Source organism: Cylindrospermopsis curvispora GIHE-G1, assembly GCF_014489415.1.
In the GTDB taxonomy this organism is placed as follows: Bacteria; Cyanobacteriota; Cyanobacteriia; order Cyanobacteriales; family Nostocaceae; genus Raphidiopsis; species Raphidiopsis curvispora_A.
On record NZ_CP060822.1, the window covers coordinates 2,022,844 to 2,080,514 of the forward strand.

54 protein-coding genes and 1 tRNA gene are annotated in these 57,671 nt (G+C 39.1%); 32 read left to right on the top strand and 23 right to left on the bottom strand.

Annotation, left to right across the window (positions count from 1 at the left end; genetic code table 11):
• Nucleotides 1-3: 3 nt before the first annotated feature.
• Nucleotides 4-1,704 (bottom strand): reverse transcriptase domain-containing protein, encoded by a 1,701-nt coding sequence (locus IAR63_RS09040; protein WP_187705026.1) that lies wholly within the window; start codon nucleotides 1,702-1,704, stop codon nucleotides 4-6.
• Nucleotides 1,705-2,372: 668 nt separating this feature from the next.
• On the opposite strand from IAR63_RS09040, the gene IAR63_RS09045 reads away from it, so the two are divergent.
• A complete protein-coding gene (locus IAR63_RS09045) occupies nucleotides 2,373-3,074 on the top strand; it encodes a DUF3157 family protein (RefSeq protein WP_187707422.1) in 702 nt (233 codons plus the stop codon).
• Nucleotides 3,075-3,169: 95 nt separating this feature from the next.
• Nucleotides 3,170-4,549: a hemolysin family protein gene (locus IAR63_RS09050; RefSeq protein WP_187705027.1), complete on the top strand. Its 1,380-nt coding sequence runs from the start codon at nucleotides 3,170-3,172 to the stop codon at nucleotides 4,547-4,549.
• A 13-nt stretch (nucleotides 4,550-4,562) separates the two neighbouring features.
• Here the strand turns inward: IAR63_RS09050 and hemB are convergent, their stop codons facing one another.
• Nucleotides 4,563-5,540 (bottom strand): porphobilinogen synthase, encoded by a 978-nt coding sequence (hemB, locus tag IAR63_RS09055; RefSeq protein ID WP_096547734.1) that lies wholly within the window; start codon nucleotides 5,538-5,540, stop codon nucleotides 4,563-4,565.
• Nucleotides 5,541-5,745: 205 nt separating this feature from the next.
• A complete protein-coding gene (locus IAR63_RS09060) occupies nucleotides 5,746-6,114 on the bottom strand; it encodes a DUF4870 domain-containing protein (RefSeq protein WP_096546357.1) in 369 nt (122 codons plus the stop codon).
• A gap of 106 nt (nucleotides 6,115-6,220) precedes the next feature.
• Between IAR63_RS09060 and IAR63_RS09065 the strand changes: the two genes are divergently transcribed.
• Complete coding sequence (locus IAR63_RS09065) at nucleotides 6,221-7,234, top strand: bifunctional riboflavin kinase/FAD synthetase (RefSeq protein ID WP_187705028.1); 1,014 nt, start codon at nucleotides 6,221-6,223, stop codon at nucleotides 7,232-7,234.
• 46 nt (nucleotides 7,235-7,280) lie between these two features.
• On the opposite strand, the gene IAR63_RS09070 is transcribed toward IAR63_RS09065, so the two are convergent.
• Together IAR63_RS09070 and IAR63_RS09075 are read right to left on the bottom strand one after the other, a co-directional pair.
• A tRNA-Met gene (locus IAR63_RS09070) sits at nucleotides 7,281-7,354 on the bottom strand.
• Between the two features lie 53 nt (nucleotides 7,355-7,407).
• On the bottom strand, nucleotides 7,408-8,361 hold the full coding sequence (locus tag IAR63_RS09075) for an asparaginase (protein ID WP_187705029.1): 954 nt from the start codon (nucleotides 8,359-8,361) through the stop codon (nucleotides 7,408-7,410).
• Nucleotides 8,362-8,573: 212 nt separating this feature from the next.
• Here IAR63_RS09075 and IAR63_RS09080 point away from each other — a divergent pair, with 212 nt between their 5' ends.
• On the top strand, nucleotides 8,574-9,071 hold the full coding sequence (locus IAR63_RS09080; protein WP_187705030.1) for a hypothetical protein: 498 nt from the start codon (nucleotides 8,574-8,576) through the stop codon (nucleotides 9,069-9,071).
• Between the two features lie 129 nt (nucleotides 9,072-9,200).
• Here IAR63_RS09080 and IAR63_RS09085 read toward each other — a convergent pair whose 3' ends face one another.
• The 3 genes from IAR63_RS09085 to lgt form a co-directional block, all read right to left on the bottom strand.
• Nucleotides 9,201-14,600, bottom strand: coding sequence for a trifunctional serine/threonine-protein kinase/ATP-binding protein/sensor histidine kinase (locus tag IAR63_RS09085; protein WP_187705031.1), 5,400 nt, complete (start codon nucleotides 14,598-14,600; stop codon nucleotides 9,201-9,203).
• 7 nt (nucleotides 14,601-14,607) lie between these two features.
• The gene (gene cobM, locus IAR63_RS09090) at nucleotides 14,608-15,444 is read right to left on the bottom strand and encodes a precorrin-4 C(11)-methyltransferase (RefSeq protein ID WP_407927158.1); all 837 of its coding nucleotides are present in this window, start codon (nucleotides 15,442-15,444) and stop codon (nucleotides 14,608-14,610) included.
• 87 nt (nucleotides 15,445-15,531) lie between these two features.
• On the bottom strand, nucleotides 15,532-16,401 hold the full coding sequence (lgt, locus tag IAR63_RS09095; RefSeq protein WP_187705032.1) for a prolipoprotein diacylglyceryl transferase: 870 nt from the start codon (nucleotides 16,399-16,401) through the stop codon (nucleotides 15,532-15,534).
• A gap of 178 nt (nucleotides 16,402-16,579) precedes the next feature.
• On the opposite strand from lgt, the gene coaD reads away from it, so the two are divergent.
• Both coaD and IAR63_RS09105 read left to right on the top strand, forming a co-directional pair.
• Complete coding sequence (gene coaD, locus IAR63_RS09100) at nucleotides 16,580-17,095, top strand: pantetheine-phosphate adenylyltransferase (RefSeq protein ID WP_187705033.1); 516 nt, start codon at nucleotides 16,580-16,582, stop codon at nucleotides 17,093-17,095.
• Complete coding sequence (locus tag IAR63_RS09105; RefSeq protein WP_235678214.1) at nucleotides 17,062-17,676, top strand: DivIVA domain-containing protein; 615 nt, start codon at nucleotides 17,062-17,064, stop codon at nucleotides 17,674-17,676. The genes coaD and IAR63_RS09105 overlap by 34 nt, the downstream gene beginning before the upstream one ends.
• Nucleotides 17,677-17,680: 4 nt before the next feature.
• Here IAR63_RS09105 and IAR63_RS09110 read toward each other — a convergent pair whose 3' ends face one another.
• Together IAR63_RS09110 and trpS are read right to left on the bottom strand one after the other, a co-directional pair.
• Nucleotides 17,681-18,601: a methylenetetrahydrofolate reductase gene (locus IAR63_RS09110; RefSeq protein WP_187705034.1), complete on the bottom strand. Its 921-nt coding sequence runs from the start codon at nucleotides 18,599-18,601 to the stop codon at nucleotides 17,681-17,683.
• A 38-nt stretch (nucleotides 18,602-18,639) separates the two neighbouring features.
• Nucleotides 18,640-19,647, bottom strand: coding sequence for a tryptophan--tRNA ligase (trpS, locus tag IAR63_RS09115; RefSeq protein WP_187705035.1), 1,008 nt, complete (start codon nucleotides 19,645-19,647; stop codon nucleotides 18,640-18,642).
• 511 nt (nucleotides 19,648-20,158) lie between these two features.
• On the opposite strand from trpS, the gene IAR63_RS09120 reads away from it, so the two are divergent.
• Nucleotides 20,159-21,598 (top strand): glycoside hydrolase 100 family protein, encoded by a 1,440-nt coding sequence (locus tag IAR63_RS09120; RefSeq protein WP_187705036.1) that lies wholly within the window; start codon nucleotides 20,159-20,161, stop codon nucleotides 21,596-21,598.
• A gap of 76 nt (nucleotides 21,599-21,674) precedes the next feature.
• Here IAR63_RS09120 and IAR63_RS09125 read toward each other — a convergent pair whose 3' ends face one another.
• Together IAR63_RS09125 and holA are read right to left on the bottom strand one after the other, a co-directional pair.
• Nucleotides 21,675-22,097, bottom strand: coding sequence for a DUF4168 domain-containing protein (locus IAR63_RS09125; protein WP_187705037.1), 423 nt, complete (start codon nucleotides 22,095-22,097; stop codon nucleotides 21,675-21,677).
• Between the two features lie 101 nt (nucleotides 22,098-22,198).
• Nucleotides 22,199-23,224, bottom strand: a complete 1,026-nt coding sequence (gene holA / locus IAR63_RS09130) for a DNA polymerase III subunit delta (RefSeq protein ID WP_187705038.1) — start codon at nucleotides 23,222-23,224, stop codon at nucleotides 22,199-22,201.
• Between the two features lie 95 nt (nucleotides 23,225-23,319).
• Here holA and psb32 point away from each other — a divergent pair, with 95 nt between their 5' ends.
• A complete protein-coding gene (psb32, locus tag IAR63_RS09135; protein WP_187705039.1) occupies nucleotides 23,320-24,057 on the top strand; it encodes a photosystem II repair protein Psb32 in 738 nt (245 codons plus the stop codon).
• 25 nt (nucleotides 24,058-24,082) lie between these two features.
• Here the strand turns inward: psb32 and IAR63_RS09140 are convergent, their stop codons facing one another.
• From IAR63_RS09140 to IAR63_RS09165, 6 genes are all read right to left on the bottom strand, one after another.
• Entirely contained in the window at nucleotides 24,083-24,466 is a 384-nt protein-coding gene (locus tag IAR63_RS09140) for a DUF4346 domain-containing protein (RefSeq protein ID WP_096544783.1), read from the bottom strand.
• Between the two features lie 67 nt (nucleotides 24,467-24,533).
• Entirely contained in the window at nucleotides 24,534-25,715 is a 1,182-nt protein-coding gene (locus IAR63_RS09145) for a GNAT family N-acetyltransferase (RefSeq protein WP_187705040.1), read from the bottom strand.
• A gap of 2 nt (nucleotides 25,716-25,717) precedes the next feature.
• Nucleotides 25,718-26,365, bottom strand: a complete 648-nt coding sequence (locus tag IAR63_RS09150; protein ID WP_096544787.1) for a DUF4340 domain-containing protein — start codon at nucleotides 26,363-26,365, stop codon at nucleotides 25,718-25,720.
• Between the two features lie 46 nt (nucleotides 26,366-26,411).
• Nucleotides 26,412-27,989 carry a GldG family protein gene (locus tag IAR63_RS09155; RefSeq protein WP_187705041.1) on the bottom strand — a complete coding sequence of 526 codons (1,578 nt, stop codon included), beginning with the start codon at nucleotides 27,987-27,989 and terminating at the stop codon, nucleotides 26,412-26,414.
• 46 nt (nucleotides 27,990-28,035) lie between these two features.
• Nucleotides 28,036-28,848, bottom strand: a complete 813-nt coding sequence (locus tag IAR63_RS09160; RefSeq protein WP_096547663.1) for an ABC transporter permease — start codon at nucleotides 28,846-28,848, stop codon at nucleotides 28,036-28,038.
• Between the two features lie 10 nt (nucleotides 28,849-28,858).
• Nucleotides 28,859-29,857, bottom strand: coding sequence for an ABC transporter ATP-binding protein (locus IAR63_RS09165; RefSeq protein ID WP_187705042.1), 999 nt, complete (start codon nucleotides 29,855-29,857; stop codon nucleotides 28,859-28,861).
• Between the two features lie 156 nt (nucleotides 29,858-30,013).
• Between IAR63_RS09165 and IAR63_RS09170 the strand changes: the two genes are divergently transcribed.
• From IAR63_RS09170 to IAR63_RS09265, 20 genes are all read left to right on the top strand, one after another.
• Nucleotides 30,014-32,065, top strand: coding sequence for an S-layer homology domain-containing protein (locus IAR63_RS09170; RefSeq protein ID WP_187705043.1), 2,052 nt, complete (start codon nucleotides 30,014-30,016; stop codon nucleotides 32,063-32,065).
• 179 nt (nucleotides 32,066-32,244) lie between these two features.
• Complete coding sequence (locus tag IAR63_RS09175; protein WP_187705044.1) at nucleotides 32,245-32,904, top strand: hypothetical protein; 660 nt, start codon at nucleotides 32,245-32,247, stop codon at nucleotides 32,902-32,904.
• An 88-nt stretch (nucleotides 32,905-32,992) separates the two neighbouring features.
• On the top strand, nucleotides 32,993-33,337 hold the full coding sequence (locus IAR63_RS09180) for a translation initiation factor (protein ID WP_187705045.1): 345 nt from the start codon (nucleotides 32,993-32,995) through the stop codon (nucleotides 33,335-33,337).
• Between the two features lie 416 nt (nucleotides 33,338-33,753).
• Nucleotides 33,754-35,190 carry a nitrogenase cofactor biosynthesis protein NifB gene (nifB, locus tag IAR63_RS09185; RefSeq protein ID WP_187705046.1) on the top strand — a complete coding sequence of 479 codons (1,437 nt, stop codon included), beginning with the start codon at nucleotides 33,754-33,756 and terminating at the stop codon, nucleotides 35,188-35,190.
• 118 nt (nucleotides 35,191-35,308) lie between these two features.
• Nucleotides 35,309-35,647: a 4Fe-4S binding protein gene (locus tag IAR63_RS09190; protein WP_187705047.1), complete on the top strand. Its 339-nt coding sequence runs from the start codon at nucleotides 35,309-35,311 to the stop codon at nucleotides 35,645-35,647.
• 111 nt (nucleotides 35,648-35,758) lie between these two features.
• The gene (nifS, locus tag IAR63_RS09195) at nucleotides 35,759-36,964 is read left to right on the top strand and encodes a cysteine desulfurase NifS (protein WP_187707425.1); all 1,206 of its coding nucleotides are present in this window, start codon (nucleotides 35,759-35,761) and stop codon (nucleotides 36,962-36,964) included.
• 48 nt (nucleotides 36,965-37,012) lie between these two features.
• On the top strand, nucleotides 37,013-37,939 hold the full coding sequence (nifU, locus tag IAR63_RS09200) for a Fe-S cluster assembly protein NifU (RefSeq protein WP_187705048.1): 927 nt from the start codon (nucleotides 37,013-37,015) through the stop codon (nucleotides 37,937-37,939).
• Nucleotides 37,940-38,121: 182 nt separating this feature from the next.
• The gene (gene nifH / locus IAR63_RS09205; protein ID WP_187705049.1) at nucleotides 38,122-39,009 is read left to right on the top strand and encodes a nitrogenase iron protein; all 888 of its coding nucleotides are present in this window, start codon (nucleotides 38,122-38,124) and stop codon (nucleotides 39,007-39,009) included.
• Between the two features lie 121 nt (nucleotides 39,010-39,130).
• Nucleotides 39,131-40,636: a nitrogenase molybdenum-iron protein alpha chain gene (nifD, locus tag IAR63_RS09210; protein WP_187705050.1), complete on the top strand. Its 1,506-nt coding sequence runs from the start codon at nucleotides 39,131-39,133 to the stop codon at nucleotides 40,634-40,636.
• Between the two features lie 247 nt (nucleotides 40,637-40,883).
• Nucleotides 40,884-42,419: a nitrogenase molybdenum-iron protein subunit beta gene (nifK, locus tag IAR63_RS09215; RefSeq protein ID WP_187705051.1), complete on the top strand. Its 1,536-nt coding sequence runs from the start codon at nucleotides 40,884-40,886 to the stop codon at nucleotides 42,417-42,419.
• A 448-nt stretch (nucleotides 42,420-42,867) separates the two neighbouring features.
• Nucleotides 42,868-44,250 carry a nitrogenase iron-molybdenum cofactor biosynthesis protein NifE gene (gene nifE / locus IAR63_RS09220; protein WP_187705052.1) on the top strand — a complete coding sequence of 461 codons (1,383 nt, stop codon included), beginning with the start codon at nucleotides 42,868-42,870 and terminating at the stop codon, nucleotides 44,248-44,250.
• 18 nt (nucleotides 44,251-44,268) lie between these two features.
• Nucleotides 44,269-45,600 (top strand): nitrogenase iron-molybdenum cofactor biosynthesis protein NifN, encoded by a 1,332-nt coding sequence (gene nifN, locus IAR63_RS09225; RefSeq protein WP_187705053.1) that lies wholly within the window; start codon nucleotides 44,269-44,271, stop codon nucleotides 45,598-45,600.
• 34 nt (nucleotides 45,601-45,634) lie between these two features.
• Nucleotides 45,635-46,054, top strand: coding sequence for a nitrogen fixation protein NifX (nifX, locus tag IAR63_RS09230; protein ID WP_187705054.1), 420 nt, complete (start codon nucleotides 45,635-45,637; stop codon nucleotides 46,052-46,054).
• Nucleotides 46,055-46,059: 5 nt separating this feature from the next.
• Nucleotides 46,060-46,524 carry a NifX-associated nitrogen fixation protein gene (locus IAR63_RS09235; RefSeq protein WP_187707426.1) on the top strand — a complete coding sequence of 155 codons (465 nt, stop codon included), beginning with the start codon at nucleotides 46,060-46,062 and terminating at the stop codon, nucleotides 46,522-46,524.
• Nucleotides 46,525-46,641: 117 nt separating this feature from the next.
• Complete coding sequence (locus IAR63_RS09240) at nucleotides 46,642-46,842, top strand: CCE_0567 family metalloprotein (protein WP_187705055.1); 201 nt, start codon at nucleotides 46,642-46,644, stop codon at nucleotides 46,840-46,842.
• The gene (gene nifW / locus IAR63_RS09245; RefSeq protein WP_187705056.1) at nucleotides 46,839-47,156 is read left to right on the top strand and encodes a nitrogenase-stabilizing/protective protein NifW; all 318 of its coding nucleotides are present in this window, start codon (nucleotides 46,839-46,841) and stop codon (nucleotides 47,154-47,156) included. Before IAR63_RS09240 ends, nifW begins: the two co-directional genes overlap by 4 nt.
• A 13-nt stretch (nucleotides 47,157-47,169) precedes the next feature.
• Nucleotides 47,170-47,949 (top strand): HesA/MoeB/ThiF family protein, encoded by a 780-nt coding sequence (locus tag IAR63_RS09250; RefSeq protein ID WP_187705057.1) that lies wholly within the window; start codon nucleotides 47,170-47,172, stop codon nucleotides 47,947-47,949.
• Nucleotides 47,950-48,147: 198 nt separating this feature from the next.
• Nucleotides 48,148-48,513 (top strand): HesB/IscA family protein, encoded by a 366-nt coding sequence (locus IAR63_RS09255; protein ID WP_187705058.1) that lies wholly within the window; start codon nucleotides 48,148-48,150, stop codon nucleotides 48,511-48,513.
• A 150-nt stretch (nucleotides 48,514-48,663) separates the two neighbouring features.
• Nucleotides 48,664-48,963, top strand: a complete 300-nt coding sequence (locus tag IAR63_RS09260) for a 2Fe-2S iron-sulfur cluster-binding protein (RefSeq protein WP_187705059.1) — start codon at nucleotides 48,664-48,666, stop codon at nucleotides 48,961-48,963.
• 179 nt (nucleotides 48,964-49,142) lie between these two features.
• The gene (locus IAR63_RS09265; RefSeq protein WP_187705060.1) at nucleotides 49,143-49,409 is read left to right on the top strand and encodes a FeoA family protein; all 267 of its coding nucleotides are present in this window, start codon (nucleotides 49,143-49,145) and stop codon (nucleotides 49,407-49,409) included.
• Here the strand turns inward: IAR63_RS09265 and IAR63_RS09270 are convergent.
• From IAR63_RS09270 to IAR63_RS09280, 3 genes are all read right to left on the bottom strand, one after another.
• Nucleotides 49,396-50,718, bottom strand: coding sequence for an NYN domain-containing protein (locus IAR63_RS09270; RefSeq protein WP_187705061.1), 1,323 nt, complete (start codon nucleotides 50,716-50,718; stop codon nucleotides 49,396-49,398). The genes IAR63_RS09265 and IAR63_RS09270 overlap by 14 nt on opposite strands.
• Nucleotides 50,719-50,802: 84 nt before the next feature.
• Nucleotides 50,803-52,083, bottom strand: a complete 1,281-nt coding sequence (gene serS / locus IAR63_RS09275) for a serine--tRNA ligase (RefSeq protein WP_187705062.1) — start codon at nucleotides 52,081-52,083, stop codon at nucleotides 50,803-50,805.
• Nucleotides 52,084-52,212: 129 nt separating this feature from the next.
• Nucleotides 52,213-52,782: a DUF3611 family protein gene (locus IAR63_RS09280; protein WP_187705063.1), complete on the bottom strand. Its 570-nt coding sequence runs from the start codon at nucleotides 52,780-52,782 to the stop codon at nucleotides 52,213-52,215.
• A gap of 176 nt (nucleotides 52,783-52,958) precedes the next feature.
• Between IAR63_RS09280 and IAR63_RS09285 the strand changes: the two genes are divergently transcribed.
• A complete protein-coding gene (locus IAR63_RS09285; RefSeq protein WP_187705064.1) occupies nucleotides 52,959-53,483 on the top strand; it encodes a cofactor assembly of complex C subunit B in 525 nt (174 codons plus the stop codon).
• A 421-nt stretch (nucleotides 53,484-53,904) separates the two neighbouring features.
• On the opposite strand, the gene IAR63_RS09290 is transcribed toward IAR63_RS09285, so the two are convergent.
• A complete protein-coding gene (locus IAR63_RS09290) occupies nucleotides 53,905-54,222 on the bottom strand; it encodes a DUF3155 domain-containing protein (protein WP_187705065.1) in 318 nt (105 codons plus the stop codon).
• Nucleotides 54,223-54,678: 456 nt separating this feature from the next.
• Here IAR63_RS09290 and IAR63_RS09295 point away from each other — a divergent pair, with 456 nt between their 5' ends.
• The gene (locus tag IAR63_RS09295; RefSeq protein ID WP_187705066.1) at nucleotides 54,679-56,028 is read left to right on the top strand and encodes a GAF domain-containing sensor histidine kinase; all 1,350 of its coding nucleotides are present in this window, start codon (nucleotides 54,679-54,681) and stop codon (nucleotides 56,026-56,028) included.
• Here the strand turns inward: IAR63_RS09295 and IAR63_RS09300 are convergent.
• A complete protein-coding gene (locus IAR63_RS09300) occupies nucleotides 55,976-56,269 on the bottom strand; it encodes a YkvA family protein (RefSeq protein ID WP_187705067.1) in 294 nt (97 codons plus the stop codon). The two genes, IAR63_RS09295 and IAR63_RS09300, sit on opposite strands and share 53 nt — an antisense overlap.
• Before the next feature lie 79 nt (nucleotides 56,270-56,348).
• Between IAR63_RS09300 and IAR63_RS09305 the strand changes: the two genes are divergently transcribed.
• On the top strand, nucleotides 56,349-57,077 hold the full coding sequence (locus IAR63_RS09305; RefSeq protein ID WP_187705068.1) for a MotA/TolQ/ExbB proton channel family protein: 729 nt from the start codon (nucleotides 56,349-56,351) through the stop codon (nucleotides 57,075-57,077).
• Nucleotides 57,067-57,642 (top strand): ExbD/TolR family protein, encoded by a 576-nt coding sequence (locus IAR63_RS09310; RefSeq protein WP_187705069.1) that lies wholly within the window; start codon nucleotides 57,067-57,069, stop codon nucleotides 57,640-57,642. Before IAR63_RS09305 ends, IAR63_RS09310 begins: the two co-directional genes overlap by 11 nt.
• Nucleotides 57,643-57,671: the final 29 nt, after the last annotated feature.

Here is a 57,671-nt window from a genome sequence, read left to right on the forward strand (position 1 = left end):
GCTTCAAGCTACACCCAATATCTCTTTTTGAGATACCGTCATCTCTTGGTGACTTTCATGACAGTGATTATGTACTACTGCCTTGTTTTCCTTTCTGTTGTTGTTCTTATTTCCGTCTATATAGTGGATTTCAAGGTAGTCCTCAACTGTTAGGTTTTGTCCACATAAGTAGCATTTACCCTCTTGTTTTGTTATTCCGAACTTGATGTCTTGAGGTGTTTCCGGGTGGTCAGCCATTCTTTTCGTCCAATAGACCCAATCTCTGTCATAGGGGCTTTTTATTCCCTCTACTTTAATGTGTTGGGCGTATGGGAACTCGTATAATGTGGGTACTGTGAAGAGAGTGTTTCCTTCCTTCCACCCGAAAGTACTAGTCTTTCTTGGTGTTTTATGGAATATCTTCTTGCGTATGTACCCGAGACCGTCTTTGGCAAATCTTTTTCTTCCCCAGTTTAGATACACTTTATCTAGCCTGTGGTTTTCCAATTCCCCAAAGGTTTCCCAGGAGTGGCTACCTGACTTGAAGTAGTTTGCCCAGCTTCTGATTATCCAGCTCAACCGCTTGATCATCATCGGGGGGTTTTTGTCGTGTCCCTGATTTAGAGTTTCTTTGATGTCATTCACAAATCTTTCCACGGACTTCTCCGATGGTTTGATTTTAGTTAACATTCCCGGAAATTCGCCATTGACTTTTTCATTGGATTTGTACTTGCCTATTTTATAGGTTCTGATGTTAAATCCAAGAAAGTCTAGTCCTGGTTTTTCCCCGTTGTATTCCTCCATGGTGTGACACATCCTGATCTTTTGTTGATTTAGGTTTAACCCTATTTCTCCTAACCAGGTCTCTACTTCAGTCTTTGCTGCTTTGATGGTTTCCTCTTCCCAGTGTAGTACCAGGAAGTCATGGGCATATCTTATAAATTTAGCCTCCCCCATCTCCTCGACCTTACCTTGAGCCTGATTGGCACTTAGATATGGAAATTTCTGGGAAATGTGAGTTTCTAGTCCGTGTAGTGCAATATTTGCCAAAAGAGGCGAAATGACTCCTCCCACTGGCACACCTTTTTCCATTGGATGGAACACCTCGCCTATCATTACTCCGCTTTTCAGCCATGCTCTGATTTGGCGCTCCATTATGGGGAAGGTGTTGCACTTTTCAAGTATTGTCCCATGTTTTATTTTGTCAAAGCAACCACTAATATCCACACTTAGGACATATATAGTTCTTTTACGGACTTGGCTTTCAATGGCGCTGATGGCATCATGACAGCTTCTCCCTGGTCTAAACCCATAGCTATTGGGTTCAAATTTTGCTTCCCATTCCGGTTCTAGAGCCATTCTTGCTAACGCCTGTTTAGCTCTATCCTCCCTAGTTGGAACTCCTAGATTTCTCGACTCTCCATTTGATTTGGGGACTTCTACCCATATTAATGGACTTGCCTTTCCGTCTAGTTCCAGGTTTTTGGCTAGTTTGATCCCTTCCTCACCATCTGCTGTTTTTTTACCCTTGTTATCCTGTGTGACCTTTTTGATTGCCAATAGTTTGGCGCTGTAGGAATTTATTAGGATTTTCTGATATTTAACAACAGAAATTTTGTCACCATTTAGAGATGCTTGATAAATCTTGGATTGCAACCGGGACACTTTATATTGGATTTTACTCCAGTCTAAACGTGTCCATACTGCTTCTTGAGCTTTAGTCATCGGCTTTTATCCTTGATTTACCTCAAATGTAGCCACTTACCTTTTGGCATATTCCACCCATTACAGGTAGACTTTGGCTTGAGGTAAGTTCCTTCCCAACTGTCTTAGGACTTTGACCTAGCCTCCTTATAAAGGTTCACAAGACAGTTAGTTCCCAGTCTTTATTCACCAACCATTATTGTGTTCACTTAGGCTCCTACTTTCTACGGTGTGGTCTGGAAGGTCAGAATTCCTATCACTCAACATAGGGGTTACTCCACTTGCCACATTGAACTTTTGTTCGCAGTGTGTCAGTCCATTTCACTGCTGTATTTGACCGTAGTTCTCACGTAGGTTCACTTTCGTTAGCCATATGAACTCCCTTTCCTTTGCTTTGAGCGGACTCTCTTAGCGTTGGATTTGTGTACTTGCTTCCCCCCTCTATTGGGTCAGAATAGAGAGGTGTACACTGGAGTCACCATCTGACTTGATGGAGGGACTTTCACCCTCATGGATGGAGTTGAGACTGTCGCACTGAGTTCGTTGCCTCCCCAATCGGCCAAAGGCGCTAGTTGCTTGAAGTTCAAACCAACTCAAACTAACATAGCATAGTTTTTAGAATTTTACGCCAACCAAAAAAAAATTTTTCGTTTAGGCTGGAAATCGCCATTAAACAAGGTCTGACAATGATAACAACAAATTCAACTGCAGTTCTAACTTTAATTTTGGTGGCCCTAATGCTGATGACAGGTTCAGTTAGTGCCTTTTTGGGTTTTTCTATGGGAAGCTCCGCTCTCAAGGGGGTAACATCACCAGATGGTCGTCCCACATCTAAGTTAATTAGTAGTAGGAATAATGATTTGCAAGCTGTCCCCATATCTTTTTTACAAGAAGAGGATATAATTAATCAGGTAAAAAAACGAATAGAACAAAACAAGACTAAAAATAATCAAACAAAAAAGGTCGAGGAAGAGGAAGAAACCGTATCTACAAAAGATAAATCTCAACAAAAAGCACAAGAACTTCCAGAGGAACCCCCACAGCCAGGATTTCCCGTGGTGGCTGAAAGTGAGGGTGTAAATATGTCCGTACGGTCAGCTAGTTATTCCGGTGGTCAACTCATACTCAAGATCAAAATGCACAATCAGTCTAATGAATCTGTGAGATTTTTATATAGCTTTCTAGATGTCACAGATGATAAAGGTAGAGTTTTAACTGCTACTACAGATGGTTTACCCGCCGAGCTGCCAGGTAACAGTCCCATATTTACGGGTAAGATTAGCATCCCTGCCGCTTTACTTAACGATGTGAGTAGTTTAACCTTGTCTCTAACAGACTACCCTGCTCAAAAACTCAAATTACAGCTGTCTGATATTCCCGTAGAAAAATAAGCAAAAAGAAAAAATCAACACCAGATTTCATCTAAGATAGGGAGTTGCGAGCAGTCTAAAATTCTCATGAAAATTCTTGTACACGAGCTTGAGAGGTGATCACTTTTCCCCAGTTAATTTGGACAGATATAGGATTAAAATTGTTGTCAATACTAATTTTGATAACAATTAATGCCTTTTTTGTAGCAGCAGAATTTGCTATGGTAACCGTGCGTCGAACCCGGATTCATCAACTGGTTCAGTCTGGTGATGCACCTGCGATCGCAGTGGAAATGTTACAACGTAGTATTGATAGGTTGCTATCTACCGCTCAATTAGGTATTACTCTTTCTAGCTTGGCTCTAGGTTGGATTGGAGAAAGTAGCATTGTTCCCCTCATAGAAGCATGGCTACAATCTCTTTCTTTACCGGGGAATTTGGGCAATGTAAGTAATGTAGTAGCTCATTCTTTATCAATTCCCCTGACATTTTTTCTGATTGCCTACTTGCAAATTGTTTTGGGAGAATTATTCCCCAAATCAGTTGCCATGATGTATTCGGAAAAATTTGCCCGTCTTTTAGGCCCTTCGGTTAAAGCTATAGTTAGATTTTTTAGTCCGGTAATTTGGATTCTCAACCAATCTACCCGCCACCTACTAAAATTATTTGGTGTTGAGTACACAGGTCAAAGTTGGAGACCTCCCGTAACACCAGAAGAATTGCAATTAATTATTTCGACGGAGCGAGAATCAACTGGGTTAGAACTAGCTGAAAGGGAACTTTTAAACAATGTCTTTGAATTTGGAGAAATCACCACCCAATCGGTGATGATCCCTCGGACAAATATTATCTCCCTACCAGAAGATGCTAGTTTTCAAAAACTTTTGGAGGAAATAACATCTAGTGGATATTCTCGCTATCCCCTCATTGGTGAGTCTTTAGATGATATTCGTGGTATTATCTATTTTCAGGACTTAGCCACGCCCTTATCCCTGGGAAAAATGAACCCAGAAACAAAAGTCTCGCCCTGGATGCGTTCTCCCCGCTTTGTCCCAGAACAAACCTTGGTCAGCGAATTATTATCAATGATGCAACGGGAAAAATCAACTATGGTGATTGTGGTTGATGAGTTTGGTGCTACAGCAGGTATGATCACCATTGGGGATGTTATTGAGGAAATTATCGGTCATGCGGGCAATTCTTTAGCAAATGAGGGAGTAGCAATTCAAAGATTAGAAAGGCAAAGTTTTCTAGTACAAGCACAGACAAATTTGGAAGAACTCAATCGGTTCCTAAAAATTGACTTACCGCTTGCACGAGAATATCAAACGTTAGGTGGGTTTTTATTGTATCAGTTACAGAGAATACCCAGTAAAGGAGAAATATATGTCTATAAAAATCTACAATTTACCGTGGTTTCCGTTAATGGTCCTAGGTTACACCAAATTGAAATCACCACTAAATCACCAAAAAGCAATGAATCCAGCCGATCGTAAATACAACATTTATCTACAACCATTTAGCTGCTTCCTTAGCATGATAGGTCAGAATCATATCGGCACCTGCACGCTTGAATCCTATTAGAGTCTCCATCACAACTCGCTGCTCATCTATCCAGCCATTTAAAGCAGCTGCTTTTACCATAGAATACTCTCCAGACACATTGTAAGCTGCCACAGGCAAATTACTAGCTTGTTTAACCTGCCAAATAATATCCATATATGCCAAGGCTGGTTTTACCATCAGCATATCAGCACCTTCAATAATATCCAACTCTATTTCTTTGAGAGCTTCTCGGGAATTAGCTGGATCCATTTGGTAAGTGCGTCTGTCACCAAATTGTGGTGTGGAGTCTGCGGCATCTCTAAATGGACCATAATAGGCAGAAGCATACTTAGCAGCATAGGACATGATGGGAATATTTTCAAAACCTGCTTCATCTAAGCCAGCGCGAATAGCTTGGACAAAACCATCCATCATTCCAGAAGGAGCAATAATATCAGCACCAGCTTGAGCTTGAGAAATTGCAGTTTTTTTCAACAGCTCTAAAGTGGGATCATTTAACACTCTTCCCGTTAAGTCTCCTGTTTGTAAGTAACCACAATGACCATGACTAGTGTACTCACACAAACAAGTATCCGTGACCACGATTAAATCTGGAACTGCTTGTTTAACAGCAGTTGTTGCCTTTTGCACAATACCACAATCATGCCACGCACCAGTAGCATCTATATCTTTGTCTTCAGGTATACCAAATAAAATAATTGCTGGAATTCCTAAATCATAAACTTCCTTTGCTTCTTCCACAATTTTGTCTATGGAGAGTTGATAAACCCCTGGCATGGATTTTACCTCATTAGCAATACTTTCACCAGGAACAGCAAACAAAGGATAGATTAAATCACTTGCAGTTAAGACTGTCTCACGCACCATTCGACGTAATTGAGGATGGGTACGTAGACGACGGGGACGATGGGTGGGAAACATAAAACCTAATTTGATCTCAGACAATGTGGTGGACATACAAAAAACAGTCACAAACACCATAATCGGGTCTGGGACTTTCAGCCAAAATAAAAACAGTGCTTAACTGTGTTTGCCTCACTGCTAATCAAGCTATGGGGCAATTTTGTATTTTACAGCCGGGTTGACACTTTCTCGGAAATAATTTACTAAAAATTAATGATAACCTTTAAAAAACTCGAAAGATAAAAGGATAGCTAAAGGCCAAATCTGGATTTGTCAAGACCTTGACAATGGCAAAAATTGTGAGAGCCCAGTGAATTAAATATCCCACACCCGCTAGAGGAAGTAATATTATTAGGGGTAGAACTAACCAACCCAACAGAAAAAACAAACCTGCTAAAATGGCCCCATAAAACCAAACGTTAAAATGGAAATTTATGGACTCCTTGGCATTATCTTTAACAACTGGGTCATCGGAAATAATTAGTATGGCAACAGGTAAACCCACAGATATCACCGTAGTGCTAAAGAAAATGGCACCGTGGCAAAGGGCGGAGAGTATTTTGCGTTTGTCTTGATCAAAGCCCGTATACATCTTAACTCTATCCTCATCTCTTATGGTCACTCACACAGTTATTATTTCATACCTTGAATAGATTTGACCATGTCGCCATCTCCCCAATACCACAAAGTAAATCTAAGTGCTAAATTTGACTCAAAACAGGTCTTCTATCTGGGTTGCTGCTTCCAAAGACCAGATACTAACGCCAACTGCTGTTGCTCTTGGTAAGTTTGATGGTGTTCATCTTGGTCATCAACGAGTTATTGAACCGGTTCGAAATTTCCACACGCAGGACAATATAAAGTCCCAATCCCAACACATCCACTCAACTGTTGTTACCTTTGATCCCCATCCTGAGGAATTTTTTAGCGGCCAACCCCGCTCCCTGTTAACACCACTGGTGGAAAAGATAGAATGTCTACAAGGACTAGGTATAGATCAACTGGTATTGTTACCCTTTGATAGGGAATTATCCGCTCTTTCACCCCGGGATTTTGTAGAAAAAATCCTGGTGCAACAACTCCAATGTCAGAAAATTAGTGTGGGTGAAGACTTTTGTTTTGGTCAAAAGCGTCTTGGCACTGCTAGGGATTTGCAAGTCTTAGCTGGTTTATACAATATACCTGTTAATATAGTTCCTATTAAAATGGATATGATTAATTTACCCGCAAATGATGGAACAATAGATGGTCAGGAGAATCGTATTAGTACTTCCCTAATCCGAGAATCTTTATCTCTAGGTGATATTCCCAAGGCTAACCGTCTTTTGGGAAGACCTTATACTCTATCTGGTATAGTAGTCACCGGAAAAAAACTGGGTAGAACTATCGGTTTTCCCACAGCTAATCTTCAACTACCACAGGATAAATTTTTACCTCGTCAAGGAGTATATGCTGTTAGGGCTTTAATAGACACTAGTCCCCAGGTCATCCTTGGGGTGATGAATATTGGCAATCGCCCTACAGTTAATGGTTATTCTTTATCTGTAGAAGTACACTTGTTTGATTGGGAGGGCGACTTATATGGTAGAAAACTGGTGGTGGAGCTAGTAAAATTTGTACGTCCTGAACAAAAGTTTCCAAATCTAGAAGCTCTTAAGCAGCAGATTAGACTAGACTGTGTTACTGCTAAGCATGTTTTGGCTGCCGGTTAGTCAAAAACCCCACTGGAGCTGCCAGAGGGGCTTTTACTAACACAAATGGCGGGAAGTGGATTTGAACCACTGACCTTCGGGTTATGAGCCCGACGAGCTACCAGGCTGCTCTATCCCGCGTTACGCTTTTTCTCCACTCATCTAAATATAACTCCAAATCTAGAATTTGTCAACTATAAAAGTGATAATTCTCCAATTACCTCCAAACGCTTGTATTTGCTCAGGTTCATGAATTTATCTCCTAAACTTTGGGCCACGCTGGGACTAATCCATCCCATTTGTTGTAGTAGATGAATAGCTGCTGCGTATTTAGCTCGTTTGCTCCCATCAGTCACTTTAATGGATAACCCCATTCCTTCCCCTAGTCTGCTAATACACTGCACTCCCTCAGCTCCAGACTTACTAATTAGTTCTCCGGGAGCTAATCGCATTATTTCCGTATCAAATTCTCCTTCCCCAGCTACCATCGCTGGATGGTGATTCATTGCTCGCACAATCCTCTCCATGTCCAGGTTATTGCTAGATCCCAAAAGAGCATATAAGAAAGCCATTTGACCCAGTTGCATGAGATATGTGGGTGCACCACAGTCATCACGAACACCTATAAATTCTGCTGCTGGCATTCTTAGTAGTTCTGCTACTTTGCCCAGAATCAACTGTTGGACAGGATGTTTTTTATCTAAATAATTGTTTAAAGGCCAGTGCCTTTGCTGACAAACAGCCAACATACCTGCATGTTTACCAGAACAATTGTATTCCAATGGACTGCGCTTACCGGAAGGAATGGGGCATTGTAACGTGGTTGTTTCTAGATCAACCCGCCAGATAATATTAAATACTTGTCTAACTTGTTCAATGCTACCTTGATGAGAACTAGTGATAATTGCTAGGTCGCGATCGCTCAAACCATAGCGTTCTATGGTGCCCGTGCTGGTGACGGCTAGAGCTTGAAATGGTTTCAATGCGGAACGGGCAAATGTGGCTGTTTCAGCGTTACCAGCTACAGATAAAACCCTTCCTCTGTCATCACTAACTGCAGCTTGGACTACGTGTCGAGATTCGATAATACCTTCTCGCAGCAGTCTAACTTCCAGTTCTTTGGCCTGTGTTCTTTTTCCCATTGTCATGGGTCTGTTTTCTAATTGGTCTTGTAGTGGTCGTGATAATAAAACATCATATCATTAATTTCCGGTGAGTTGGGGGATATTGCTCAGGTATTTTCCCAGATGTAAAACGCCCACCTCTGATTTTTAACCATCAGTGGTTTTTTAACCGCTTTGGCTAAGACTATAATTACCATTCAAGGTACGATAGTATTGATTAAATGACAAGGATCCCTATGTCCAAAACACAGTCCAAAAGTCAGCTCGTTAAGGGCACCAGTCAAAATCCTCTTGACCTCAAACCGGAGGTAGCCATCTCCATCCTCGGACTTTTTTCCGCTGCTAATGAGCAAGAAGGTATTATTTACACTAAAGATTACCCCATACCTGACCTGTTTGATGGTTTACAAATTTTTGATGAATACACTGAAGAAGAATTTAATGCTTTATCATCTACAGTGGATTCCTATATTGATGAAAACAAGAACCGACTTGAGGATCTGATCCCCAGTGCTATTTCATCTCTATTAAAATTAGAAGACGAAGGTGTTTATTGTGAAATCGCATATGTCCTGGCCCTACTCATCATGGATATTGATGAGGAATTATCTGAACTTGACCAAGACTATCTACTTGCACTACAGGAAGCATTAAAGATTCCTGATGAACGCGCTGAAGAGTTAATAGATGAGATTTTTGATGAAGAATATGAAGAGGAGGAAGATGAGGATTGAGAGGGAACAAATAGCTAAGTAATAGAAGTTATGAAAAACTAAATCACTTTAAATAATTGCAAACAAGTTTAACTGCATTTAACTGCTCATGAATAGTATGAATTGGTAATTCATGGGCTTTTATAATCTCTAATCATATTGAGAACAATCCGTGGGGATTTCCATGACAAATTCTGTTCCCATTCCCGGTTGGGATAGACAATGAATTTTTCCCCGATGTTGATTGACTATAATTTGATAACTAATAGATAATCCTAAACCAGTACCTTCACCTACGGGTTTGGTCGTGAAAAAAGGCTCAAAAATTCGGTTTTTCATTTCGGTACTCATCCCCTTACCATTGTCTTTAATACAAACCCTCACCCAATCACGATTAATCACTGACGTGGAGATAATTATTTGACCATTAAAACTCTCTTTTGCTGCTGCTGATAAAGTTAGTCGATGTTCATATATGGCATCAATTGCATTACTAATCATATTCATAAACACTTGATTTAGCTGGGAAGCATAACAAATGATTAATGGCAGATCACTATAATTTTTGACAATAATATTTTTGGCAGGTCCTAACTTTTCCTTAAATTGAGGTTGTAACAGGATTAAGGTACTGTCAATACTCTGGTGAATATCCAAAGGTTTGATTTCTGATTCATCGACACGAGAAAAATTACGTAAGCTCACAACTAAATCTCGAATTCTTTCCGCACCTACAGACATAGAATTTAATACCTTTGGTAAATCAGATACTAAAAAATCAAAATCTATAGACTTAATTTTTTCTACAATTATCTGGTGGGGAGTGGGATATTCTTGTTGATAGATATTGAGTAAATCTAGTAGGTATTGAATGTAGTCAATGGCGTGATCAACATTAGCATATATAAAATTGACAGGATTGTTGATTTCATGAGCTATACTAGCTACCATTTGTCCTAAACTGGACATTTTTTCCGTGTGAATCAACTGCATTTGGGTAGATTTTAACTCCTGTAAAGTTTTTTCCAGATGGAGATTATTATCATTTAATTCCTTAGTTCTAATAGCGACTTTTTCTTCCAATTTTTCATACAGTTCAGCGTTCTCTAAAGAAATAGCTGCTTGGGAAGATAATAGTTTTAAGACTTTCAGTCTCTCAGGAGTAAATGCACCTGTAGTCAAGCGATTTTCCAAATAAATTATACCCATAAGTTGTCCATGCTTTAAGATAGGATTACACAGTATAGACTTGGGCTGATATTTGATAATATAAGGATCTATAGCAAATTTTTTATCTATACTATTACTATCAATAAGTATGTCATTTTGAGTGTTGTTGACATAATTGATTATATTAATTGGGATATCTTGACTATCCTTAATTGGTATGAGTTCCCAACCGGTATTTTGATTTTCTCGTACTACAGTAAACAAGTTGGATTCTTGTTTAAGAATTAAAGCAGCTTTTTTCGCTCCCGTATTTTCAACAATTACATTCAATAGAGTACCCAGCAGTTTATCTATTTTTATTTCTGATGAAATGGCTAAAGATGCTTTTGTAACTGTTTCCAAATCTAGAATAGCTGATACGTTTTTGTTGCTATCCATAATTTTAGTCATAAAATTGGTTTCTTCTGCAATTATTGTGCTGGGTTTGATGACAGGAGCAAGTAATTCAGGATAAGATATTTCCAGATCTATTACTTTTGACTTAGCCCCCCAATTCACATAACAATAGTAAGCATCAATTAAGTAAGTTTGAGCAATTTTGTTCCTACCACAATTAAGATAGAATCTAGCAGCTAACTCATTTGCCAGAGCTTCTTCCTGAATGTATCTATTTTTCCTGGCACCCATAATAGCTTGGTCATAAAGTTCACCTGCTTGCCAATGATTGCTAAGAACTCTTGCCATTTCTGCGGCTATTAAATCATACTTGTGCTGATAATTTTCCGGACATTGACGGGCCCATATTGCCATAGATTCTTGATTGACTTTAACAGTTTGTAAATATTTTTCTAAATTTTCTTGATTTGCATTTGATTTTTGGGAGCATTCACCCAATAAAACCAAAGAATAATAAAAATTATATTGGCTACAAACAATCTGAGTGAAGACGTAGTTCAAATGTTCAGTCATTTGAAGAACAGCTTCTAAAGATTTCTGATAGTTATGGAATAGGTAGAAAAATATAGTTTTAGCCAAGTAGAATGTGAATATTAGAGTAGAAGCTTTGGATTGGATTAAGATTGACAACAATTCAGTGTCATCAAATGAATTATGAAAACAACCAGACTGACTGGGATCATAATTTAACAACTCTAAAACTAACTGCTTCCAAATTAAATGTACTAGAACTGCGCCCTGTTGTTTAAATCTATACATTAGATTTATATGGGTTTCCAATTCCTGTAAAACACAGGTCAAATTTTCGCCAATTAAAAATTTATTTTGATTATAGATAGCAGATGCATAACCTACATGTTCTAAATCGCCAGTTTCCATGCCATAATTTATGCATTCTGATAAACTAGCTATGGTTTGTTGTAAGTGATTTTTCCAGAAATTAATGTTTGAGTTACAAGTTAAGAGAACCACACATTTAACTTCCTGAGCATTAAACCTGTTGGCTAAATTCAATGCCAATTGACCATAACGGTATCCATTGTCAATATTGCCAGCAACTCTACATAATAACAGACCATAATGGGCATATCCAGAAGCAGAAGTTGAACAATTACCATATTCTAATGACAGATGGATCATCGTAAAAACTATTCTGTCAAATAATTCTAGGTCAAAACAATAAGTAGCGGTGGTAATATTTCCCAGTATTCGCATGGCCGCCATTTTATCGGGTGCAGTCATGACAGGTAAATTAATCAGTTTATCCACATAGTTTTGATTCTGGTCATTGAGAATTTTAGGTGATTCTCCTACCAATTGAATTCCCAACATATTGATAATATGTATACCTGTTTCGATTGCCAATTTTATTTGGACTTTTGCCATATATATTTGAATTTGGATCTCATATACAGGTACTTGATCAAGGAGGGTAACTGCCTTTTCTTGGACCAATTTAATATAGATTTCTGCCTGGTCAAAATTGATGTTCAGAAATTCTACTTCTACCGCTTCTAAATACAAGTTTAAAGTTAGATGATAATGAGTTTGCCAACTATTTACTGGTAAAAGTTTCAAGGCAAATTTTAAGTGTTTTATAGCCGCTTCATAAGCTGTTGACACTTTGGCTTTATGACCTGCTATTAAGTTAAGTTCAGCCAATTGACATTTTTCTACTTCCCCTTGTGTGTCAATTATTGTTTGGGCGACATTCAATTGATTAGCTATAATAAAGATTTTTTCTTCTAGTTCCTTTTTATCTCTATTTTTAGTGTATTCATAAATTAATTTACCAAGGCGCCAATGGGTTGATTCCTTCTCGTTATCTGGAATTAATAAATAGGCTGCTTGCTGTACTCGGTCATGGAAGAATTTGTATTTTTTGATGTGATTATTGTGGGATTTTTCCGGATATAAATTCTGTTTTTCGTCTTGAGTAATAATCAATTCTGCTGTCAAAGCATTCTGCAAGTTTGATTCTATTTCTAGCTGGGACTTCTCACAAGCAATGGCTAGGGTTAATAAATCAAACTCATTACCAATGCAAGCAGCAATCTTTAGTATTTCTTGTGTAGCAACAGGTAATTTGTGGATTTGCGTTGCCAATAACTGGAGAATATCATTACCATATAAAGCTTGAGCCCTATAAATGTCACATTGCCAACAACCCAACTGAAAGTCAAAACTTAGTAACCCATCTTCATACATAGATTTAATTAACTGATTGCTGAAAAATGGGTTGCCCTGTGCTTGATCGAATACAAATTCAGTTAAAGATAAAGACAGGATTTCTTCACAGGCTAAATTGCCTGAAATTAGTAGATTTAACTGGTTTTTATCTAGAGGTTGTAAATGAATTTCATTAATGGCAATTTTGGGTTCAACTTTTTGCAAATCCTCTAGGGTGACTGTGAGAGGATGTCCACTATAAACCTCATGGTCGCGATAAGCACCGATCAGTAATAAATATTTGGTATCTGGTTCTTTAATTAAGAATTGGATTAATTTTAAAGAAGTGGGATCTGCCCACTGCAAATCATCTAAAAAAATCACTAAGGGATGTTCTTCATTAGCAAATATTTGGATAAATTTAGCAAATAATACATTGAACCTATTCTGAGCAGCATTACTGGTTAACTTGGACGCTGCTGGTTGTGGACCAATAATCTTTTCTAACTCAGGAATTAGATCTATAATAATTTGTGCTTGTTCTCCCAGGGTTAATAAAATCTTGTTTTTCCATACTACTAATTCTTCTGGACTTTGAGTTAGAACTTGTTGTAATAAATTCCCCAAGGCTTTTAATAAGGCTGAAACGGGAATATTATTTTGTAGTTGCTCATATTTACCAGCTGTAAAATAACCTTTTTGCTCCAGAATCGGTTGGTTAATTTCATGGACAATAGCAGTTTTACCAATACCTGAAGAACCTAGAACTAGCATTAATTCTTTACTGCCTTGACTAACTCTTGTAAACGCATCTAATAAGATGGAAATCTCTTGATCTCTACCATAAACTTTGTCACAAATTATAAATCTATCTGCTATGTCTCTACTTCCTAATTGCCAAGACTTAATCTGACCATGATTTAATAATATTTCTTGGAATCTTTCTAGATCGTATCTAATTCCCCTAGCTGTTTGATATCTATTTTCTGGGCTTTTTGACATTAATTTGATAGTTATTTCCGCTAACAAATCGGGAATTGCTGGGTTAATCTCTTGGGGAAGCGGTGGCATTTTCGCCAGGTGAGAATGTACTAACTTGAGAGGATTTTTGCTGATAAAAGGTAATCTTCCTGTGAGTAGTTCATAAAAGGTCACCCCCAGAGAATAAAAATCGCTGCGATAATCTATACCGCAATTCATTCTCCCTGTTTGTTCTGGTGACATGTAGGAAAGAGTTCCTTCCAATGGATTGAACTTTTTGATTTCCACTATTTCTTGAGGTAGGAGACAGGAAATACTGAAATCTGTCAACTTAATTTGATGAGTTTTTGGATTAATAATAATGTTTTTTGGTTTAATGTCTTTATGGATAATTTTGTAATTATACAAATACTCCAGTGCTTTCACCACGGCAATGGCAATTTTTAAAAACATGTTTAGTGCCAGGGGCTGAGATTGGGCATAGTCGTAAACGGATATACCACCTATATCCTCACTGATGAGGGCGTAAATATTACCATAAGGTTCTAAAGCATAGGATTTAATAATATGGGGATGGTCAATTTTTTGAGTAATAGCAAATTGATTTTTTAAGGCTATCAATTCATTTAATGGTGGATATTGGGCGTTAGCAGTTTTTATAATTACCGATCTTTTAGTTGTTTCTTGTTCACCTCGATATACACTGGTTCTACTGCTAACGTGAATTACCTCAAGTATTTTATAGCCTGGAAGTTGGATATGACTTTTTTCCATTGGAAATCTATTGTGTGGAAACACGAAATAAATGATTGTATTTGGCATCATATAGATGCGATCGCCCACTTACGGGAGACAGGGCGGGGCTAATTATATACAAGGTGGTACGCAGCAGTTTTTGTTCATGGGTAGACTCTGCCATTTTCTCTAGGGGAACAATAAAGATCTTTTCATCGGGCCATCCCACGCGAAAACAAATGGCCACAGGAGTTTGTGGAGGATAATGTTGTAAAAGTTGGTTTTGGGCGCTAGCTACATGACGGGCACTCAAATATAAACACAGACTGGCTTGATGTGCTGCTAAACTGGCCAATTGTTCCTGATTTGGCACTTTTGTTCTTCCACTCACCCGAGTGAGAATAATACTTTGCACCAAATCAGGAACTGTCAACTCTACTTTTAGTTTTGCCGCAGCAGCTTGAAATGCACTAACTCCTGGGATTATTTCAAAAGGTATATTTGATGCGTTTAGTAATTCTATTTGTTCGTGAATAGCACTATATAAACTAACGTCTCCTGAGTGAAGACGTACAACAGATTTATTAGATTGAACTGCTTCTATAATTGTGCCTATAATCTCATCTAAAGTTTTGGTGGCGGTACCGATAACTTGTGCGTCTGGACGACAAATATCCAAGATCTGTTGGGGAACCAAAGAGTCAGCGAAAAGTACCAAATCAGCACCAGCTAATAGCCTTTGTGCTTTAACTGTCAATAAATCTGGGTCTCCAGGTCCTGCACCCACAATATACACTGCTGGTTTTAAGTAGTTAATCATGTTGCACCCAAAATAGGAAAGGTCTGCCAATTTTCCCGTGAAATTTCTCAATATTTCTGCCATGGTTTTCCGGATCAACCGCTTGCGAGTGGTAGAAAGATATGGTAGATGCACCCTGGTTAAGCCCTGGAGAACACTCTGGGGCATTTTTTATTGGTGGTTATAACTAGGAGATACTACATCCGGTAGGGAGCGTTTGTATACATAAAGCCAGACTAAACCGGCTAAACCCACTACTATTCCCGTTAAGCTAACCAATTGGGCAATTCTCAGAGAACCTAACATAAGACTATCCGTACGTAAACCTTCAATAGCAAATCTTCCCATACTATAGGCTATCCAGTAAACCAAAAATAAGGTTCCGGTCTTTAATTCCGGTTTGCCAGATAAACTCCGAAAAAATAAAGTTAGTAATAGAGCAAATACCGTCAAATTCCACAGGGATTCATATAAAAAAGTGGGGTGGAAATATTCAAAGTTTACCAAAGCGGGAGGACGATGCTCTGGTGGAATGTATAGTTTCCAAGGTAAATCTGTAGGATCACCAAAAGCTTCAGAATTAAAGAAATTCCCCCAACGTCCAATGGCTTGACCTAAAATCAGAGAAGGCGCGACTAAATCTGCCAATTGCCAAAAAGATATTCTTTTGAGTCTGGCAAAGATTAAAGCGGCTATAATACCGCCAAGAATGGCTCCATGAATGGCTATACCACCCTGCCAAATGGCTAGGATTCTCCCGGGGGAACGGGAATATTCTGACCATTGGAACAGGACATAATATAATCTCGCAGCTGGAATAGCTCCCACTACCAGCCAAACGGATAAATCACTGATTATATCGGGATGTAAATGACGACGTTTGGCCAGATGCTGGGCAAGACTAACGCCAATTAATACGGCTGATGCAATTAGCAATCCATACCAACGAATAACAAATGGTCCAAATTCTAATCCAGGTACTACGGGACCCGGGGAGGTGAACTCGAACCCCAACAGTAAGGCGGGGAAATCTACTACCATGCAAATTACCTAACAATATGTTTCTACTTCACAGGAAACAATTGCAATATTTATGTAAATAATGTACAATACCACAACATATTAATCAATAAATTCCATCATTCACTCAAAAAGCCTGTTCCTCCAAGGTCACTAAACAGTGTACTCGAACCTAGAAGCTTTTTAATTTCTATTTAACATGATTGCTATTTATCCTGGCAGCTTTGACCCTATTACCTTGGGGCACCTTGATCTTATTGAACGAGCTACTCGCCTATTTAGTCGGGTCATTGTTGCTGTTCTGCGAAATCCTAACAAAACCCCATTGTTTACCGTAGAACAGCGTTTGAAGCAGATTATTTCAGCTACTAGCCATTTACCCAGCGTAGAGGTAGATAGTTTTGACGGATTAACGGTTAACTATGCCCAAATGCGACAAGCGGGGGTTTTATTACGTGGTTTGCGAGCTGTTTCTGATTTTGAGATAGAGTTACAAATGGCCCATACTAATAAAACCCTTTCAACTCAGGTCGAAACTGTTTTTCTCGCCACCTCTAATGAGCATAGCTTTTTAAGTAGTAGTGTGGTGAAAGAAATTGCCAGGTTCGGTGGATCTGTCGACCATCTTGTTCCCCCGCACATTGCTACGGATATATACCAATGCTACAGCCAAATCCCCCTATGGGAAAACCCAATGACAACCCCCAGGGAATAGTAGATATTCTCCAGGAGCTTAACCGTCTGGAAGATATTATCCTCTCTGGGATGCAAATACCCTTTATCAGTCGTACCCTCATTGATGAGGATAAGTTCCTAGAGCAGTTAGATTTTATTCGGGTTTCTTTACCCTCCGTATTTCAGGAAGCAGCAGAAATTCTCCGAGAAAAGGAGGAGATTATATTGTCAGCGGAAGAATATGCACAACAGGTTATAGAAGCAGCACAAATCAAAAGGTCTCAAATCTTGGCTGATAATGATATTATTCGCCAAGTAGAACGGGAAACTATTCAACTCCGTCGTGAAGCACAACAGGAGTGTGATGCCATAATGCGAGATACCTTGGCAGAAATCGAACGTAAACGACGGGATTGTGACCAGGAAATGGAAGAGACACGCCAAAATGCGATCGCCCATGCTAGGGAAATCGAAAATGGCGCGGATGAATATGCAGATCGGGTGTTGGAAAATATCGAGGAGGATCTGCAAGAAATGTTGCAAATTGTCACTAATGGACGACTACAACTACGAGGGGAAACCCGAAAAAACAGTGGGTCTTATGATATTCCAAAGGGATAATTAACTACCTGCTAACACCAGCTAAGTCTAAAATCGGGGCGATCGCTTCTTCCTTTTTAACAGCCATAATATGTACTCCCTGGCATAAATCCTTTGCCATTCTTACCTGTTCTGAGGCAATTTTCATACCTTCTTCCAAAGGATACTTGGCTTTGGCTAGGCGCTGGATAATATGATCGGGTATATTAACACCAGGAACCATCCTGTTAATAAACTGAGCATTTTTCGCTGATTTTAACAGAAAAATACCTGCCAATACGGGTTTATTGTAACCAGAGGCGATTTTATCCATAAACTTCTCTAATTTTTCAAAATCAGTAATTAGTTGACTTTGAAAAAATTGTGCCCCTGCTTGTACTTTTCTTTCAAATCTACTCTGTAACCCAGACCAACTTTTAGATTGAGGATCCACTGCTGCTCCAGGAAACAAATCCAGACCTCCATCAACTAAAGTCCTATGATTAAAATCCAGTCCTTGGTTCATATTAGTAATTAATTGCAATAACCGGACAGATTCCAGGTCAAAAACAGCTCTAGCATCCGGATGATCACCAGCTTTCACTGGATCACCCGTCAAAGCTAAAATATTCCTAATACCCAGAGCATGGGCCCCCATCAAATCAGCTTGCAGTCCGATTCTATTGCGATCGCGACAAGCTACCTGACAGATTGGTTCAATTCCATGTTGGCATAAAATGGCGCATACTGCCAAAGGTGACATACCCAAAACAGCACGACTACCGTCAGTAATATTAACAGCATGAACTCTCCCCTTAAGAGTCGCTGACATGGCAATGGTATGGTTGATGTCCCCTCCCTTTGGGGGTGCAACTTCTGCAGTGATTAAAAATTCTCCTGCTTGTACTGCTTCACGGAAACTCGTGAGAGAATTGCTAGTATGGATAGTGGTGTGATTTTCCTGCATGGTAATTTTTTTATACTTAAAAGATCTTATTTTCAGGTTTATAATGGTGCTGTGTAGCCCAAAGCCTCCTTAACATCTGCTAAAGTTTGACTGGCTATGGCTTGAGCTTTTTCCCTACCTGTTTTAAGTACGGACTCTAAGTAACCTTTTTCTGTTATTATCTCCTTGTACTTTTTTTGAATTGGTTCTAAAGCGTTAATAGTTGTTTCTGTGAGTAAAGGTTTAAACTGTCCCCATCCCATATGAGCACACTCCCCAGCTACCGCTTCCTTGGTTTTGCCAGATAATAGCATATACAAAGTCAATAAATTATTACATTCAGGACGTGCTGGGTCATCAAAACTCAAACCACGAACTGGATCGGTTTTACAGCGTTTAATCTTATTGGCAATTTGGTCTGGTGGATCCAAAACATTAATTCTGCTCAATTCGGAAGGGTCAGACTTAGACATTTTCCTAGTACCATCAGCTAAACTCATTACCCTGGCGCCCTCTTTCCTAATTAAAGGAGCAGGTAACTTTAATACGGGATGCTCTTGGGCAAACAAGTAATTGAACCTATTAACAATATCTCTGGCTAGTTCTAAATGTTGCTTTTGATCTTCACCTACTGGTACTTTATCTGCTTGATACAGCAAAATATCAGCAGCCATTAAAACCGGATAAATCAATAAACCCGTGCCAACATTTTCCCCCTGTTTAACCGCCTTCTCCTTAAACTGGATCATATCCTGTAGCCAGTTCAAAGGAGTAATACAGTTTAGTAACCAACAAAGTTCACTGTGTGCAGATACATGGGATTGTACAAAAATATGTGAGTACTGTAAATCAATACCACAAGCTAAATATAAAGCTGCAATGGTGTAGGTATCAGCTGCTAAAGTGGCAGGGTTATGTGGTACAGTAATAGCATGTAAATCTACCACACAAAAGAAATTATCATACTGATCCTGCATCTCTACCCAGTTGCGAATAGCACCTAAATAGTTACCTAAGTGTAAGTTACCAGTTGGTTGAACTCCAGACAAAACGCGTTGCTTACCCATAATTGTTGGTGATTTTTTTTTGCCAACTACCATTCTACTGTTGTTTTTTAGCCTCCCGCAACTAAAGTTGGGGAGAGATGGCTCAACAAGTCGCGCTAAACTCAATTCACATATATCTTAAATTATGTAGTTTCTGCAAATCTAACATGCTAACTTTTGGGTGACCTATATTGCATTTTTAGATCAAAGATCATAGATTATTCAATTATAGGAGATAAGTTACAGGAAAATAATTCCAAATTTATTAGGATAGCCAAGGTACTAAGTCTCCTAATTATTTAAATTGTAGTGTAAATTAGTTTACTGATTTCTGCGTATTTGCCGAGAGGGGTGATTAAGAGTGCTGGATTGGTTTTGATATTTATTCAGCGTGTAAGAGTTATAAATGCTTTTTCTTGACACTTTGTGTCAACGGTGCTGTTTACCATGGACAAAATCATTGACCTGGAAATAGTAAGGAAGATCTCAGGTAATTTCGGCAAAAATTTCCCATCTTGGAGTTATTCTAACCATGCAAGTGAATGAGTCACGCACAAATGCTAATGTGAAGGCAAATATAGAAGCAGAAGCATGGCATTCCTTAGAAAAATCAATTCTTTACTATCAGAAACAACCAGTAGGCACATTAGCAGCTGTTGACCCGTCTGTAGAAGCCTTAAACTATGATCAGTGTTTCATCAGAGATTTTGTTTCTTCAGCACTGGTATTTTTGATTAAGGGAAGAACGGACATTGTTAAAAATTTTCTAGAGGCGACATTAAAGTTACAGCCTAAACAAAAGGACTTGAATCCCTATAAACCAGGTAGAGGATTAATTCCAGCCAGCTTTAAAGTTGTCACTAACCATGGTGAAGAGCATTTAGAGGCTGATTTTGGAGAACACGCCATAGCTAGGGTGACCCCAGTAGACTCCTGTTTGTGGTGGTTAATCTTATTACGTGCTTATGTGGTAAGTACGAATGATTATGATTTAGTCTACCGACCAGATTTCCAAACAGGTATTCGATTAATTCTGGATATTTGTTTAGCAAATCGTTTTGATATGTACCCCACCATACTAGTACCAGATGGTGCTTGTATGATAGATAGACGCATGGGTATTTATGGACATCCACTGGAAATACAAGTGTTGTTTTTTGCCGCATTACGTGCAGCAAGGGAGTTGTTAGTTTGTGAAGGTAACGAGGATATAGTAGAAGCAATAGACCACAGATTACCATTGTTGTGTGGACATATTCGGGAACATTATTGGATAGACATTAATCGCCTCAGTGACATTTATCGCTTTAAGAGTGAAGAGTACGGAAAAACTGCGGTAAACCTTTTCAATATATATGCTGATTCCCTACCCTATTATAATTTAGATAAATGGTTACCAAGAAAGGGAGGTTACTTTGCGGGTAATGTGGGACCTTCTCAATTGGATACCCGGTTTTTTACCCTGGGTAATTTAATGGCAGTGATTTGTGATTTAGCCACAAAAACACAAGCACAAGCGGTCATGAATCTAATTGAAAAAAGATGGGAAGATTTAGTAGGGGATATGCCAATTAAAATTTGCTTTCCTGCTTTGGAAAATGAAGAGTACAGAGTTGTAACAGGATGTGACCCTAAAAATATACCTTGGTCTTATCACAATGCTGGAAACTGGCCGGTTTTAATGTGGATGTTAGCTGCAGCAGCGGTGAAAACAGGAAGAGTGAGCATGGCCCAAGAGGCGATAGAAATCGCTCAATCCAGACTAAGTGAGGATCAGTGGCCAGAGTATTATGATGGTAAAAAGGGTAGATTAATTGGCAAACAGGCGCGAAAGTATCAGACTTGGACTATTGCGGGATATTTATTGTCTCAGGAAATGATAGAAAATCCCGATAGTTTGTCCTTGGTTAGTTTTGATAAATTGCTTCCCCAAGGAGCTTTTAAGGCTTGTAAGTTGGAATTTTCCACATAGATACAAGACAAGGAAACCTTGACCCCCGGGGGATCTATCCCCCTAATCTTGATTGTCTCTTGAGAGTGAGGAGAAGTTAATATAGTCCCATTTTCTCCATCATTAATTTTTGTACTCTTTCTTTTAAAACACTATTATTATTAATTTCTGCTGTGATTTGATTAAACCTATCAACAGTGAGATTGTTTTGGGATACTGTTTCTTCATATTCATTACAATAGTTGATAGCTATTTTCTGGGCATTTCTCGGTAGCAAATTGATACTGTTTGCGTCGTTACAAATGATTGTGGGGATGGCTCCGGTATTAATTAGAGTTTTAATTTCCTTAAAGGCTTGCTGACGTTTAGGTTCCATAATCATTACTGTTTGGGCATAGTTAGTGATTTCGCTACTGGTGATAGCCGGGTTTTGACCGTTAGCATTTAGTGAGAGAGTAGAGATTAAACTAGCAGCAGTGAGAATTGACAATAGGGGAAATTTTGACAGCTTAGAGAGCATAATAAAAGTTGATAACTAGTACAAGATTGTTTTGCCCATGGCACGTAAAATAGAGGCTTTGGGATTGCCATTACCTCTTGATTTAAAATATACAGTCATATTTATGTTAGTAGATTTGATTTATTCTCAGGTTGAAAAGTTCCGGATTTCTGATATAGTTGGCAAAGTTCAATTACTTTAGTTTGGAGGGTAAGGATTTCGGAAGCTCCTTGCTTGAGACTAACTTCTAATTCCAACAGTAGAGGTAAAGAGAAAACAAGCTGTTCTACAGATAGGGATTTGACTTCTTGCTGTAAGAAGTAAATCCGTTTAGGATTGCTGACCTCCGCACCTTGGGCGATGGACTGAGGATTGCGCTCTCCCGATTCCATCATCATTTTTACCCATAGCCAAGTACGGAATTGACCCGTGAGGGTAGCAACTATTCTTAATCCTGGTTCAGCAGCGCCAATTAAATCCGCTAAAATGCCCAATGCTTTAGCTGAATCACCTGTTTTAATGGTCGCAGCTAATTGAAGGGTGTTGTGAGTGGTATTTCTGACTAGTTGGGTTACAATTGCACTATTCAGTGGAATATTACTACTGGCTAAATAAAGACGCAATTTTTCCATTTCTGTGTGGAGAAGTCGGCTATCATTACCAATAGATTCCGCCAAAGTTTCGGCAACTTGTGGTGTTAGTTTGATACCAAAATCCTGAGCAGCTTGATTCACAGCTTGGACTAATAATTCAGTTTTCCAGGGTGGGATGAGCGAAAACTCCCGGAAATCAGCAAATTGTTTGAGTAGTTTTGTGGACTTGAGACGTTCATCGGGTTTATGAGGACTAGTCACCAGCAAAAAGGAATTTTCTGGTATCACGGGTAAAGTGCGTTTCAGTTCCGAGAATATATTCTCTGGACAATTTTGACACAAGTTGGAGTTGATCAACCAAACCAACCTCCCACCAGCTCCAAAACTGGGTGTCATAACTTGATTAAGGGCCTGAATTACAGAATCGCCCTGGTCAGGGAGAAAAGTAGTATAATTGAAACTAGTCCATAAAGGGTCAAGAATGCGATCGCGCAGTAAGGTAACTGCTTTTTCTATAGCAAAATCATCTTCACCCCAATAAATATAGATTGGCATGGGTGTGAGCGGAACTTAGGATTTATCCTGGTTAAATCAGAGTGTTAGAGACGGTTCTATAGTATCGTAATTCTAATGGCATTGTGGGATTCATTATGAAACAGCTACTTAAACAATTATTCAGCACTCCTAAATACGTCACTAGCTTGATACTATCAGTATTAGTGATAATCGTATCTGTCCCCATGTTTTCCGCCCCAGCTAGTGCTACGGGCGTGTATCAAATACCTGATCTAACCCCCAATACTTGGGTAGTAGACGAAGGAGATGTAATTAGTCGCTTTAATGAGGGGCAAATTGCTAGCGCTTTTCAAGACCTGGCCCAAAAAACCGGTAAGGAAGTGAGAATAGTAACTATTCATAGGTTCGACTACGGAGAAACACCACAGACTTTTGCTCAGTCCCTATTCAGCAAATGGTTTCCCACACCTGAAGCTCAGGCAAATCAAGCCATTTTAGTGGTTGATACCCTAACTAACGGCTCTACGATTGTGAGTGGACAGGAGGTGAAAACTCTCCTAACTGATGAAATAGCTACCAGTGTTACTGCAAAAACCTTGGGAATAGAATTACGTTCTGGTAATAAATACAATCAAGGACTGCTTAAAGTGCGCGATCGCCTGGTAGCAGTGCTTTCTGGTGAACCTGATCCTGGACCACCGGAGGAGAAAGAAATCATCCAGGTAGAAGGGACATTTGCCACAGCAGAGCAGACTGATAAGAACAAGAGCAATTCTACTGCGTGGGTAGTAGGACTGCTAATCGCAGCGACGGTTATTCCCATGGCCACCTATTACCTATACCAAATCAATCAACCATCCAAGGAAGGTTAAAGGGAGGGCCACTCCCCACAAATACTTAATCCTGCACGTACTCCTTCCCGGTAACTAAAGCCACTTCAGCTCGGACAAATTCCCGTCCCAAGTAGGCTGCATGGTTTAGGAAGCTAACAGGGCAAGGTTGGGTTTGTTCAAAGATTTTCACACACAATTCTTTGGCAGTACGACCACTGAAAACAGTTGTATGATTTCTTTCCACCTTACCTCGTGCAGGAATGACCTTACCCGTTTCCGGGTCTACAGCTAAACCACGTTCATCAATAAAATTAGTAAAGTGTTTAGCATGAATTAAACGCTCATTGGCATCTATATATATTATAAAGTAACCCTGAGGATCAAGGTCAATGTGACGCTGGGAAAGTTTATCGTCAATAGCAGTTAAATCGTCAATTATTAAATCCATGATTGTAGAAAAATATGTCCATATTTTCTTATCTTACAGATCCAAGGTAATTTTTTGTCCGTTGTTTTCAAGAGGGATGAGGATTGAAAGGTAGGTCTGCGTTCATAGCTGTTATTTGTTGTGCTTCATGATGATTTGCCTGGGAAATATAACGGCGTAAAAGTTGACCCAGGTGGTTATGATAAAAGCGGTGCAAACTGTGATTGGGAGTAGCTGGAAAACCTCGCCGTTGCTTGTGTCTACCACCTGCACCTGGATCAAAAATTTGGATTTTACGGGATATAGCCCACTCAATAGGTGTATAATAACAAGCATCAAAGTGGAGACAATCTATTTCTTGAAAACTTCCCCAGTAACGTCCATATAACCTGTCATCTTTAAATAAACAAAATGACATTCCCAGAGGTTGGCTTGTGGATTGGTGATTATGGGCGGAAAAAAATACTACTCGATGGCGATAATTATGGTACAGACTTTCAAAAAACCTTTTAGTTAGATATTTACTACCCCACCAACCGAACTTATCACAGGTATCAGAGTAAAATTCGTACATTAATGGAAATAAAGACTGAGGGATCTCCTCACCTGTGACAGCTTGGAGTTTTAACCCCGCTGCTTCCACCGCTTTACGTTCTCTTTTAATATTCCTCCTTTGGTTGGCATTAAACATTTTTAAATAATCATCAAAACTCGCAAAACCGTCATTTTGCCAAATATAGCTGTGGTGTAACCAGGGAATAAAACCCTGTTTTTCTAGCACTAATTGCCATTGGGGGTCAACATATAAAAAATGACAGCCAGAAATATTGTGCCTAACACAAAAATCATCAATTTCACGAACCATAACCGCTGTGATTTCTTCCTCATCCTCTCCAGGAGCAATTAGAAAGCGATAACCTTCAGCAGGAGTAAGGGGTGACATTCCCAATAACTTTGGGTAGTAGTCCACACCTATACGATAAGCTAAATCTGCCCACTGATGATCAAAAACAAATTCTCCTTGACTATGCCCTTTTATATAAAGAGGTGCTGCACCAATTAATACATTATCACGCCACAACGTTAAATGGTTTGGTAACCAGCCAGTGTTAGCAGTGATGCTATGGGAACTTTCCATATTATGTAACCAGCACCATTCCAAAAAGGGGGTTTTTAGGGGTATTGCTAAAGCATCCCAAGCAGTTTGAGGAATTTGGCTAATCTGATCACTCCATTGTACACAATAGTTAGATTTCACTTGTTTTACCATGGTTAGTTTGGGAGATTATGGGAGGATGACAAGGTGGGATCCTCCCACTCAGATAATTGTCTATTTACCGCATTTGCAAAATCCTTAGATACCAACAGAACCTCTATACTTTGACTATTGCTATCAGTATAATTAACTTTTGCATATAATAAAGTATTATTAAAGTTAGGTTTACCTAAAACGAGTTGATGCTTTTTTTGACCTTGAAGTTTAACATCAATAACTGCAACAGGTTTATCTAGCCCAAACTCGCTTAATCGACCAACTGGGACTGGGATGATATTTTCACTTTTACCCTTAGTCAATAAATCTGTCAAATAGGAAACTATAGCTTTCTGTGCTGGTTTGGGCGTAGTGGATGCAGGTAGTTTCACTAACCATGTTGGCGGTTCCGATTTACTCCTCTGTTCTAAATCCAATGTATAGTCCTGGGTTTTAATGGTTATTGACTGAATATCACTGGTATTAAAAGAGAAAATTTGCTTTTTTTCCCGTTGATTAGATTCATGAGAACTGTTAGGTTGATTTATTTGTTTTTGGGTATTTTGTGCAACTTGTTCTGATTGACTCTTGCGTTTCATTTCATCAAAATAGACAAAACCACCTAAAGCTAGGGCTAAAATTACTAAAACTAAAGTTGTGTGCTTCATTTTGCTCCAAAAAAGGTAAGAAAAATAAACAATTATCAATTATCCACTATCTTCTGAACCACCATACAACAACACTGCTCAAAAAACCAATGAGAGGTAAAACCAATAGAGAGGAAACACCCAGCAAATTGGCTTTCATATTCGACATAATAATCCGACGGTTTGTTTGTTCCTTGGGTCGAATGGATAAAGGTTGTTCCTGTTTTTGACTTAACCAACTAACTGAATTGAGAAACACATCTCCATTCAATTGTTGTTGAAATAACCCGTCCCTGGCAAACTGTGAATTGCCAAAAATAACCAGTCGAGATTCTTGAGTCTTAGGTGGGGAATTTTTCTGCATGGGAGATGCTAACTTCTTAGTTAATGCTACACCTAATGTTAAAGGACCCTTTAAATCCTTACCTTCGTTAAACTCCAGCTTTTCGTTTTCTTGATCACTTTCAGCCCAACTATCAGGATATGCTTTAGTTCTGAGTAGAGGGGTAGAGTGGATACCAGGAGTGGGTTCTATAAGAATAGGACGTGCGAGAGGATAAAAAGAAATACCGTTGCGAAAATCCTGGGTGATAGGGTGTTCTCCATATTCGGTAATCAAAGGAGAAGCAGGTCCTAGTCCTAGATTTCCTCCACTGATATCAATAGCCAATCGGTTATCCAATTGCACACCCCAACTTTTTAGTAAAGTATCAAGTTTTGGGTTATGATTTGGGTCAATCATGAGCATAAGATTGCCACCAATATTCAGATAGTTTTCCAAAGCTGTAATTTCACCTGGCAATAATTCCCGTTTGGGACTGGCAATTACGACAACCCCAGCATCTGTAGGGACTGTAGTTTGTTGGGTTAAGCTCAGAGGTAGGGAGGTGAAATTATTATCTGTTAATCCTTGAATAGCTTGGGATATGGAATTCTCAGGATTTTTAGAGTTGGCAATTTCTAATTCACCGTGACCTTGTAAAAAATAAACTTTAGGGGAATCGTTGCTGATAATCTTTTGTAGTTGACTGGTTAACTTTACTTCTGATAAACGTTCATTTTCATTGACATCTTGTACAAACTGACGTTTATTATTAAATTCGAGATAGACTTTACCAAAGTCATTGACTCCAAATTTTCCTGCCAAACCAGGTCTAGTTTGAGGATCGACATATTCAAAGTTAAATTGGGGATTTTGTTCACGATACCTTTGTAGTAGTTCTTGATCCCCAGGATTTTTTTCTTTGGTGAATAACCAAAGTTTGGCTGGTTGAGGTAGAGTGCGTAGTATTTCTTGAGATTGGGGAGATAGGGTAAATAACTGGGTTTCTGTTAGGTCTAACCTAATCTGATAGCGATTACCTAAAAAATTGATTAATCCTAAGATTGTTAATACAGCTAATGTGGCAATTAAAGCATTGGTGTTTGACTGGGTAGAACGTTGTTGCCAAAACTGACTTTTCTGAGCTTGCAGGAGTACCCAAAAAATACAAATTACCGCCCCAGCAGTGATAAACCCTAGGGGGAGGATAGTCCATTCCGATGTAGCGCCAATCATTAATCCCAGAGCCAAAAAGAATGGTCCTAATAAGAATCCTAATACAATCAGTGGTTTGATGAAGTTGATTTTAAGTAGTTGTCTCATTTGTAGTTATGTAAATCTCTGATGATTGTGACTCTTACTAAAGTGACTATTGGCGTTGAAAACGCAGAGCATCTATTGATTGAGCAGTCAAAAAAATTCCCAGAATAATATAGCTGGCAAATAGTATGAAGCTACTGCTATCTAAAATTCCCTTGATTAAGGTGTTGTAGTGTTTCAACAGCGATAGATAACTCAGAATTTGTCCTAGTAAGCCTGGTAATGCTTGTGATAGGGAATCTATTAATAAGATTAGGATAACCACCACAAAGGTCAAGATTGCCGCTAAAACAGTACTACTTGTTAAGGAGGAAATGAACATTCCCAAGGATAAAATTGACGCAGCTAGGAGTATTAGTCCTAGATTGCTAATCAAAGGAATGACCAAAGACATGGGTGGATTTGATTCGCTAACGACTATGATCTGTAGTCCTATTATTGGTAAGAGTATACTGATGAAAAATGTTAAAACTCCCAACAGTTTACCTAGAGCCACCGCCCAGTTAGTAATTGGTGAGGTGGCTAACAATTCTAAGGTTCCTAATTTCCGTTCTTCTGCGTAAAGTCCCATGGAAAGAATAGGTAAAACAAATAATAATAACCAACTTATCCGATCTAAGAATGCCCGAATAAACTCGTATGGTACGTCTATGGGAGGAATGGGTACTCCAAATTGTTGTCCCTGTAAATCATACATGGAAACTGTAGGTAAAATTCCTCCTGGACCTAATAATATAAGTATGAAAAATACACTGGCAATAAACCAAAAGATGCCCGCTATTCCATAGGCTAATGGTGATACAAAATAACTTTGTAATTCTCGCCGATAAATGGCAATTATATTAGGAATTATGATACCTATATTACCCATATTAAATGTTGTCTCCTGAGGTTTCTGCTAGGTCTTTCGCTTCTATAAACTGAGATAAGATTTTTTCTTCAGTAGTTAGTTTCAAAAATACATCTTCTAAACTGGCACCAATTCGACGCATTTCGTGTAATTCAAATCCACCGTGAATTAATGTAGATGCTATATACTTTCCGGAATTCGATCCTGGTTCTGATAAGACACGCAGTACAGCATTCTGGCATGTACTCAAGTTAGACATGGATTCTACTAAACTTACCCCCGGTACATTTTGTAAAACTTGTTTAGCCAGGTCAACTTCCCCAGAAATAGTCAACTCATAGCCAGAACCTTCTGTTAACCTTGTCATCAGGTTTTCTGGACTGTTAGTAGCCACGATTTTACCACGGTTAATAATAGCTACTCGGTTACAGGTCATACTTACTTCCGGGAGAATGTGAGTGGAAAGAATAATGGTGTGTGTACCCGCTAAACTTTTAATCAGGTTTCGCACTTCGATAATTTGTCTGGGATCTAATCCCACCGTGGGTTCATCCAGAATAATAGCCGGGGGATCGTGAACAATGGCCTGGGCTATTCCCACTCTTTGACGAAATCCCTTGGAAAGCTTACGAATAATTACTTGACGCTTTTCTGTAATATTGCATCTCGCCATGGCAGCTTTCACTTTTGTCGGGCGATCGCCTGCTGGAATACCTTTAATTTGAGCAACAAAGTACAGAAAACCTTCCACAGTCATTTCAGGGTATAAGGGAGGTGTCTCTGGCAAATAACCGATTTTTTTGCGTACTGCTAGGGAATTGTCCTGGACATCATATCCAGCAATTTTCACTGTTCCCTTTGTAGCGGGGAGATAACCAGCTAAAATCCTCATGGTTGTGGTTTTACCTGCACCATTAGGACCTAAAAATCCCAGGATTTCACCAGGTTCCACTTTGAAGGTCACATCTGTGATTGCAGGGGTGGAACCATATATTTTACTCAGGTGATCAACTTCTATCATGAATTGTATACTGACAAGGTTGAAGACGGCATAATTTTCCTAGTCTATTATACTCGCGGAAAAATTGTCTTATGGCGTGTTCTTATTCTCTAGTTTTGATAGCAAATCCTATACTATTTATATTGTATTACTATTTTTTAGGTGTTAACGTGTATTATGAAACTTGTCTCATTATATATAAATCCTATAGCCGGTAACGATAGCAATAATGGTTCACAATTGAGTCCATTTAAAACTATCACCCGCGCCCTAAAAACTATCCCATCCCCGGGAATTATACGCCTGTCTATGGGAACCTATAGTACCCAAACCGGGGAGATTTTTCCCCTGGTTATCCCCCAAGGAGTTGTGTTGCTGGGCAATGAGTCTAAAAAGGGTGAAGGGATTATTATTACTGGAGGGGGTGAATATCACAGTCCCAGTTTTGGTCTACAAAATATCACCCTGTTATTTTCCGGTGATGGAAGTATACTGGGTATAACCATCACCAATTCTGTAAATAAAGGTACTGGAATTTGGATTGAATCCGCAGCACCAACCTTGGCTAATAATACTCTGTGTAAATGTGGTCGGGAAGGAATATTGATTACTGGTCAAGCTAAACCAGCGATTTTGGATAATGTTTTTATACAGAACACTGCCAGCGGTTTAATGATGGCACGTTCTAGTAAAGGGGAAGTTTTGCGCAATGTGTTTGAAAATAATCCCGTGGGAATAGCTATTACAGATTTAGCCGCGCCTTTGATTGCTAATAACAAGTTGGGGAAAAACCAAATCGGAATGGCAATCTCCCGCGATGCTAGTCCAGTGTTGCGGGGGAATTTGATTTATCAAAATAGCCAATGTGGTTTATCAATTAATGGTAATGCCATTCCTGACCTTGGCAAACCACAGGATCCTGCAGGCAATATTTTTCGTGAACAGGAAAATTTCGATGTTCAAAATAGTTCATCTCAAAGTTTAATTTCCGTAGGTAATCAAGTCAACACGTCTCAGATTAAGGGGTTATTAGAACTGGTAGCAGCTACTAATGATACAATTACTCCAATTATCACTAGCAGCTTCTCTGACCTTTATGGACACTGGGCTACAGCTTTTATTACAGCTTTAGTGGCTAAGGGATTTATTGGCGGTTTTCCCGATGGGACTTTTCAACCCAATACACCTATTACCCGTGCCCAATATGCGGCCCTGATTAAGAAAACTTTTCAACTACCAGATAGTCAAAATCTAAATAGGTTTAAAGATGTTAGAACCGATTTCTGGGCTAGTTCAGCTATTGCTAGTGCAGCTGATGCAAGTTTTTTAGGTGGTTTTCCTGATGGTACTTTTAGACCAGGACAAAACTTAACTAGGGTTCAAGCTATAGTATCTATTGTTAATGGACTAAAACTCACTGGCAGCAATCCTAATGGCTTACTAATTTATGGCGATCGCGCACAAATTCCCAGTTATGCCATTAATGCAACAACCATTGCCACCCAAAAACTGCTAGTCCTGAATTATCCCCAGCTAGATTTATTGGAACCCCTGAGAGAAATAACCCGTGCGGAAGTAGCAACCCTAATCTACCAAGCTTTAGTGGTTAAAGGTGAAGCGGAAGCTATAGCTTCGCCTTACATTGTCAAACCCGACAAGGAACAACCTTCTTTTTCTGATTTAGTGGGGCACTGGGCAGAAGCATATATTAGAGCATTAGTTAGTATGAATCTTACCAGTGGTTTTGCTGACGGTAGTTATCAACCAGATAAACCCATGACCAGATCCCAGTATGCAGCTTTAATAGCAGCTGCTTTCAACCCCGTAGCTAAACGAGCGACTGTGGATTTTATAGACATTCCCAGTGACTTTTGGGCGGTCAAAGCTATTCAGATAGCTTCTAGTGGAGGATTTATCGCTGGATTTAGTGACCGGACTTTTCGTCCCGATCAAAACATCCAGAGAATACAAGTCATTGTCTCTCTGGTGAACGGACTGGGACTGGTTTCTAATCAGAATCCCTCTTCCCTTAGTTATACGGATAAAAACTCCATCCCAGAATATGCCAAAGCAGCTGTGATCGCAGCAAGTCAACAAAACATAGTTGTCAATTATCCAGATCCAAAAATACTTGCACCCACAAAAGAAGCCACCAGAGCGGAGGTTGCAGCTATGACATATCAGGCACTAGTGGCTGTAAAAAGGGTTAAACCCATTGCTGAGAGTTGATTTTTCATGGTTTATTCTGGGACTAACTATTAAAATATATAACATCAACCAATGTTATGCCAAAATCATTCTGTAGCTCACAATACCTTGAAGTAAAGACAACCAGTGTTGACACAAAGACTGATACTTATTGCCTAAAGGTGACTACCCAGAAATCACTCCTGGAAAATTAAGACCCCATGCTAAAAAAATTCCCCAGTCCTTATGCTGAATTAGCGGTTAACTTATTAGTCCATTATGGTTTTGACTTAAATGGACACACTGCCATTGACCTAGTTGCCTACTGGGGTAAAGAATATCCCCATGATTGGTTACATATAGGAATTATAGAAGCCCTATATCAGGGACGATATAAAGCAATATCAGTGCAACAGATATTAACATTTTGGCAACGAAGAGGATGCGTCTATTATCATTTCAACACGGAATTTGAACGAATGATTTGTAACAAGTTTCCACAAATCCTCAAGCAGGACTTGGGTACTGTTTTATCTATTAAAACATCATTAAACTTGACACGGCCAAGTAATGGAGTTAAAAAAGTGTCTCCCCACTCTGATAATTATCACTTTCAGAATAATGATTTATCAGAAGATTTATTTATGGAAACCCATCTAGCATCACTAACAAGAAATTCTCAATATAATATTAGTACGCCTTTAAAAGACGTAATTAATCGCGAAGAAAAAATTAATCATGAAAGTTTATCCGAACCGGAACCTTTATCAGAAGTAATATCCGTTAATATTAATCACCCTCCAATTGGTCAATTTACACCCGAAAGTACCAACAACTCGGAAGTATTTACATCTAAACTTATAGCTATGACTATGAACTAGGAATAATTGCCTGTCAATTGATTGCTGGTAGTTATGTAATTAAGATAATTTGCTAGACTATTGAAAACTATTATTTTTATTTATTTGTATGTCCGAGGACAAATTAAAATCCCAGAATCGAATCGTCTACCGGGAATTTGGCAATGATCCATCGGAAGCTCTAGAACGTCCTGTTCCAGAACTACCCCCTAACCAACAAAATATCAGGATACAAGCTACCCGTGCGGGAAGAAAAGGCAAAACAGTGACCTTAATTAGCGGCTTTAAAAATAAACAAGAAAACCTTATAAACTTGTTAAAGCAATTAAAAACCCAATGTGGTACAGGGGGAACCTTGAAAGAAAACGAAATTGAGATTCAGGGGGATCATAAACAGAAAATTTTAGAGATTTTGTTAAAACTGGGCTACAAGGCTAAAATTAGTGGTGTTTGAGCATTAACGCTGTATGAAGCTCGCTTTCATGATTTTTAACGTTTTTGCTATGAGTACATAAAAAATGTAATTCCCTGAGAAGAAGAAAACTGCCAAACAGCAGTTAGGTGTTGAGTTGTAGATGAGTACAAAGAAATCCTGAGCCCCGTATGACAAATACTCGCACCCCACTAGCAAAATACTAGCACCCCTACCCAAAAAAAAAGATTTAATTTTTATCACCCTGATATTTAGTGGGATGATCACATTTGAGTAGATCAGTAATAAATCCAATAAATTCTATCCTAGGGACGGATAAATGGAGCATAAAAAGTGCTGCTATAAATCATTTATCGCCAATCACTTAACGCTCCTTAACAAATCAACTGCGAAAAGTGAGTGGAGGGCACCATTCCACCGAACCCTTGCGAAATTCAATGACACTACCGGCCACAGGAATTCTCACTTCCTCCCCACAGGAAACTCCCACAGGTAAATCTGGTGGTTGTGGTTACCACAGCACAACAACCTCAGAAATGGACGAAAAACTCAAAGAGCGGATTGCTAAACATCCTTGTTATAGTGAAGAAGCACATCACCATTATGCAAGAATGCATGTAGCAGTAGCTCCTGCATGCAATATTCAATGTAACTATTGTAACCGCAAATACGATTGTGCTAACGAAAGTCGTCCTGGGGTAGTCAGTGAACTGCTGACCCCAGAAGAAGCTGCTCATAAGGTATTAGTAATTGCCAGTAAAATTCCCCAAATGACGGTTTTGGGAATTGCTGGACCGGGAGATCCTCTAGCCAATCCTGAAAAAACATTTCGTACCTTTGAGTTGATTGCGGATAAAGCGCCAGATATTAAGCTTTGTTTATCAACCAATGGTTTGATGCTACCAGAATATATTGAACGCATCAAACAGTTAAATATAGATCACGTGACTATTACCTTGAACACCATTGACCCAGAAATAGGTGCAAAAATTTATTCCTGGGTTCACTATAAGCGGAAGCGTTATAAAGGTGTGGAAGGTGCGAAAATTTTGCTGGAGAAGCAAATGGAAGGATTGCAGGCTTTAAAAGAAGCTGATATTTTATGTAAAGTTAATTCCGTGATGATTCCTGGAATTAATGATCAACATCTAGTAGAAGTTAACAAAGTAATTAGAGAAAAAGGTGCATTCCTGCATAACATTATGCCCCTGATTTCTGCTCCAGAACATGGTACATATTTTGGGTTAAACGGTCAACGAGGTCCGACTAATAAAGAACTCAAGGAAGTGCAAGATCAGTGTTCTGGCAACATGAAAATGATGCGTCACTGTCGTCAGTGTCGAGCAGATGCAGTGGGACTATTAGGAGAAGATCGCAGCCAAGAATTTACCAAAGAGAAATTATTGGAAATGTCTCCAGAATACGATCTAGAAAAACGTCAACAAGTACAGGAAGGTATTGAGAAATTCAGAGAAGAGCTGAAACTGGCAAGACAAAAAGTTACTGCGGGCAAACAAATACCCAATCGGCTAAAAATTCTGGTAGCTGTAGCAACTAAAGGCGGTGGGTTAGTTAATCAACACTTTGGACATGCTAAGGAATTTCAGGTCTACGAGGTGGATGGAAATGAAGTTCGCTATGTAAGTCACCGCAGAATTGATCAATATTGTCAGGGTGGATACGGTGAAGAAGCAACAGCTGAAAATATAATTAAAGCAATTGCTGATTGCCAAGCAGTTTTAGTTGCTAAAATTGGCAACTGTCCCAAAGAGAAATTGCATGCAGCGGGTATACAGACTGTGGAATCATACGATCTAATTGAGAAAGTTGCCCTAGAATTTTACGAACAGTACGTAAGGGCTAATCACCAGTGATTCACTGCTTATAGCCCTAGCCAAACCAGAACGCCTATCCAGCAATTTACCCATCAACTCCTAGGCGTTCTGGAAAAAGCTATATGTTAGAGACCAAAATCTCCAAGGAGAAATAATCATGGCTTACACTATTACTAGCCAGTGCATTTCCTGCAATCTTTGTGTATCTGTATGTCCGAATGGTGCAATTGAAAAAGTTGAAGGTAAGCACATTATTGATGCTGAACGCTGTACAAACTGTGCCAACACAATTTACAGTGTACCTCAATGTAAAGCAGTTTGTCCTACGGCTAGCGGGTGTGTAGAACAACCGAAAGATTATTGGGAAATTTGGTTTTCTACCTACAATCGTATCATAGCCAAACTGACAAACAAACAGGACTATTGGGAACGTTGGTATAACACCTATTCCCAGAAGTTAGGGGAGCAATTGAAGAAGCATCAAGTTGTAGCTTAGGTAGTAGTAATCGATGGTAATTGGTAGATAGTAAAATACCTAAGATATACATTTTCTATTTGCCGTTACCATTTGTTAGCCATAAACAATAAATCATAAGTAATGAGTGAAATGTTGAAAAATTGTGTCTATCTGGATAATAATGCAACTACTAAGGTAGATCCTCAGGTTTTGGAAGCCATGCTACCTTATTTAACAGACTACTATGCAAATCCTTCTAGTATGCATAGTTTCGGGGGTCAACTGGCTAAAAATGTGAAAATAGCTAGAGAAAATGTTGCAGCTTTATTGGGATCTCAAGAGTCAGAAATCATTTTCACAAGTTGTGGAACTGAAGGTGATAATGCTGCTATTAAAGCAGCTTTGCTATCCCAACCAGATAAGCGCCATATCATCACTTCCCAGGTAGAACACCCAGCGGTTTTGAATGTTTGTAAACAATTGGAAACTCAAGGTTATGAAGTTACTTATTTGTCTGTTAATAGTCAAGGACAAATAGACTTGAATGAATTAGAGGCATCCCTAACTGGAAACACTGCTTTAGTGACTATTATGTATGCCAATAATGAAACCGGCACTATATTTCCAATTGAAGAAATTGGTGCTAGAGTAAAAGAGTATGGAGCTATATTTCATGTTGACGCAGTACAAGCGGTAGGAAAATTACCCTTGAATATGAAGACTAGTACAATTGATATGTTAACTATGTCTGGTCATAAAATTCATGCTCCTAAGGGTATTGGTGCTTTGTATGTGAAACGTGGTGTGAGATTTCGTCCCTTTTTAATTGGTGGACACCAAGAAAGGGGAAGAAGAGCAGGGACAGAAAATGTTCCAGGAATTATTGGTTTAGGAAAGGCCGCCCAATTGGAATTATTGCACTTGGAAGAAGCAACTAAAAGAGAAAGAAAACTACGGGATAATTTGGAACAAAGTTTATTAACTAAGATTCCTGATTGTGCAGTGAATGGAGATATTAATCATCGGTTGCCTAATACTTCTAATATTGGTTTTAAGTATATTGAAGGTGAGGCCATACTACTACTTTTAAATAAGCATGGTATTTGTGCCTCCTCCGGTTCTGCTTGCACTTCTGGTTCTCTAGAGCCATCTCATGTTTTAAGAGCCATGGGTTTACCTTATACTACCTTACATGGTTCAATTCGTTTTAGTCTTTCTCGCTATACTACCCAAGAGGAAGTAGATCAGGTAATAGCTGTCATGCCAGTAATTGTGGAAAAACTCCGCAGCTTATCTCCCTTCAAAAATGATGAAGCACAATGGTTACAACAGCAGTCTTTAGTAAGTAGTAAGTAGTCATTGGTAAATCCACAAATATCTAATCTAAAACTCCAATCAACAATTATGTGGGACTATACAGACAAAGTATTAGAATTGTTTTACGAACCGAAAAACCAGGGGACAATAGAAGATAACAGGGAACCTGGAGTTAAGGTAGCTACTGGTGAAGTGGGAAGTATTGCATGTGGTGATGCTTTAAGATTACATTTGAAAGTTGAAGAAGCTACGGATAAAATTCTGGATGCTCGTTTTCAAACTTTTGGTTGCACCAGTGCTATTGCTTCTTCTAGTGCTTTAACCGAAATGGTGAAAGGTCTCACCTTAGATGAAGCTTTAAGAGTCACCAATAAGGAAATAGCAGCATATTTGGGTGGACTACCTGAAGCTAAAATGCACTGTTCAGTCATGGGACAAGAAGCCTTAGAAGCAGCTATTTATAATTATCGAGGTATTCCACTAGCATCCCATGAGGACGATGATGAAGGTGTCCTAATCTGTAGTTGTTTTGGCATCACAGATGCTAAGATAAGAAAAGCAGTAAAGCAAAACAATCTGTTCAGTGCCGAGCAGGTTACAAATTATGTAAAAGCTGGTGGTGGATGCGGTTCTTGTTTGGCAAAAATTGATGATATAATTAAACAAGTACAGCAGGAGTTTACCCAAAAAATAGGCGCTGGCAATGGTACGGTAAGTCACAAACAATTTTCTGCTTTAGGTGATAATTTAAGACAGCAATTAGAGCAACAAAAACCGCTAACTAATGTCCAGAAAATTGCTCTGATTCAAAAAGTATTAGATGAAGAGGTCCGACCTGTTTTAATTGCCGACGGGGGAGACGTAGAATTATATGATATAGAAGGCAATAAGGTCAAAGTCATTCTTAAAGGCGCTTGTGGTTCATGTTCTAGCAGTACCGCTACATTAAAGATAGCCATTGAATCTAGATTACGAGAGCGCATCAACAAGGAAATTATCGTCGAAGCAGTTTAGTTTCATTTCTAAATAGTTAGAGTCTAATAAATACTATGAAAAACACAACAGCATTATATCTAGTAGAGCGTTCGCCACCATTAAACCGCGACGTTCTATACACGCTCACTGCCGTAGATACAAGGCGTGAGAAATCGACACACAAAAGACCGGTAAACCACTCAGACTAGGAACTAGGAAAAATGAGCGACGAAAGAATTAGACAGATAGCATTCTACGGCAAAGGCGGTATTGGTAAATCTACCACCTCTCAAAACACTCTAGCAGCTATGGCTGAAATGGGCCAACGCATTCTAATTGTGGGTTGCGACCCCAAAGCTGACTCTACCCGTTTGATGCTGCACTCTAAAGCTCAAACTACCGTATTGCACTTGGCTGCTGAGAAAGGTGCTGTAGAAGACCTGGAATTGGAAGAAGTAATGCTGACCGGATTCCGTGGTGTTAAATGCGTGGAATCTGGTGGTCCAGAACCCGGTGTAGGTTGTGCTGGTCGTGGTATTATCACTGCCATTAACTTTTTAGAAGAAAATGGTGCTTACCAAGATTTGGACTTCGTTTCCTACGACGTATTGGGTGACGTTGTATGTGGTGGTTTCGCTATGCCCATTCGTGAAGGTAAAGCACAAGAAATCTACATCGTTACCTCCGGTGAAATGATGGCGATGTACGCTGCAAACAACATCGCTCGTGGTATTTTGAAATATGCTCACTCTGGTGGTGTGCGTTTAGGTGGTTTAATCTGTAATAGCCGTAAGGTTGACCGTGAGGCTGAATTGATTGAAAACTTAGCTGAACGTTTAAACACCCAAATGATTCACTTCGTACCTCGTGACAACATTGTTCAACACGCAGAATTGCGTCGTATGACAGTTAACGAGTATGCACCCGATAGTAACCAGGCTAATGAATACCGTGCATTGGGTAAAAAGATCATCAATAACACCAAGCTAACTATTCCTACTCCTATGGAAATGGATGAGTTAGAAGCTCTGTTGATTGAGTATGGTATTCTTGATGATGACACCAAAAACGCTGAAGTAATTGGCAAGCCTGCTTCTGCAAGCAAGTAGTATTTAGTGATTGAGAAATGGGAAAAAGGAATACTCTACATTAATTTCCTTTTTACCTTTCTTTGGCAAATTTGGGGATGGAATTCCCCTACCTAAACAATACTAGAAAGAGCTAAGAGACATGACACCTCAAGACAACAAGAAGATTGTTGAAGAAAGAAAAGAACTGATTAAAGAAGTTCTCCAAGCTTACCCTGAAAAAGCTGCTAAGAAGCGTGAGAAGCATCTGAATGTACATGAAGAAGGTAAAACAGATTGTGGTGTTAAATCTAACATCAAATCTTTACCTGGTGTAATGACCGCCCGTGGTTGTGCTTATGCAGGCTCCAAGGGTGTGGTTTGGGGTCCTATTAAGGACATGATTCATATCAGCCATGGTCCTGTAGGTTGTGGTTACTGGTCTTGGTCTGGTCGTCGTAACTATTACTTAGGTACTACAGGTGTTGATACCTTTGGTACCATGCACTTCACTTCTGATTTCCAAGAACGGGACATCGTGTTTGGTGGAGACAAGAAGTTATTGAAGTTGATTCAAGAGTTGGAAGAATTGTTTCCCCTCAACCGTGGTGTTTCTGTTCAATCTGAATGTCCTATTGGTTTGATTGGAGATGATATCGAAGCGGTTTCTAAGAAAGCTGCCAAGGAACTGGGCAAACCAGTGGTTCCCGTCCGTTGCGAAGGTTTCCGTGGGGTATCTCAGTCTTTGGGACACCACATCGCTAACGACCAAATCCGTGACTGGGTATTCCCCAGAGCAGATCAAGCTAAAAAAGACGGTAGTCTCAAGTTTGAATCTACCCCCTATGACGTAGCAATTATTGGTGATTATAACATCGGTGGTGACGCTTGGGCTAGTCGTATTCTCTTAGAGGAAATTGGTTTACGTGTTGTTGCCCAGTGGTCTGGTGACGGTACCATTAATGAAATGTTGTTGACTCCTAATGTGAAGATCAACCTCATTCACTGTTATCGTTCTATGAACTATATCAGTCGTCACATGGAAGAAGCTTATGGTATTCCTTGGATGGAGTATAATTTCTTCGGACCTACCAAGATTGCTGAATCTTTAAGAGCGATCGCAGCCAGATTTGACTCTAAGATTCAAGAAAATGCTGAAAAGGTAATTGCTAAGTATCAGCCTTCCATGGATGCGATTATTGCTAAATACGGTCCTCGCTTGGAAGGTAAAACCGTAGCCATGATGGTTGGTGGTTTACGTCCTCGTCACGTTGTACCTGCATTCAACGATTTGGGCATGAAGTTAGTTGGTACAGGTTACGAGTTTGCTCACAGTGACGACTATAAACGTACCACTCACTATATTGACAATGGCACAATCGTTTATGACGACGTAACCGCCTTTGAATTTGAAGAATTCATCAAAGCTCTGAAGCCAGATTTAATTGCTTCTGGCGTAAAAGAGAAGTACGTATTCCAAAAGATGGGTCTTCCTTTCCGTCAAATGCACTCTTGGGATTATTCTGGTCCTTACCACGGTTACGACGGATTTGCCATTTTCGCTCGTGACATGGATTTGGCACTCAACAGTCCCACTTGGGGATTAATAGGTGCTCCCTGGAACAAATCTGCCAAGAAAGCTTTAAGAAAAGCTACAGCAGCAGTCTAAACAAAGAAAATATCAGGGTAAATTGCCCCCATAAATACTAAATAGTCCCCTATAAACCCTGACCAATATAGGTGAAAATATGGGCAAAGTAGGGGTGAGAAATTCAAAATTCAAAATTAAAAGTTCTCAAGTTTGAATTTTCCATTCTGAATTTTGGGCAGCATTTCCGACCCCCTACTTAAAAAGGGGCAATTAACTGATATCGCCACAGAAACACACCACATACAGCAATCTTGGAGAACTAGAAATGCCTCAGAATCCGGAAAAAATTAAGGATCACGTTGAACTATTCCACCAACCAGAATACCAACAACTGTTCCAAAACAAGAAAGAATTTGAAAATGGTCACACCCCTGAAGAAGTTCAACGGGTTGCAGAATGGACAAAGACCTGGGAATATCGTGAAAAGAACTTCGCTCGTGAAGCTTTAACCATTAACCCTGCTAAAGGTTGTCAACCTTTGGGTGCTATGTTCGCTGCTGTGGGTTTTGAAGGCACTCTTCCCTTCGTTCAAGGTTCTCAAGGTTGCGTTGCTTATTTCCGTACACACTTAACCCGTCACTATAAAGAACCATTTTCTGGCGTTTCTTCTTCCATGACTGAAGACGCTGCGGTTTTTGGTGGTCTGCAAAACATGATTGATGGTTTAGCAAATGCCTACGCACTTTACAAACCTAAAATGATTGCAGTTTGCACCACCTGTATGGCGGAAGTTATCGGTGATGACTTGGGTGCATTTATCACCAATGCTAAGAATGCTGGTTCCGTACCCCAGGATTTACCCGTACCTTTTGCGCACACACCTAGTTTCGTAGGATCCCACATCACCGGTTATGATAACATGATGAAGGGTATTCTTTCTAACCTAACAGCAGGTAAAAAGAAAGCTACCAGTAATGGTAAAATCAACTTCATCCCCGGTTTCGATACTTATGTAGAAAACAACCGTGAAGTGAAGCGTATAGCTGAACTAATGGGTATTAACTACACCCTGTTATCTGACAACAGTGATTATGTTGACTCACCTAACGATGGTGAATTTAACATGTACCCAGGTGGCACAAAACTAGAAGACGCAGCGGACTCCATCAACGCTAAAGCTACTATTGCTCTTCAAGCTTACTCCACCAGCAAGACCCGCGACTACATTGCTAAGGAATGGGGTCAAAAAGTTGAAGTTTCTCGTCCTTGGGGTATTAAGGGTACAGACGAATTCTTGATGAAACTCAGCGAGTTAACTGGTAAAGCAATTCCTACTGAATTAGAAGTAGAACGTGGTCGTGCAGTTGACGCTATGACTGACTCCCATGCGTGGGTACATGGTAAGCGTTTTGCTATCTACGGTGATCCTGACCTAGTCTATAGTGTTGTTGGGTTCATGCTAGAAATGGGTGCTGAACCCGTACACATTTTGGTTCATAACACCAATGAAGCATTTGAGAAGGAATTGAGAGGTCTTCTAGATTCTAGCGAATTCGGTAAAGAAGCTAAAATCTGGGGTGGTAAGGACTTATGGCACTTACGTTCCTTATTGTTTACCGAACCTGTAGATCTATTGATTGGTAATTCTTACGGTAAGTATTTGTGGCGTGATTGTGGTGTACCTTTAGTTAGAATTGGTTATCCCATCATGGATCGTCACCACTACCACCGTTATGCAACCGTTGGTTACAAGGGTGTTATTAACTTGTTGAACTGGATTGTTAACACCATCTTTGAAGAAATTGACCGCAATACCAATGTTCCTGGTAAGACAGATATTTCTTACGACTTAATTCGCTAGACAAATAACGGTTAAGTAGGGAGGCACAATTATTTGTAGGATAGGTTAGTGGTAGGGTAACCCATGGGGGCGTTGGGTTTCGTTCCTCAACCCAACCTACGTTCATGTTTAATTCCACCCACCTACTTAGTTGTCAAGCATCATCTTGAGGCCACTAATCCCTAAGTTAGTATCGGATGGGGATTGGGTATTAACCCAATTCCCTATTTCAATGAATCACCTGGTATTAAACCAAGGGAAAAATTCTCCAGTACCGAAATTATCAAGAATTGCTGTTATAAAAATTCAGTTACGGATAAATAGATATCTTTTTTTGAGAATTGAAATGTGTGAATCTAATGTGAAGAGGAATTTTGCAGTAAGTCTATAGATATTTCCAACCTTGAAGTTTTGGAAAGTAACCGAATTATAAAAACTGCCAAGACCAGACATAAAGCGAGACATCAATATGAAAATGAGCCAAGGCAAAATTAACGAACTGCTGAATGAATCAGGGTGTGAACATAATCAAAAAAAGCAAGCACAAAAGAAAAATAAATCCTGCACTCAACAAGCTCAACCCGGTGCTGCTCAAGGTGGTTGTGCTTTTGATGGTGCAATGATAGCCTTAGTGCCCATCACTGATGCAGCACATTTAGTCCATGGTCCAATTGCGTGCGCGGGAAATTCCTGGGGGAGTCGAGGTAGTTTGTCTTCTGGACCAATGCTGTATAAGACCGGTTTCACCACTGACTTAACAGAAAATGATGTAATTTTTGGAGGTGAGAGAAAATTATATCAAGCTATTCTAGAAATTCACAAACGTTATCAACCATCAGCTGTATTTGTTTACGCTACCTGTGTAACTGCTTTAATTGGCGATGATATGGAAGCGGTATGTAAAGTAGCAGCTGAAAAAATTGGCATTCCAGTGATTCCCGTAATTTCTCCTGGATTTATTGGCAGTAAAAATTTGGGAAATCGATTTGCAGGTGAATCTTTATTGGATTATGTGGTGGGAACTGGTGAACCAGAACATACCACACCATATGATATTAATTTGATTGGTGAGTACAATATTGCGGGAGAAATGTGGGGTGTTTTACCCCTATTTGAGAAATTGGGGGTTCGAGTCCTTGCCAAAATTACTGGTGATGCTCGCTATCAAGAAATTACATACGCTCATCGAGCCAAGTTAAATGTGATGATCTGCTCGCGGGCATTATTAAATATGGCGCGGAAAATGGAAGAACGCTATGGTATTCCCTATATTGAAGAGTCATTTTATGGGATAGATGATATTAATCGTTGTCTCAGAAATGTAGCAGCTAAATTAGGAGATGCAGAATTACAAGCACGGACTGAAAAACTAATTGCTCAAGAAACAGCTGCTTTAGATATTGCTCTAGCACCTTATAGAGAAAGATTAAAGGGTAAACGAGTGGTACTATATACCGGGGGAGTAAAGAGTTGGTCAATCATTTCTGCGGCTAAAGATTTAGGGATAGAAGTAGTGGCAACAAGTACTAGAAAAAGTACGGAAGAAGATAAGGCTAAAATCAAGAAATTACTAGGGAATGATGGCATTATGTTAGAAAAAGGTAATGCCCAGGAATTATTAAAATTAGTGAGGGATACAAAAGCCGATATGTTAATAGCTGGTGGCAGAAATCAGTACACAGCATTAAAAGCAAGAATTCCCTTTTTAGATATTAATCAAGAGCGTCATCATCCCTATGCTGGTTATATGGGAATGGTGGAAATGGCTAGAGAATTATACGAAGCTTTATATAGTCCCATCTGGGAACAAATTCGCAAACCAGCACCATGGGATAATGGGGAAACATTTTAATTATTAAAGATTACATTTATGGCAATAGTCACTATTCCTAATAAACCAGTTTCTGTTAATCCCCTCAAACAAAGTCAAGCCTTGGGAGCTGCTTTGGCTTTTCTGGGATTGAAAGGAACAATGCCTTTATTTCATGGTTCCCAAGGTTGTACAGCTTTTGCTAAGGTTGTATTAGTAAGACATTTTCGGGAAGCAATTCCCTTAGCTACCACAGCTATGACAGAAGTCACCACCATTTTGGGGGGAGAGGAAAATGTGGAACAAGCAATTTTAACTCTGGTGGAAAAAGCTAAACCGGAAATTATTGGATTATGTACCACTGGATTAACAGAAACTAGGGGGGATGATATTGAACGTTTTTTGAAAGAAATTAGAAAACGTCATCCCGAATTAGACCATTTACCGATTATTTTTGCTCCTACTCCTGATTTTAAAGGTGCATTACAAGATGGTTTTGCAGTTGCTGTGGAAAGTATTGTCCGGGAAGTACCTAAAGCTGGAGGGGTAAAAACAGAGCAAATCACCATTTTGGCCGGTTCTGCTTTTACTCCTGGAGATATTCAAGAAATTGAAGAAATGGTCAAGTCCTTTGGATTAGAACCCATTTTCGTACCCAATCTAGGTGCTTCTTTAGACGGTCATTTGGAAGATGATTATCGTGCGGTAACAGTGAGTGGGACTACTCTCCCAGAACTGCGTGCTGTGGGTAGTTCAGCTTTTACCATTGCATTGGGTGAAAGTATGCGCGGGGCAGCAAAAATTCTTCAAGAAAGATTTAATACCGATTATGAGGTCTTTCGAGATTTAACAGGTTTAGAACCGGTGGATGAATTTTTGCAAGCTTTGTCGGTATTAAGTGGAAATCCGGTTCCGGAAAAATATAGTCGTCAACGTCGTCAATTACAAGATGGGATGTTAGACACTCATTTTTATTTAGGTGCCAAACGAATTTCCTTAGCATTAGAGCCAGATTTAATGTGGTCTATGATTAGGTTTTTACAGTCCATGGGTGCTTGTATTCATGGAGCTGTGAGCACCACTAAATCCCCCTTATTAGATATTTTACCCATTAAAAGTGTCACCATTGGGGATTTAGAAGATTTGGCAGATATAGCTGTTGGATCTGATTTATTGATTGGCAACTCTAATGTAAATACCATTGCCAAACGTCTGAGTATTCCCCTTTATCGTTTAGGAATACCAATTTATGACAGATTGGGAAATGGATTATTTACCAAGGTTGGTTATCGAGGAACCATGGAAGTTCTATTTGCCATTGGCAACCTATTTATAGAACAGGAAGAGTCATTAATGATGCAACAATGGCAACATGTAATGAATAAGGGATAAATCAAATTGTCAAGTTGTTAGTTATAAAGGACAAATGAAAGTGAAAATTGCATTTACGACCAGTGATAGAATTCACGTCAATGCCCATTTTGGGTGGGCTAAGGAAATTGATGTTTATGAAATTTCCGATCAAGGCTATGAATTTAGGGAGACTCTCAAGTTTGATGGTGATTTAAAGGAAGATGGCAATGAGGATAAAATTACCCCCAAACTTGAAGCTTTACATGACTGTACCATAGTTTATGTTCTGGCGATTGGTGGTAGTGCAGCAGCTCGACTAATTAAACATGGTGTGACTCCGGTAAAAGCCAAATCTGAAGAGGAAGAAATTGCCGAAATCTTAAATAAACTAGTACAAACCTTAAAAGGGAATCCTCCACCTTGGTTACGCAAGGCTTTAGGTCACAAGAAATCTAATTTTTTAGAGGAAGTAGAAAACGAAGCTGCAATATGAGTGATATGAGTCAAAATCATAGTGTCAATGGTCATGGTATGGTTTATCCGTTTTTAAAAACCTTGGTACAACAGATCAGAGCTAGTGATAGTTATGGTTTTTATAGAAATTGGTCTGATGAACTAATCCTCAAACCCTTTGTTGTTACCAAGCAAAACAAAAAACAAATCTCCGTAGAAGGAGAAATCGATCCGGCAACTATTTCTCGAATTAATGCCTTTTTTCGAGCTGTAGCTGCTAGTATTGAACAAGAAACCGGTATGATTTCTAATGTGGTTATTCAATTGGGTCATGAGGGTTTTGGTTGGGCACTAGTTTTTTCTGGGCGACTATTGTTGGCTATCAAAACTTTACGGGATGCTCATCGTTTTGGATTTGAATCCCTGGAAAAGTTAAACGAAGAGGGACAAAACTTCGTTCAAAAAGGAATTGATTTGGCTCAACGTTTTCCCCAAGTTGGTAACTTGTAGTCTTGGATTTTGATTCTCAGCTTTGATATTTGGGTACTGGGTAATTTTGTCATTGATTAAGTTTTCAATAACTTCTGACACCCTACCCAGTCTACTAATTCCTCATCATCTATTGCAATGACAATTGAAGATCTAAGAAATACAATTAAAAAGCTAAATAGCAAAGCAGGTCAAATGAAAATGGATCTGCATGATTTAGCGGAAGGACTGCCAACAGATTACGAAAAATTGATGACTGTTGCGGCTAAAACCTATGAAATATACAAAGAGTTAGATCGGCTAAAACAACAACTAAAAACTATGGAGACAAGTTCATGAATAGAACTATGGAAGAATTTAAAAAAATCGTGGATGCGGAGGCATATTTTCAATTTTTTAATCTGGGTTACGATCAACACTTTGTCAATGTTAATCGTCTACATATTTTGAAGAAGTTTTCTCAATTTATGTATGAAATTGACCAAGAATATCCCAATTTAAGTGACTTGGAAAAATTAGAGAAATATAGTACAGCACTGCAACAAGCATACCGGGTCTTTATGGAATCTACACCCCATGAACAAAAACTGTTTAAGGTGTTCAATGATAAACCCAAAAATGTAGTTACTTTAACAGACATTATATCTGATTAGGAGGTATGAATTAATGAGTTTAACGCCTAAGGAATTAGAGCGATATAGTCGCCAAATGATGCTGCCAAATTTTGGTGAACTAGCTCAAAATCGTCTTAAATCAGCGACGATTCTGGTAACTGGTGTGGGGGGATTAGGTGGTACTGCAGCTCTTTATTTAGCAGTAGCAGGTGTTGGGCGTCTGATTTTAGTTCGTGGTGGTGATTTACGTCTGGATGATATGAATCGCCAAATTTTAATGACTGATGATTGGGTGGGTAAACCAAGAGTTTTTAAGGCTAAAGAAACCCTAGAAGCTATTAATCCTGATGTAGAAATTGAAGTGGTTCATGATTATATCACTGCAGAAAATGTAGATTCTTTAGTGCAATCTGCTGATATGGCTTTGGATTGCGCTCACAATTTTAATGAGCGGAATTTATTAAATGCAGCTTGTGTGCGCTGGCGCAAACCAATGGTAGAAGCAGCTATGGATGGAATGGAAGCATACCTAACAACAATTATTCCTGGTGTTACTCCCTGTTTATCTTGTTTGTTTCCAGAAAAACCAGAATGGGATCGACGTGGGTTTTCAGTTTTGGGTGCTGTTTCTGGAACTTTAGCCTGTTTGACTGCTCTGGAAGCTATTAAACTCATTACAGGTTTTAGTCAACCATTGTTATCGGAACTGCTAACAATTAATTTTTCCAGAATGGAATTTGTTAAGCGTCGTTCCCAGAGGGATCGCAATTGTCCAGTTTGTGGTAACACTGCACCTTGGCGATATTCCCAATCTCAGTCTTTATCTGTTTAAAGACTTAGACTCTGAAACTTCATGATTGAAGTGATAAGTAGGTGAGTGGAATTAAATATAAGATCAACGTAGGTTGGGTTGAAGCATGAAACCCAACACCCCCATGGGTCTCCTTACTCGACCCGTCCTACAAATAATTGTGCCTCCCTACTTAAATAACTGGGAAATCAGAATCACACTTAGCCAATAGGAAAAAAAATGACTGTAACTCTAACCGAAAAGGCGGAATTTCGTTTGCGGGCGTTTTTAAAAACTTCTTCTAGCCAAGAGTCCGAGAAAGGTGTACGCATTTCTGTAAAAAATGGTGGTTGTAGTGGCTATGAATATGGTATTGAAATTACCAGTCAACCCCAACCAGATGATATTATTATCAAACAGGGTAATGTGTTGCTTTATATTGATGCCAAAAGTGTGCCCTTGTTAGAAGGTGTGGAGATTGATTTTATTGAAGGAGTTATGGATAGCGGTTTTAAGTTCTCTAATCCAAATGCTACCGATACTTGTGGTTGTGGTAAGTCTTTCAAATCTGGAGATTGTTCACCCAATGGTGTACCTTGCAGCTAAAACTATTTGGAACTTGGGAAAAAATAAATAAGGAAATTATTTGCATCGCATCATTTCTCAGTTTACAACCTTACCGTAGACATTCTCCACATTTTTGTCTGGGTAGCATTTACCTAAACTACAAATTCTATTCAATCTTCAGGAAGGACTATGGCTAGTTATAAAGTCAGATTGGTTAACGAAAAGCAAGGTTTAGATGCTACAATTGACTGTGATGAAGATACATCAATTGTTGATGCAGCAGAAGAAGCAGGTATTGAATTACCTGTTTCCTGTCATGCTGGTTCTTGCTCTAGTTGTGTAGGCAAAATTCTAGAAGGTGAGATTAACCAAGATGATCAAAATTTCTTAGATGATGACCAATTATCTAAGAAGTTTGCCCTATTATGTGTTACCTATCCTCGCTCTAACTGTACAATTAAAACTCATCAGGAAGCAAATCTTGTATAGCAAAGGCGAACCAGAACACTCACCTGGCTCTCATTTTTAGCCATCTGGTGTTCTTTGCAAAGCTATAACCTATATACAAGTTACAAGTTGGGGTTTTGCTGTAATGATGAAAGGTGTTTATCATCTTTCATCATTGATGACCCAGTTGTTTCAATTTCTCTTAGTTTTTGAAGATGTTTATGTTTACTCCTTTTACTGTGGTTGGTTGTTCTTTGGAATTGCTTCAAGCTGGAGAAAAGGGGATTGTTACGGTCTGTCAACCCCAAAATGAAATAATTAAAAAAAAGTTGCTCTCAATGGGGATTAAGACAGGAACTAATATCATGGTTGAGCAAAAGTTCCCAGTTTTTATTATTAAAGCTGCTAATGTATCTATGACTATAGATAGGGAAACCATACGAGCTATTTACGTCAGAGTATTACAACATAATCCTAAAAAGGAATAACTTGTTCAAAAACATTGCTTTTGAAGTCATCAACAAGGATGGAAATCAGTTTCTTTAAACTTGTTTGTTTGATATGTCCTAAAATTTGTGCCAGGTCTCTAAAATCTTCTCTAATGTGAAATCTTTGCTCTGATATGTTCTCATCTTCTGGGTATCCTTTCAAAATACTACAGTGAATCAAAGATAAACAAATATTATTGAGCTTATTGCTTTCAATCTCAGGAAGCTCCTGACTAACAATATCCAATATTTCAGATACATTCATTAATCTGTCGCGTTTTGACATTAAACTATCAATAAATCTTTCCAGAGTGTATTTGTCTTCAATTGTAATTCTAGGTTTACCACTAGCTAATAAGTTCTGATAGCGTTCTGGTGTATGTAAATCTTCATTTGATATATCTGTTAGTATAATCACTCCATTGGGAATAGAGTTTCTAAAAACTAGCAGCGTGTTTGATGGTGGAAGAGTCCCCACACAACATTCTGTATTTGCACAAACAAATTGCAAGAATTCTGCAAATCTACTAAATCCTACCATTTCTGGTTTGAACTCTGGTATTGCATATTTGAATGCTTCCCTAATAGCAGAAAGGGGAATGCCATGACGATTCATTTGTCTTCTAGATTCTGGGTCTTGACAAAACCAATTAACTATTGTTTGACTATGAGAAAAAATATTTTTCTTATCTGCTTGATATATGGGTTGAATATTATTTGCCATCCTCACTACAAAGGGATGAGTTATGCCAATACCTAATCCCTTATCATTGGCAAAGTTTGTGTTTTTGGAATCTACATTATTAATATCTTCTAGGGAATATTCTTCGGGTATTTCCAGTTTAATAAAGTAATCACACACTGATTTAAAAATATCATTGACTGCATTCTCGTATGCACAACCAATCACTTGCTTGCCATATTCGTGTAATTTTTTTGCTAGAGAAGCAAAACCCCCATCTCCAGATACAATCACGTAGACTTCAATATGAGGAAGACGAATAGTTATATCCATCGTATCAACTACTAGTTGAATATCAGCAGCGTTTTTTTTATGATAACGTGCGAATCCAAAAATTTGAATTGGGTCTATACCTAGTTCATTAATTTCTGCCCTGAGCAAACTTAATCTGTGGTCACTCCAATTAGCATAGGCTCTCTGGAGACAAATTTTATCAACAATCTCTACCTCTAAAATCTGTCGATATATCTGTTTTAATGATAATTCCTTGATAAAGTCTTTGGAAAAACTATAGCCTTTAGTCAGATTTTCAATATCATAAAATATGGCTGTGTTAAATATGGACATAAAATTTTTTCCTTCTAATATTTTAGTAATCTGGCTGAGTAATAAATGACCTAACATACTCAGACCAAAATCTCAAACGTCTAATTACAAAACTTCTCTACCTAAATAGATCTGCAATTCTTCTGGTACTTTAACTGTTCCATCAGCTTGCTGATAATTCTCTAAAATCGCTGCCATTGTTCTTCCCACAGCTAATCCGGACCCGTTTAGTGTGTGCACAAAACGGGTCCCTTTTTTACCAGATTCTTTAAATCGAATATCTGCCCTCCTAGCTTGAAAGTCAATACAATTAGAACAACTGGAAATCTCTCGATATTTGCCAAACGACGGTAACCACACCTCTAAATCATATGTCTTGGTTGCTCCAAATCCTAGATCACCAGTACATAGTTCAATTACCCGGTAAGGTAATTTTAAAGATTGCAAAATTGACTCCGCGCTGGCTACTAATTTCTCTAATTCCTCAAAGGAAGATTCAGGAGTCACTATCTTTACCAGCTCAACTTTATTGAACTGATGCAGTCTAATTAAGCCTCGCATATCCCTGCCATAACTACCAGCCTCTCTTCTGAAACAAGGGGTGTATGCAGTATGATAGATTGGTAAATCTTCTTTGTTTAAAATTTCCCCTCTATATAAGTTAGTCACGGGAACTTCTGCTGTGGGAATTAACCATAATTCATCCTCTGCACATTTAAAACTCTCCTGGGCAAATTTTGGCAGTTGTCCAGTTCCCGTCAAAGAATCCGTATTTACTAATAAGGGTGGGCTAATCTCAATATAACCATTTTTTATGTGTTTACTTAACATGAATTGAATTAGTGCTCGTTCCAAAGCAGCCCCTGCACCTATTAAGTTTACAAATCTGCTTTGAGCTATCTTTACTGCTCTTTCAAAGTTTAAGATACCTAACTTTTCCCCTATTTCCCAATGGGGTAAAATATTGGTGTTTTGAGGTTTATATTCATCTCCCCATCTTCTAACCTCCGGATTATCATCTTCGCTTTCACCAATGGGGGTACTGTCGCTGGGAAGATTGGGAAGTGCTAATAACAGCTGTTCAATTTGCCCTTTTAACTCTTTTTCTCGAGGTTCTAAATCGCTTAGTTTAGTTTTAACCAGATTGCCTTCTTCCTTTAACGAGAGAAGTTCTTCACTTTGAGGACTAATTCCTGTTTTTACCTTTTGACCTACCAGTTTACCAATTTCATTACTTCTAGCTTGCAATTCGTTGCGCTCCAATTCCAACTCCCGTTGTTTTTGGCTTAAATCCAATATGGGCTGAATGTCATATTTACCACCGCGACTATTCAGCTTTTTCTGTATCAGTTGTGGGTTTTCTCTAATCTGTTTAATATCCAGCATTGGTCAGTATGGTTAGGTTTTTTGTTTGTCTACTCCACAAGCTATCTCGGTAGAGTTTACCCATTGTGCTGCACTAAGTGCAATTTGTGAAGTCATCACTCCAAAAAAGGTTGAAAAATCCCTAATTAACTATCTTGTGATTCGATTTAGTAAGAATAGCGAACAAACAAGCCCTGCAAAGTGAGCCGAAATTGTATTAGTGTTCGCTTGAACCACTAACATATCCAATCCACTAATCACTCGATTTGGATCCAATAGCTGGGTTGTCACAGCTTGGGGGGAAATTGATCTGGCAACCAATGTGCCCACAATTGCCTGGGCACCTAATAGTGTCACTAAAATCCCTCCTAGATTAATCCACACGCCTAGTCTTATCACCTGCACACTCTCTAGCTTTCGCGGACGATTGCTAGGGTTGGATGAGTCCAGTTGTTTACCAATTCTTGTATACCTATAACCTAAATAAATGCCCGCGCCTAAAACTATTAATCCACATATGGCTAAAAATATGCCCAATCCCGTTCCTGGATTGTTAGTAGGGCTACCTGGTCTCTGACTAAAAAAGGCATACAACAATACTATTATCCCAGATATCACACCTAATACCAGTTGTATCCAAAAACTAATCCAACCTCCTAGGCGAAACATCTGGGCGATCGCTCTTATATTAGTGGATTGCATTTCCGAGTCCTTCGTCATATTTAAATAATTCCCATAGGATCAATAAACTCTTTAGGAAAATTCTATAAAATTCAATGGATCTAGTAGCTTTTGTCTTAATGACTATCAAAAATCCCATTTAACTGGTTTGATTCCAGAATAGATCAACAATCATCAATAATAAATAGGTAGGATTCATTTAAAAAATAAAAGTCATGGATACTGCTATCATTCCATCCACCTTTCTCCTCACCTTGTTGTTAGTTGTGGGGTTGTTTTTCTTTATTCGTGCTTCCACCAAAGATCGCACTGAACGAGCAAAAATAGCCTCTGAAGACAATGAAACCATCCTCATGGGTCAACTCCAGGACTATTTCCAATCCCGTGCTTATCGAGTGGTTTCCGCAGATCCAGAAAAAAAGGAAGTCATTTTCGAGGGCTTTGTCCAACCTAGTTGGTTCCTGGCCGTGTTTCTGACTGTTTTAGCTGCTCTAGGTCTTGCTTGCCTAGGACTGGTTTTAGCCCAGCTTCTTTCCAGCCAAAATCCATTCTTTTTGGTTTTAGTAGCACCATTAAGTGGTATATTCTACTGGCGTCAATCCGGGAGAATTGAGAAGGTATTAATCAAAATGGAGTTTCGCCAAAATGAACAACACCCCTCAAGTATAATCACTGTCATTGGTCACCGAGATGAACTCGCAGAGTTAAAAAGGGCTTTACAACTGAAAATTGTCGATTGATTTTTGGTGATAGTCACAACAACTTAGATTAGATGACGAATAAATCGGCCAGTGCCCCATGTGTCAAGCTAAACCTTACTTCCTCACTAATCTTGCAGTGTGATCACCTTACACCCTGACACTAATTACTTACTTCCGACCTGTTCAGAGAAAAGAGAGGACACAACAAACTTTGTGTTGATGGTTTTACTAAGAAATAAACTTAACTCAGTTAGTTTAGTAACATACCCATTTATTCGCTTGATTTTGTTGTCACTCTCTGCTGCACTAGGTTTAATTATCCAATTGATTAGCACCACTGTCAGTTCGGCCACAAACTAAAAAAAAATTGAATTTTTGCGTCAACTGTTCAATTTTGCCAGTTAATTGATTTTGGGGTCAGAAGTAAGAAGTTGAATGCGTAAAAAAACCATTCCAGAACTTAGCGATTTGCCAGATTCACTAGTTCTGCACTAGCTGGAGTTTCCAACATTCTCAAGCTAGGGAACAAAAAATGATTTTCTTCTACGTATTGAGCACCAAACAGACCCTTTTCCGCCCAAAAATAACGGTCTGTGGTGTGTTCGTTCCTTTTTACTAATAGCAAGGCAGGAGGCAAGATACCTTCAGCGTGAATAAACTTTCTCGCTGCTGTCACTGGTTTGTCTTCGCCGCTTTCTATGCTGTACTGAGGCACATTTTCCAGAATCCGTCGTCCTTCCTGACGACGACGGCTTTTTCTTTTACGTCTCCTTGCCAACTTATTGTCCTCCTCTTTCAAGCTAGAAGATTGTAGTCACAGCTACAAAACTCGTGGTAATTATATACGGTTTGCCAGAAAAAATCAATGGTTTTTAACCTTTCGATACATCCCTATCAATCTATTTCCCAACTGGGATCAATTACTCAGTATTATTAAAATAATCTGTGTATATTAAATCTTAATAAATACGCAAATCGTAGTAGTTAAGGTGTTATATGATAGCTAATATAATAGGACTGTTGGGAAATTAGAATATGATTTACTCGCCAATTGGCTTAGTTAGGAATTAGAGTAGATAAGTGACAGCAATAAACAAGGTGGTAAAATGCCGCGCACTGATCAAACACAACCTGTAGATTGTGCAAGAACAACCTCTAAGTTCCAACCCTAGTAATTTTATCCGCCTTATCTACCATCAGTAGCAGTCATCCAATTATCAGTGGAAGTTAAAAAATGTTAATGTCTGCCAGTTCTGATTTTATTGCTCTATGTCAGGAGCAAGTATCATTGTTAACCCAGGGACTGGGAGCATCTTCAAGTGTGGTCTACTTAACACAGGAACTAGTAGACCACCCAAATGGAGAAGGGTTATTAATTCCTGTTCTGGTTTATCCAGAGGGATCTAGATTGGATTATTCCGGAGATTTGGCTAACTTGAGTGACTTGGGTTATGTTTTACCAGATCAGGAACAAAAATTGTTAGCACCAAAATTAGGCTCTCTTTCTTCATCTCCCCAGTTCGCAGACGATCATACTACTTATCTCAACTTAGAAGATAAATATCCATTTGGACAATATCAAATTGTCCTACCTTTAGTTTATGAAGGTTTAATGGTAGGGTTGCTTTTAACAGCAAGGGAGGATCGTCCTTGGAACCCAGTGGAAGAAAAAGAAATTCGCCGCATAGCTACCACTTTAGCGATCGCCTGTATATTGGATCAGCGTCAAGTTTGGTTACAACATCAACTGCAGCAGGAAAAAGCATTACAAAAGGAGCAGGGGGACTTACTAGATAATCTTTTACATCAGTTTCGTAATCCTCTGACTGCTATTCGTACCTTTGGTAAACTTCTTTTAAAAAGATTAAGATCTAATGATACTAATAGGGAAGTAGCCATAAATATTATCAACCAAAGTGATCGCTTACAGGAGTTATTGCAAAAGTTTGATCAGGTTTTAGACTCAAAAGATAGAGACACAAAAGCTATTCCCATACTAGGATCAGTACTTACAGTGGAAGCATCTCCCCAGAAAACAGCGCCGCTGTTGTTGCCAGGAATGGGAGAAGAGCCTACTAGTTGTCATATAAAAGATATACTACTACCCTTACTAGCATCTGCACAAGTACTAGCCCAGGAAAAAAGTATTAACCTGTTAGTAGATATTCCCAACCATTTACCACCAGTAAAAGCCAATATTAAAGCACTTACAGAAGTTTTCAGTAACATCATAGATAATGCCCTAAAATATACCCCTGCGGGTGGAAAAATCTCCATTCATTCTCTACAAAAAAATACAGACTTTCAGGGTATAGCTATTAGCGATACAGGACCCGGTATACCTAAAGAGGATCTGGATCATTTGGGTGAAAGACATTACAGAGGAGTACAAGCTAATACTGACATTCCCGGCACAGGTTTAGGAATGGCGATCGCCAAACAACTCATAGCACAAATGCAGGGAGAAATAGAGGTTTTCAGCCCTGCAGTAGAATCTCATAGCCCATGCTCTTCTCTTCCGGGAACCAGCTTTATTGTTTGGTTACCTCAATTACCGGATCATTTGAATCAACATCCTTCATAGGGGAGTTAATTTTACCGTTACGAGAGTTCCAACCATCAATAACCAATTTAGACACTTCAGATATCAACAAAGTTAATAAAACTAAGTCATCAATTTGACCAAGAACAGGGATAAAATCGGGGGCAATATCAATGGGACTAACCAAATAAACAATAGTTCCCATAATTACCCACCAGCGGTACTTAGGTTTACGGATCAAACTGCCATACCAAGAGTAAAGCGACTGTACGGAAAAGCTCATATTTTTCCCCAGAATTTAGTGGTTAAGAAAAATGTTCTAGCATAATTGCTATATTTAGTGTAGTGAGGAGACTGGAAAAGTGGATATTTTAGATTTGTTCAAGAAAGGCGGTCCAGCCATGTGGCCGCTGTTAGTACTGTCCGTGTTATCTGTAAGTGTAATCTTTGAGCGTCTGTGGTTTTGGCTACGAATTTTGAGCCAAGAGAAACAAGTAGTAGAAAGAGTGCTAGATGCTGCAATAGACAGCTGGGAAATAGCCACAGAAATTGCCCAAAAAGCCACAGATCAGCCCATAGGTCGTTTTCTATACGCACCACTGCGGTTGCAAAAAAGTGATGCTGAAACCTTTAAACTAGCCTTGGAGTCTACAGCAGCAGAAGAAATAGCAGGAATGAGAAGGGGAGAAAAACTTCTAGAATCTGTAATCGCCCTTTCACCACTATTAGGATTGTTAGGTACGGTTTTAGGTTTAATTCAATCCTTGCGAGCAATTAAAATTGGTGATCTGGGTACGGAATCTACAGCGGGTGTCACCACAGGAATTGGTGAGTCCTTAATTAGTACTGCTTCTGGTTTGATAGTTGCCATTGTCACCTTAGTCTTTTATCGTCTATTTCAATCCTTTGCGGTTAACCAAGTGAAAGTGTTTAATAAAGCTGGCAATGATTTAGAGTTGTTGTATCGTCAATCTCCACCTGGGTTTAAGAAAAGAGAACTTGTTTTCATTACAGAATCTCCAAAAGAGTTGACTCACCCCATCGAAAATCCTGTGACCAGTTCAGAATCAGAGCAAGAAAATGAAAGTTAACCTACATACACCCATTGAAGAAGTTCAGATTCAAATTATTCCTTTAATTGATGTTGTTTTTTGCATCCTGACTTTTTTTCTATTAGCAGCACTGCAATTTACCAGACAACAGGCAATTAATGTTGATTTACCCAAAGCTAGCACAGGTACAATCTCCGCTGCCAGTTCCCAGCCAAGTAACATTCTACCGGTTACTATTGATGCTGTAGGTAAAACTTACATTGAAAAGGATCCGGTGACCAGGGAACAATTGGAAGTGCGATTAAAAGAGTATATTACTGGCAATCCCCAGGGTATTTTAGTTCTGAATGCTTCTCGCACAGCTACCTATAATGATGTTGTTCAAACATTAGATTTACTCAGACAAGTGGGGGGAAACCGAGTATCCTTGGGAATTATCCCCGGAGCTTCTCAACCAGTGATTGATTCACCAAACCTTCCCGGGACTCCCATTGTACCACCACTAAATTTACCCACAGTTCCTGGTGCTGATCCTGGGTTGAATCTACCAAGTGCTCTTCCCACACCACCAACTGCTCCTACTACTATCCCCCAAAGACCTTAACAACATGGGAAGCAGGTAGTCCGGAAGTT

Bases quoted from the DNA above. Each gene is read 5' to 3' on its own strand.
- IAR63_RS09060 (WP_096546357.1), bottom strand. From the start codon at position 6,114: ATGTATACGGGCTTTGATCAAGACAAACGCAAAATACTCTCCGCCCTT.
- IAR63_RS09295 (WP_187705066.1), top strand. From the start codon at position 54,679: ATGTTAATGTCTGCCAGTTCTGATTTTATTGCTCTATGTCAGGAGCAA.
- IAR63_RS09310 (WP_187705069.1), top strand. From the start codon at position 57,067: ATGAAAGTTAACCTACATACACCCATTGAAGAAGTTCAGATTCAAATT.
- nifN (WP_187705053.1), top strand. From the start codon at position 44,269: ATGGCAATAGTCACTATTCCTAATAAACCAGTTTCTGTTAATCCCCTC.
- IAR63_RS09280 (WP_187705063.1), bottom strand. From the start codon at position 52,782: ATGACGAAGGACTCGGAAATGCAATCCACTAATATAAGAGCGATCGCC.
- IAR63_RS09270 (WP_187705061.1), bottom strand. From the start codon at position 50,718: ATGTCCATATTTAACACAGCCATATTTTATGATATTGAAAATCTGACT.
- IAR63_RS09085 (WP_187705031.1), bottom strand. From the start codon at position 14,600: ATGGAAAAAAGTCATATCCAACTTCCAGGCTATAAAATACTTGAGGTA.
- nifE (WP_187705052.1), top strand. From the start codon at position 42,868: ATGAAAATGAGCCAAGGCAAAATTAACGAACTGCTGAATGAATCAGGG.
- IAR63_RS09155 (WP_187705041.1), bottom strand. From the start codon at position 27,989: ATGAGACAACTACTTAAAATCAACTTCATCAAACCACTGATTGTATTA.
- holA (WP_187705038.1), bottom strand. From the start codon at position 23,224: ATGCCAATCTATATTTATTGGGGTGAAGATGATTTTGCTATAGAAAAA.
- nifX (WP_187705054.1), top strand. From the start codon at position 45,635: ATGAAAGTGAAAATTGCATTTACGACCAGTGATAGAATTCACGTCAAT.
- lgt (WP_187705032.1), bottom strand. From the start codon at position 16,401: ATGGTAGTAGATTTCCCCGCCTTACTGTTGGGGTTCGAGTTCACCTCC.
- nifD (WP_187705050.1), top strand. From the start codon at position 39,131: ATGACACCTCAAGACAACAAGAAGATTGTTGAAGAAAGAAAAGAACTG.
- nifU (WP_187705048.1), top strand. From the start codon at position 37,013: ATGTGGGACTATACAGACAAAGTATTAGAATTGTTTTACGAACCGAAA.
- IAR63_RS09040 (WP_187705026.1), bottom strand. From the start codon at position 1,704: ATGACTAAAGCTCAAGAAGCAGTATGGACACGTTTAGACTGGAGTAAA.
- nifW (WP_187705056.1), top strand. From the start codon at position 46,839: ATGAATAGAACTATGGAAGAATTTAAAAAAATCGTGGATGCGGAGGCA.
- psb32 (WP_187705039.1), top strand. From the start codon at position 23,320: ATGAAACAGCTACTTAAACAATTATTCAGCACTCCTAAATACGTCACT.
- IAR63_RS09165 (WP_187705042.1), bottom strand. From the start codon at position 29,857: ATGATAGAAGTTGATCACCTGAGTAAAATATATGGTTCCACCCCTGCA.
- IAR63_RS09150 (WP_096544787.1), bottom strand. From the start codon at position 26,365: ATGAAGCACACAACTTTAGTTTTAGTAATTTTAGCCCTAGCTTTAGGT.
- IAR63_RS09075 (WP_187705029.1), bottom strand. From the start codon at position 8,361: ATGACAATGGGAAAAAGAACACAGGCCAAAGAACTGGAAGTTAGACTG.
- IAR63_RS09125 (WP_187705037.1), bottom strand. From the start codon at position 22,097: ATGCTCTCTAAGCTGTCAAAATTTCCCCTATTGTCAATTCTCACTGCT.
- IAR63_RS09190 (WP_187705047.1), top strand. From the start codon at position 35,309: ATGGCTTACACTATTACTAGCCAGTGCATTTCCTGCAATCTTTGTGTA.
- IAR63_RS09110 (WP_187705034.1), bottom strand. From the start codon at position 18,601: ATGCAGGAAAATCACACCACTATCCATACTAGCAATTCTCTCACGAGT.
- IAR63_RS09175 (WP_187705044.1), top strand. From the start codon at position 32,245: ATGCTAAAAAAATTCCCCAGTCCTTATGCTGAATTAGCGGTTAACTTA.
- trpS (WP_187705035.1), bottom strand. From the start codon at position 19,647: ATGGGTAAGCAACGCGTTTTGTCTGGAGTTCAACCAACTGGTAACTTA.
- IAR63_RS09255 (WP_187705058.1), top strand. From the start codon at position 48,148: ATGACTGTAACTCTAACCGAAAAGGCGGAATTTCGTTTGCGGGCGTTT.
- IAR63_RS09285 (WP_187705064.1), top strand. From the start codon at position 52,959: ATGGATACTGCTATCATTCCATCCACCTTTCTCCTCACCTTGTTGTTA.
- IAR63_RS09240 (WP_187705055.1), top strand. From the start codon at position 46,642: ATGACAATTGAAGATCTAAGAAATACAATTAAAAAGCTAAATAGCAAA.
- IAR63_RS09180 (WP_187705045.1), top strand. From the start codon at position 32,993: ATGTCCGAGGACAAATTAAAATCCCAGAATCGAATCGTCTACCGGGAA.
- IAR63_RS09145 (WP_187705040.1), bottom strand. From the start codon at position 25,715: ATGGTAAAACAAGTGAAATCTAACTATTGTGTACAATGGAGTGATCAG.
- IAR63_RS09260 (WP_187705059.1), top strand. From the start codon at position 48,664: ATGGCTAGTTATAAAGTCAGATTGGTTAACGAAAAGCAAGGTTTAGAT.
- IAR63_RS09105 (WP_235678214.1), top strand. From the start codon at position 17,062: ATGGGAAAACCCAATGACAACCCCCAGGGAATAGTAGATATTCTCCAG.
- cobM (WP_407927158.1), bottom strand. From the start codon at position 15,444: ATGGCAGAAATATTGAGAAATTTCACGGGAAAATTGGCAGACCTTTCC.
- IAR63_RS09235 (WP_187707426.1), top strand. From the start codon at position 46,060: ATGAGTCAAAATCATAGTGTCAATGGTCATGGTATGGTTTATCCGTTT.
- IAR63_RS09120 (WP_187705036.1), top strand. From the start codon at position 20,159: ATGCAAGTGAATGAGTCACGCACAAATGCTAATGTGAAGGCAAATATA.
- hemB (WP_096547734.1), bottom strand. From the start codon at position 5,540: ATGTTTCCCACCCATCGTCCCCGTCGTCTACGTACCCATCCTCAATTA.
- nifS (WP_187707425.1), top strand. From the start codon at position 35,759: ATGTTGAAAAATTGTGTCTATCTGGATAATAATGCAACTACTAAGGTA.
- nifB (WP_187705046.1), top strand. From the start codon at position 33,754: ATGACACTACCGGCCACAGGAATTCTCACTTCCTCCCCACAGGAAACT.
- IAR63_RS09250 (WP_187705057.1), top strand. From the start codon at position 47,170: ATGAGTTTAACGCCTAAGGAATTAGAGCGATATAGTCGCCAAATGATG.
- IAR63_RS09265 (WP_187705060.1), top strand. From the start codon at position 49,143: ATGTTTACTCCTTTTACTGTGGTTGGTTGTTCTTTGGAATTGCTTCAA.
- IAR63_RS09170 (WP_187705043.1), top strand. From the start codon at position 30,014: ATGAAACTTGTCTCATTATATATAAATCCTATAGCCGGTAACGATAGC.
- IAR63_RS09140 (WP_096544783.1), bottom strand. From the start codon at position 24,466: ATGGATTTAATAATTGACGATTTAACTGCTATTGACGATAAACTTTCC.
- coaD (WP_187705033.1), top strand. From the start codon at position 16,580: ATGATTGCTATTTATCCTGGCAGCTTTGACCCTATTACCTTGGGGCAC.
- nifK (WP_187705051.1), top strand. From the start codon at position 40,884: ATGCCTCAGAATCCGGAAAAAATTAAGGATCACGTTGAACTATTCCAC.
- nifH (WP_187705049.1), top strand. From the start codon at position 38,122: ATGAGCGACGAAAGAATTAGACAGATAGCATTCTACGGCAAAGGCGGT.
- IAR63_RS09080 (WP_187705030.1), top strand. From the start codon at position 8,574: ATGTCCAAAACACAGTCCAAAAGTCAGCTCGTTAAGGGCACCAGTCAA.
- serS (WP_187705062.1), bottom strand. From the start codon at position 52,083: ATGCTGGATATTAAACAGATTAGAGAAAACCCACAACTGATACAGAAA.
- IAR63_RS09300 (WP_187705067.1), bottom strand. From the start codon at position 56,269: ATGAGCTTTTCCGTACAGTCGCTTTACTCTTGGTATGGCAGTTTGATC.